Origin of the sequence: Leifsonia sp. NPDC056665 (assembly GCF_042791795.1) — a bacterium.
Taxonomy (GTDB): domain Bacteria; phylum Actinomycetota; class Actinomycetes; order Actinomycetales; family Microbacteriaceae; genus Leifsonia.
In genome coordinates this window covers 1-55625 of record NZ_JBHTXK010000018.1, presented here as the reverse complement: position 1 = coordinate 55625, position 55625 = coordinate 1, and the positions used below count along the sequence as shown (strand labels likewise).

Here is a 55625-nt window from a genome sequence, read left to right as displayed (position 1 = left end):
ACGTCGTGACCGGCGACGGGACGCTCGGCTGGCCGGCTGGCGCGCCGTATGACGCGATCGTCGCCGCGGCGACCGGACCGACCGTGCCGCGCGCGTGGCCGGAGCAGCTTGCTCCGGGCGGCCGCATCGTGATGCCGGTCGGGCATCCGGGAGGCGCCCAGCACCTGGCCGTCTTCGTGCGCGGCGCGGACGGCTCGCTGCGCGAGCGCAACCTGGGCGCCGTCGCGTTCGTCCCCCTCATCGGCGACGACGGCTGGCCCCGCTGACATTCGTGCCGAATGTCGCGTTTCGCCGCCGCATTCGCGACATTCGGCACGAATGTCGGCGCAGTCAGGCGGCGAGGGAGGCGTGCGTCGGTGCGCGCAGCGCGCCCAGCAGCGCGGTGAGCTGACCCGCCGGGGCGGCGGGGTCCTCGGGGTGCCACTGCACGGCGAGGATGGGGGCGGTGTCGTGCTCGATCGCCTCGACGTGGCCGTCGGGGGCGCGCCCCGTGACGCGGAGGCCTGTGCCCACGACATCCACCGCCTGGTGGTGCGCGCTGCGGACGGCGACCACGGGGCCGCCGAGCAGCTCCTCCACGCGGCTGTCCGGCTCCAGGAGCACGGGATGCGTGGTGACCACCTCCGGGATGGGAACGCCGCGGCGCACGTGGTCGGACTCCCCCAGGTCCTGGACGAGCGTGCCGCCGAGCGCGACGTTGACGATCTGGAGGCCGCGGCAGATGCCGAGCAGCGGGAGGCCGCGTTCGATCGCGCGGTGCACGAGCGCGAGCTGGGCGGCGTCCGCGGTCTCGCGGTGCAGGCTCTCGTGCGGGTAGCCCGCGGAGCCGCCGTAGAAGCGCGGCGCGATGTCCTCGCCGCCGACGATCACCACGGCGTCCACGCGCTCGGTCGCGGCCAGCAGCGCGTCCGTGCCGCCGTCGGCCGCCAGCCGGGAGACGGTCCAGCCGTCGGCCTCTGCCGCGCGGACGACTTCCCCGACGAGCACCTGCACGTACGCGTGGTACTCCGGGTCGTGGCCGCGGAAGCGCGTCGCTTCGACGACGGCGAGGGTGCGGGCGGCCGGGGACATGACAGCCATTCTGCGGCGGCCTCCGCCTCGGCGCACCCGGACGCGTAACAGGTCGAAACAGTGACACGGCCGGAGCGCGCTCCTAGACTCGGCTCGATGACAAGAAAGCTCGGGAGAGTGGGTGAATGTCTGTGCACCGTTCGCTGATCGGGCGTCGCGCGCTCCTCGCCCTCCTGCTCGCGGTGGGCGCTGTGTCGGCCCCGCTCGTCCTGTCCGCGCCCGCGGCGCAGGCGGCGCGCACAGCGGACCCTGTCGATTTCGGCTCCGGGCACGTCGTGGACCAGGCGAGCGTGCTCTCGGACGCCGACGTCGACACGATCGAGGCGGCGTCGGCCTCCCTGTACAAGAACCACGGCATCCGCCTCTACGTCGTCTACGTCGACCAGTTCACCAACCCGACCGACGAGGAGGACTGGGCCAACGAGACCGCAGCCCGCAACGACCTCGGCCCGGCCGACTACCTGCTCGCGGTCGCGACGGACGGCCAGTCCTACTACCTGTCCGGCGACAGCAGCGGCCCGGTCAGCGACCGCGAGCTGACCACTATCGAGCAGACGCAGGTCGAGCCGAAGCTGCGCACCCAGGACTGGACGCCCGCCGCCGTCGCCGCGGCACAGGGACTCGGCGCGGCGGTCGGCGACAGCGGAGGGACTGTGGTCTTCTGGGTGGCGCTGGCGGTCGTCCTGATCGTCGGCGGAGTCGTGCTGTGGCTGGTCTTCCGGCGCAGGCGCGGCGCGAGGCAGATCGTGGAGCACAGCGACGTGGAGCACAGGGAGGGCGCAGCATGACGACGCCGGGTGCATCATGACGACGTTGGGCCTGGTCGGGGCCGGCCGGATCGGCAGCCAGCTGGCCCGCCTCGGGATCGCGCACGGCTACGACGTGGTCATCAGCAACTCGCGGGCGCCGCAATCGCTCGCCGCGCTCGTCGGCGAGCTCGGTCCGCACGCGCGCGCCGGGACGGTGACGGAGGCCGTGCAGGCCGGTGACATCGTCGTCGTCGCCATCCCGCTGCGCTCGATCGCCTCGCTGCCCTCCGCCGCGTTCGCCGGCAAGGTCGTCATCGACACCGGCAACTACTACCCGGCCCGCGACGGCGTCATCCCCGAGCTGGAGGACGGCCGCGAGACGGTGTCGGGGCTGCTGCAGCGCGTCCTGCCGCGGGCGAGCGTCGTCAAGGCGTTCAACCACATCCCGGCGGCGAACCTGACCGCGGACGCTGCGCCTCCCGGCACCCCCGGCCGCCGCGCCCTCGCGATCGCGGGCGATGACGGCGACGCGAAGGCCCTCGTCTCGGAGCTGCTGGACGAGTTCGGCTTCGACGTGGTCGACCTCGGCCCGCTCGCCGAAGGCTGGCGGTTCGAGCGCGACATGCCCGCCTACGGCCAGCATCTGACCGCCTCCGGCCTGCGCAGCGCGGCCGCGGCGGCGACACGGAAGGAAAAAGGATGAGCCCGGCATCGTTCCTCGTCATACCGCAGTGGCAGGGCTCCGGCTCCTCCCGGGCGATGCGGCTGATCGACGGCGCGGAGGCCATCCGCGGCGACCTCCCCGCCAATGCCACCCACGCGGTGGCGGTCCCCGCGGCGGCGGGCGAGGCGCTCGGGACCGGCGTGCTGCGGTACTCGTCCCTCAACCTGGTCCGCGAGCTCGCTGCGGCGGAGCTGGCGGTGCTGGAGGCGCCGGTCGTCACGATCGGCGGCGACTGCGGCGCCGACCTCGCCGGCGTGCAGCACGCGGTGGAGTCGAATCCGGCCGGGTCGGTCGCGGTCGTCTGGTTCGACGCGCACGGCGACCTCAACAACGTGTCGACCTCGCCGTCCGGCGCCTTCCACGGCATGGTGGTGCGCTCCCTGCTCGGCGACGGGCCGGACGGGCTGGCGGCGACCGGGGCGGCGCGCCTGCACCACGAGCAGCTCGTCCTCGCCGGCACGCGCGCCCTCGACGACGACGAGTCGGCGTTCGTGGAGCGGATGGGGATCCGGGTGGTGGCGCCGGACGAGTTCGAGGACCCGCAGGCGCTGGTGCGGGCTGTGGAGGCGACCGGCGCCACGTCCGTGTACCTGCACGTCGACCTCGATGTGCTCGACCCGGCCGCGATCGACGGCATCGGGTTCCCCGAGCCGTTCGGGGTGTCGCCCGAGCAGCTCACGGACGCCATCCGGGCGCTGCGCACGCGGTTCGAGCTGGCCGGGGCGGCGGTGACGGAGTTCGCGCCGGAGTCGCCGGACGCGGCCGGGCGCGACTTGAGCGTGATCCTGCGGGTGCTCGGGAGCCTGACGGCGCCGTTGAAGAACGGCGCAGCGGCCGGCAGCCCGGTCGGCGGAGGTTCCTCCACAGATCACCGGCCACGCCACTTATCCACGGATACCGCCCCGCCGGATGACGTCCGCTGATCCCGCCGGTAGCTTGAGAGGCATGAGCGAACCCAAGATCCTGACCGAGCGGCGCGGGCACGTACTGCTGATCGGCCTCAACCGTCCTGAGAAGCGCAACGCGGCGGACTACGAGCTGCTGAACGGGCTGGCGGAGGCCTACGGGGAGCTCGACCGCGATCCCGAGCTGCGGGTCGGTGTGGTCCACGCGATCGGCGAGCACTTCACCGGCGGGCTCGACCTCGCCGACGTCGGGCCGCGCATCGGCCCTGAAGGGCTGTCGTTCGTCGGCGACAACGGCGTCGACCCGTGGGGGGTGTCGGGGCCTCGCGTCCGCAAGCCGGTCGTGGTCGCGGTGCAGGGCACCTGCCTTACGCTCGGCATCGAGCTCATCCTCGCGGCCGACGTCGCGGTCGCTGCACGGTCAACGACGTTCGCGCAGATCGAGGTCGCCCGTGGCATCCTGCCGTTCGGCGGGGCGTCCATCCGCTTCCCGCGCGCGGCCGGCTGGGGCAACGCCATGCGGTACATCCTCACCGGCGACCCCTTCGACGCCGACGAGGCGTACCGGATGGGGCTCGTGCAGGAGGTGGTCGACGACGGCGCCCAGCTCGACGCCGCGCTCGCCATCGCCGAGCGGATCGCCGCCCAGGCGCCGCTGGCCGTGCAGGCGACGCTCGCGAACGCGGTCACCGCCGTGCGGGACGGCGACGCGGCGGCCCAGGCCGCGCTGCAGCCGGCGCTCGTCCGGCTGGCCGGCAGCGAGGACGCCCGCATCGGCATGCAGGCCTTCCTCACCCGCACCCCGGCGGAGTTCGTCGGGCGCTGACGCCGCCTCGGCCCTCCGGCCAGGCGCCACGAACCCAGGACCACGAAGCACTGTGGAGGAGACATGACCGCAACGACCGAGTACGACGTCATCGTCATCGGAGCCGGCACCGTCGGCGAGAACGTCGCCGACCGCGCCGCCCAGGGCGGCATGCGCACGGTGATCGTCGAGGCCGAGCTCATCGGGGGCGAGTGCTCCTACTGGGCCTGCATCCCGTCGAAGACGCTGCTCCGCTCCTCCGCCGCGCTCCGGGCGGCGCAGCGGGTCGGCGGGGCCAGGGAGGCGGTGACCGGGCCGCTCGACGTCGCCGCGGTGCTCCGCCGCCGCGACTACATGACCAGCGACTGGACGGACGACGGGCAGGTGAAATGGCTGGAGAGCGCGGGAATCGACCTCGTCCGCGGCTGGGCCACCCTCTCCGCGCCCCGCGAGGTCACCGTCACGGGTGCGGACGGCGAGACGACGGTCCTCACCGCGAAGCACGCGGTGGCGGTGTGCACCGGCTCCGCCGCAGTGCTGCCCGACATTCCGGGCCTGCGCGCGAGCGAGCCGTGGACGAGCCGCGACGCGACGAGCGTGCAGCGCGTGCCCGTGTCGCTGGCGATCCTGGGCGGCGGGACGGTCGGGACCGAGATGGCGACCGCCTACGCGGGGTTCGGGACCGACGTGCACCTCATCGCGCGGCACGGGCTGCTCGGCGGCGCCGAGCCCTTCGCCGGCGAACGCGTCGCGGCGGCGCTGACGGAGCTCGGGGCGACCGTGCACCTCGACGTCGCGACCGAGTCCGTCGAGCGCACCGACGACGACGGGTTCCGGGTCCGCCTCGACGACGGCACGGTGGTCGAGACCGACGAGCTCCTGGTCGCGACCGGCCGGCTGCCGCGCAGCTCGGGCCTCGGGCTGCAGAGCCTCGGGCTGGAGGACGGCGGCTGGCTCACCGTCGACGACAGCATGCGGGTGCTCGACGCGGCGGGCGAGCCGGTCGACGGCGGCTGGCTGTACGCCGCGGGCGACGTCAACCACCGCGCGCTGCTCACCCACCAAGGCAAGTACCAGGCACGTGCGGCCGGCGACGCGATCGCCGCCAGGGCGAAGGGTCAGGAGGTGTCCCTTGCACCGTGGGGCGCGTTCGTCGCGACCGCCGACCATCAGGCGGTCCCTCAGGTCACCTTCACCGAGCCGGAGGTCGCCTCGGTCGGGCTGACCGCGGCCGCGGCCGACAAGGCGGGCTACCGGACCCGTGTGGTGGACTACCCGATCGGGTCGGTGAGCGGCGCCTATGTGCTCGCGGACGACTACGACGGCCTGGCGCGCCTGGTCGTGGACGAGGAGCGCGGCGTCGTCCTCGGCGCGACCTTCGTCGGCCAGGACGTCGGCGAGCTCCTGCACTCGGCGACGATCGCGATCGTCGGCGAGGTGCCACTGGAGCGGCTGTGGCACGCCGTCCCGTCCTACCCCACCGTGAGCGAAGTCTGGCTGCGGCTGCTCGAGACGTACGGCCGGCCGACGAAGTGACCGAGCGCAAAGACCTGGTGCGCCCGCTCTCGGCGGTCTTCCTCGATTCGCCGATCAGCCGGCTCGGCTACCTGTACGCCACGGCGGTCGGACTGGTCTGGGGCTTCGCCTGGAGCACCGGCCGGGTCGAGCGCCGCGCGGGGCTGTTCGTGTTCCGCGGCATGCCCAAGCGGACGTTCGGCCGCGGCGGGTCGTGCGTGGGCGCGTGCTACCTCACCGACCGGAACGTGAGCGACGACGTCCTCGAGCACGAGGCCGTCCACAAGCGGCAATGGCAGCGCTACGGCATGCTCTTCCCCTTCCTCTACCTGCTGGCGGGGCGCGACCCGCTGCAGAACCGGTTCGAGATCGAGGCGGGCCTCGAGAAAGGCGGCTACCGATGAACGCGAAGGAGCGGCGCACCGTCGTCGTCACCGGCGCCAGCTCCGGCATCGGCGCCGTCGCCGCCGGCCGCCTCGCCGCGGCCGGAGACGATGTCGCCGTGGTCGGCCGTGACCCGGAGCGGACGCGCGCGGTCGCGGAGCGGATCGGGGCCACCCCGTTCCTCGCCGACTTCGAGCGGCTCGACGACGTGCGCGCGCTCGCCGTCGCCCTCCTCGACCGCTACGACACCATCGACGTGCTCGCCAACAACGCAGGCGGGCTGTACCACGAGCGGCGCATCACGGTCGACGGGCACGAGCGCACCATCCAGCTCAACCATCTGGCGCCCTTCCTGCTCACGCGGCTCCTCCAGCCGCGCCTGCTGGAGTCCGCGGCCGCGGGGCGCGACGTCCGCGTGGTCTCGACCGCGAGCATGGCCAACCTGTTCGGGAGCCTGCGGCTGGACGACCTCGACTGGGAGCGGCGGCGCTGGCGCGGCGGCTGGCGGGCCTACGGCACGTCCAAGATCGCGACCATCCTGTTCGTCGCCGAGCTCGCGGAGCGGCTCACCGGCACCGGTGTCTCGGCCTACTCGTTCCATCCGGGCACGGTCGTGACCCGCTTCGGCGCGAGCTCTCCGCTCATCCGGTTCGGCGGCGCCGTCACCGGCGGCCGGTACGGCATCACCCCGGAGGAGGGCTCCGCCCCGCTGGAACGGCTCACCGGCCCGGTGCCGGTCGGGGCGCCGAGCGGCACCTACTTCGATCAGTTCACGGCCAACGGCCGGGTGACCGGCCAGGCGAAGGACCCGCAGCTCGCCCGCGACCTCTGGACGCTGACCGAGGGGCTCACGGGAGTCTCGGAGCGGGGCTGACGTCCTCCGGGCACACGCCCGCCCAGAGCGCCCTTCCGGTCGGCAGCGCGTCACGGCATGATCGAGACATGCGTCCGACCTCCGACTCCCCCGTCGCCCCCATGCTCGCCAAGGCGCTGCCCGCCGTCCCCGAGCAGGACAGCGTCCCTGGCGGCCTCAGCTTCGAGCCGAAGTGGGACGGCTTCCGCGCCCTCGTCTACGCCGACGACGCCGGCGACGGCACGATCGGCGCGATCGAGATCGGCAGCCGCGGCTCCAAGATGCTGACCCGCTACTTCCCCGAGCTGATAGCCGCGTTCCGGGAGCTGCTGCCCGGGCCGTGCGTACTGGACGGCGAGATCGTCGTCCCCACCGGCGAGCCCGGCGCCCAGCGGCTCGACTGGGAGGCCCTCTCGCAGCGCATCCACCCGGCCGCCAGCCGCGTGAAGCTGCTCTCGGAGCAGACGCCCGCCACGTTCGTCGCGTTCGACCTGCTCGCCCTCGGCGCCGAGTCGTACGTCGACCGGCCGTTCTCCGAGCGGCGCGCGGCCCTGGAGGAGTTCGCCGGCGACCTCCCCGACCCCATCAAGGTCACCCGGACCACCGTCGACACCAAGCGCGCCCGGCAGTGGCTGGTCGAGTTCGAGGGCGCGGGGCTCGACGGCGTCGTCGCCAAGCCGCTGGACGGCGTGTATGCCCCGAACAAGCGCACCATGCTCAAGATCAAGCACCACCGCACGGCCGACGTGGTCGTGCTCGGCTACCGGGTGCACAAGAGCGGCCAGGGCGTCGGGTCGCTCCTCGTCGGGCTCTACGGCGAGGACGGGGTGCTGCGCAACATCGGCGGGGTCTCCGCGTTCAGCGACAAGGTGCGGCTCCAGCTCGTCGACGACCTGGCGCCGCTGGTCGAGCGCGACGACAGCGGCGCGGCGGTGACCGGCGCGACCGACCGCAGCCGGTTCTCGGCCAGCAAGGACGTGTCGTTCGTGCGCCTGCGCCCGGAGCGCGTCATGGAGGTGCGCTACGACCAGATGGAGGGCTGGCGCTTCCGCCACACGGCGCAGTTCGAGCGCTGGCGCCCCGACCGCGACGCGGCCTCCTGCACCTACGACCAGCTCGACCGCCCCATCGCCTACGACCTCGCCGACGTCATGTCCTGAGCCATCTCTTCCGGAGTTGTGTACGCGACACGCCGGAGTCGGGCGTACACAACTCCGGAACGGATGGCTGGGCTACGGCTTTTTGGCGCGGGAGGGTTGGACTCGGGGCGGCTCGCCGGGCATTTTGGGGTAGTCGGGCGGGAAGGGGAGCTCGCCGAGGCCGTTGTCGAGGTCGCGCTGCCACCAGCCGAGCAGGGCGTCGATCGTGCCTGGCCGCTCACCGAAGTCCTGCCACGGGTCGCCCGTCGTGCGCAGCCGCTCCGGGACCGAGCGCACCGTGAAGTCGCGCGGGTCGACCTCCGGAAGCTCGTCCCAGGTCACCGGCGTCGAGACCGGCGCGTGGGCCAGCGCCCGCGGGCTGTACGCGCCCGCCATCGTGCGGTCGCGGTTGGCCTGGTTGAAGTCGACGAAGATCCGCTCGCCGCGCTCCTCCTTCCACCACGCCGTCGTCACTTTCTCCGGCATCCGCCGCTCCAGCTCGCGCGCCGCCGCGATCACCGCGTGCCGCACGTCGAGGAACTCGCGCTTCGGCTCGATCGGCGCGAACACGTGCAGGCCGCGGTTGCCCGAGGTCTTGATGTACGCCTCCAGCCCCGCCTCGGAGAGCACCGCACGCAGCTCGATCGCGGCCGGGATCGCGTCGGTGAAGTCCGTGCCCGGCTGCGGGTCGAGGTCGATCCGCAGCTGGTCGGGGTTGTCCGAGTCCTCCGCCCGCGACGGCCACGGGTGGAAGACCACCGTGTTCATCTGCGCGGCCCACACCGCAGCGGCCGGCTCGTCGATCACGAGCTGCGGGTGCGACCGCGCGCTCGGGTAGACGACCATCACCGAGCGCACGAAGTCCGGCGTGCCGCGCGGCGGGTTCTTGGAGAAGAACTGCTCGCCGTCGATCCCGTCCGGGAAGCGCTGCAACGACAGCGGGCGGTCTCCGTTCGCCCGCACGAACGCCTCCCCCACCTCCACCAGGTAGTTCGCGAGGTCGAGCTTCGTGATCCCCAGCTCCGGGTAGAGCACCTTGCCCGGACTCGAGATGCGGATCTTCCGATCCCCGTGCGGACCGGGCACCGTGAGGATGACTGCGTCGCCTGCCATAGCGACCACCGTACCGGCACAACGGGCGATGACCAGGGTGTGAATTCCGTGTGGGATGCAGGAGGTCATCGTTGCGCAACCTGCAGGTTGGGCCACAATGAGCGGTGACCCGGGTGTTCCCCGGACCCTACGACGCGAGGAGGTGCAGGACACTGAGGCTCATCAGCTACAACCTGCGCAAGCACGCCGCCGGTCACGAGCTCGAGGACATCGCCAAGACGTACGACGTCGACGCGCTGTGCCTGCAGGAGTGCGACAGCGAGGCGCTCGCGCCGCGGCTGCACGACCTCCAGCTCGCCGACGCCACCAAGGCCAACCGGCTCGGCCTCGCCGTGTACGTCCGCGACGAGCGCTGGGAGGTGCTGGACACGCAGGTCTTCGCCGTGCAGAAGTCCCTCCACGACCGCGTGCTCGCCCCCGCCAGCGAGCGGCTGCTCGCCGTGCTGCTGCGCGACCGCGACTCCGGCGAGCGTGTGCTGGTCGGCTCGTTCCACGCCGCGCCGTTGACGGCCTCCAACTCGCTGCGCCGCAAGCAGATCGCCGCCGCCCACGAGGGGATGCGCTCGCTCGCGCCGGAGACGCCCGCGATCATGGTCGGCGACTTCAACTACCCGTGGTTCATCCGGGGGCTGGAGCGGCACCTGACCACCTCCGGCTACACGCTCAAGCGCACCGACGAGCCGACCTACCTGCGCTACAAGTTCTTCAGCGGCTACTTCGACTTCGTGACCTCCACGGGCTTCGACGTGGACCGGGTGGATGTGCTTCCCGCGGGAGCGTCGGACCACCGGGCCATCCGGCTCGACGCGGAGCTGGCGGCGTAGTCCTCCGCACGATCCGTCCCCGATCCGGCGTTCGCCCGCCGCTGCGGCGAGCGTACGGTGAGGTCCGATGGATGCGCTGGGCTGGCTGGCCGGGACCGACTACACGATCGCGCGGGAGATACTGCAGCGCGGTGTGGCCGCCTTGTACGTGGTGGCGTTCCTGTCGGCCGTTGCGCAGTTCCCGGCGCTGCTCGGCGAGCACGGCCTCCTGCCCGCGCCGCGCTTCCTGCGCTCGACCTACGCCAGGAGGCAGCCGACGCTGTTCCGCTGGCGGTACTCCGACCGGCTGCTGCTCGCCGTCGCGTGGACCGGCGCCGTGCTCGCGGCGCTCGTCGTCGTCGGCGTGCTACAACTGACGCCGTCGTACGTGTTCGTGCCGGTGTTCCTGGTCATCTGGTTCCTGTACCTCTCGATCGCGAACATCGGGCAGACGTTCTACGGCTTCGGTTGGGAGAGCCTGATCTGCGAGGCCGGCTTCACCGTCGCCTTCCTCGGCTCCTGGGACACCGCTCCCCCGATCACGGTCGTCATCCTGCTGCGCTGGCTGGTGTTCCGGCTGGAGTTCGGCGCCGGGATGATCAAGATGCGCGGCGACAGGTCCTGGCGCGACCTGACGGCGCTGTACTACCACCACGAGACCCAGCCGATGCCGAACCCGCTGAGCCGGACCGCCCACCTGCTGCCGAAGTGGTGGCACCGCGTGGAGGTGCTCGGCAACCACTTCGCGCAGCTGATCGTGCCGTGGCTGCTGTTCCTCCCGCAGCCGGTCGCGAGCGCTGCGGCCGCGGTGGTCATCCTGACCCAGCTCTGGCTGGTCGCGACCGGCAACTTCGCCTGGCTCAACTGGATCACGATCGTGCTGGCCTTCGCGGGCGTGAGCGACGGCGCGTGGCGGTGGATCAGCGGCGGCGCCCTCCACGGCGGGATCGGCGCGGCGGACGTGCCGCTCTGGTACGCCGTCGTCGCGCTGCTGGTGAGCGCGTTCCTGGTGGCGCTGAGCTGGTGGCCGCTGCGGAACCTGTTCCGCCGCCGGCAGCTCATGAACGCGAGCTTCAACCGCTGGCACCTGGTCAACGCTTACGGCGCGTTCGGGAGTGTCACCAAGGAGCGCTACGAGGTGGTCGTGGAGGGCACCGCCGACGACCCGCACGACGCAGGCGCCGAGTGGCGCGAGTACAGCTTCAAGGGAAAGCCCGGCGACGTGCGGAGGCTGCCCCGCCAATACGCGCCGTACCACCTGCGGCTGGACTGGCTGATGTGGTTCCTCGCGCTGGGCTCCCGGGACTCGCCGTGGTTCGAAGTCTTCCTGCTGCGGCTGCTGGAGGCCGACCGGCCGACGCTCCGGCTGCTGCGGGACGACCCGTTCGGCGGCCGGGCGCCGCGGTCGGTGCGGGCGCGGATGTTCCTGTACCGGTTCGCGACGCGCGCGGAGAAGCGCGCGACCGGGGATCGCTGGGTGCGGTCGGAGGTCGGGACGCTGGTGCCGCCGGTGGCGCTGCGCGACGGTGGCTGAGCGGGCTCGCTGCCCTCAGTACCCGGTGCGCTCCTCCTGCAGCCGGGCCAGATCGCGCCGGATCAGCAGGTTGAGCCGCCCCGGCTTCTCACGCTCGTAGTCGTCCTTCAGCGCCTCCACTCCGGAGAACGCGTCCAGCCCGGCCTCGATCGCACGGCCGACCTCGTCCCAGGCGTCCACCCGGCCGCGCTCCACGAGCGCGAGCAGCTCCTCCTCCGAGTCGGCCTTCGCCCGCAGCGCGCTCGCCAGTGCGATCGCAGCGTCCCGACGCAGCCGCAGGTTCGCCACGTCAACGTCGCGGTAGTCGTGCGGGTGGGTCGCGTCGCCGCGGAGCCCCTGCGCGGCCTCGAGGTCGGCGTCGATCCGGCCGGCGGCCTCGCCCTGCTCGGAGGCGAGCTCGCGCAGCAGGTGCGCCACCTCGCCGGTGTGCCTGGCCGGGTCGAAGTCGTTCCCGTATTGCAGCGTGTCGACCACGATGTGGTTCTTGACCGCCATCCTGGTGGCGTATTCCGCCAGGAGCATACCTTCCTCGACGGTCTGCTCCAGCGTGGGCGCGGCGGGCTCCGGCAGGGCGTCCTCGTCGAAGGGACGCGTGCGCACGGTCTTCACCGTGGGCTTCCTGAGCCAGTTCGGCCAGCGCATGGCCACACAGCCTTTCGGGTCGGTCGGGGACGCCGGGCGTCGGCGCCACCTCCCATTCTGTCCGATCGCGCCGACAGCTCGGCGCGGCGGACTCACCCGCGGCTGGTGAAGAACGCGTTGGCGCGCTGCGTGTAGAGCAGCGACAGCATGACGACGGCCCAGAGGATCTCCAGGATCCCGCTGAAGAACTGGAGGCTGAACAGCAGGATGACCCCGCCGATCGCGTTGAGGATCATGACGACGGTGACGAGCCCGCGCGCGAAGCGGCTGCCGTTCAGGAGGCCGCGGGCGACGACCAGGATCACGATGCCGAGGATGATCGCCAGGATGGCGGAGGTCGTGATCCCGGCGATCGCGCCCGCGTTGGACGCGCGCACCATCTGGTCGCGGGTGAACAGGATGACCACGCCCCCGATGATGTTGAGGACGCCGTTGATATAGGCGAGCACGGCGACGAACGTGACGCTGCCGGGGCGGGTGGGTGACATGGGTCCTCCTGACGGTCGGTGCGAGGATAGCGCCGCCTGTGCGCCGGCGGGCAGAGGGAGGTCGGTCGCGCGACCCAGGCCGATGTCGGCGGTCGGTGGCAGGCTGGGGTGATGGCCGGCGTGCGTTACGAGTTCGAGACGGAGCTGTTTCGCTGGGAGGCGCGGCGCGACCTGTGGGTGTTCGCCCGGCTGCCCGACGACATCTCGGAGGAGATCCGACTGGAGCCGCACCCGCCGGCCGGCTGGGGCTCGGTCAAGGTGATGGTGACGCTGGGCGGCTCGCGCTGGTCGACGTCCGTGTTCCCGGAGAGCGCGGACGGCGCGTACGTCGTGGCCATCAAGGGCGACGTGCGGCGGCGCGAGGGCGTCGGGCTCGGGGATCGGGTGACGCTTGGCGTGGAGACGATACTTTAAGCCGTCACGCTGTTGGCCATCACGCCCGCCGGGCGACGAGCTCCCTGTGTTGAGCGGTCTGCCGCAGCGCGGAGAGCAGGGTGAAGCCGGCGAGGGCGTCCCAGCCGCCGGTCCAGGTCAGGGTGCGCGCGGTCTCCCACACGGTGCCGCCGGGGTGGGCGGCGACCTCGTCCGCGCGGCGGAGGTGGTGGGCGGCGAGGGCGGAGCAGCGCTCGCGCAGGCCGGTGAAGGGGTCCTCGTGGCCGGGGAGGGCGCGGAGGCCGCCCCGATCCGGCTGTGGAACACTGTCGAGCTGCGCGACTCTGTCGAGCGATTCGAGGTAGTCGGCGATCGGATTGGTGTCGGTGGGCCCACCCAGTCCCAGACCCGAGTTGACCGTCGGCAGCACGTGGTCGCCGGTGACGAGGAGGCCGGCCTCCTCGTCGTGCAGGCAGAGGTGGCCGCTGGTGTGGCCGGGCGTCCCGACGACGCGGAGGCGGCGGCCGGGGAGGTCGAGCAGGTCGCCGTCCGTGAGCACGCCCGTGATCACCTCGTCCACGAGCAGCGCGGCCGGAGACGTCGGCACGGCCGCGGCGGCGAGCAGCTCGGGACAGCGGTCGGCGGGGACGCCCCACGCCTCCAGGTCCGGCGCGGGAAGTCCCGCGGCGATCAGCCCGAGCGCCGCCCGCTCGCGCTCGTGGACGAGCACGGGGGCGCCCGTCTCGGCGGCCAGCGCCGCGGCGCCGCCGGAGTGGTCGGCGTGCAGGTGGGTGAGCACGATCGAGGCGACCCGGGCTCCGCCGAGGGCCGTCCGCAGCGTCTCGTGCGCCTCCGGGGTCGGGGAGCCCGGGTCGATCACGTGGACGCGGCCGTCCGCGTCCTCGATCAGGTAGGCGTTGCTGAACGGGAGGCCGGTGCCGGGCGGCATGGGGACACGCACGCGGCGGATGCCCGGCGCGATCGACTCGACGGAGGGGTCGGCCGAGGGGTCGGCGGCGGAGTGCGGCAGCATCCCCTCACGGTAGCCGACAGGAAAACGGACCGCGCCCCACCGGGACGCGGTCCGTTCGCACTGCGGAGGCCTCAGCCGGCGAGCAGCCCCAGCGTGTCGACCACGCGGTTGGAGAAGCCCCACTCGTTGTCGTACCAGGCGACGACCTTCACGTGGCGGCCGTCGACGCGGGTGAGCTCCGAGTCGAAGATGGACGACGCCGGGTTGCCGGTGATGTCGGAGGAGACCAGGGCGTCCTCGGAGTACTCCAGGACGCCGGCGAGCTTGCCCTCGGCGGCGGCACGGTACGCGGCGAGCACGTCCTCACGGGTGACGTCGCGGGCGACGACGGTGTTCAGCTCCACGATCGAGCCGACCGGGACGGGCACGCGGATCGAGTCGCCGGACAGCTTGCCGTCCAGGTTCGGCAGGACGAGGCCGATCGCCTTCGCCGCGCCGGTCGTGGTCGGCACGATGTTGACGGCGGCGGCACGGGCACGGCGCGGGTCGCGGTGCGGGCCGTCCTGCAGGTTCTGCTCCTGCGTGTATGCGTGGACCGTGGTCATGAAGCCGTGCTCGATGCCGGCCAGCTCGTCCAGGACCGCGGCGAGCGGCGCGAGCGCGTTCGTGGTGCAGGAGGCGTTCGACACGATCGTGTGGACGGCCGGGTCATACGCGTCGGTGTTGACGCCGTAGGCGAGGGTGACGTCCGCGCCGTCGGCGGGGGCGCTGATGAGGACCTTCTTCGCGCCGGCCTCCAGGTGGGCGCGCGCGGCGGTCGCGGAGGTGAACCGGCCGGTCGACTCGAGCACGATGTCCACGCCGAGCTCGCCCCACGGGAGCTGCGCCGGCTCGCGCTCGGCGAGCACGCGGATGCGGTGGCCGTCGACCACGAGGACGTCGCCGTCCACGGAGACCGGACGGCCGAGGCGACCCGCGGTGGAGTCGAAGGCCAGGAGCTTGGCGAGCGCGGCCGGGTCGGTCAGGTCGTTGACGGCCACGACCTCCAGGTCGGTGTCGCGCTCCAGGAGGGCGCGGAGGACGTTGCGGCCGATGCGGCCGAAGCCGTTGATGGCGATGCGGGTCATGCGGAGGGGATCCTTTCGTTCTCCTCACAGCCTCGCCGCCGCGCCGCCGCCCCGCCAGCGGCGCAATCGCCACGGTTCGAAAGGATCCCGCCACGCCCCGACATTCGTGCCGAATGTCGCGATTCGCGGAGCCATTCGCCACATTCCGCACGAATGTCCGCGGTCAGCCTGCGTCGCCGCTGAAGGTGCGGCGGTACTCGCTTGGGGTCGTGCCGAGGATGCGCTGGAAGTGCAGACGCAGGTTGGCGCCGGTGCCGAGGCCGACGTCCGCCGCGATCTGCTCGACGCTGAGCTCGGAGCGCTCCAGCAGCTCGCGGGCGACGTCGATGCGCGCCCGCATCACCCACTGCATGGGCGTGTAGCCGGTGTCCTCCACGAAGCGGCGGGAGAACGTGCGCGGCGACACGGCGGCCCTGCGCGCGAGCACCTCCAGCGTGAGCGGGTCCCCGAGCCGGTGCAGCGCCCACTCCCGAACCGCCGCGAACCGCTCGCCGAGCGGCTCGGGCACGCTGCGCGGGACGTACTGCGCCTGTCCCCCGCTGCGGTACGGCGCGGCGACCAGGCGGCGGGCGGCGTGGTTGGCGGCGGCGATGCCGAGGTCGCCGCGGAGGATGTGCAGGCAGAGGTCGATCCCGCTGGCCGCGCCCGCCGACGTGAGCACGTCGCCCTCGTCGACGAACAGCACGTTCTCGTCCACCCGGATCAGCGGGTGGCGCTGCGCGAGCGCGCGCGTGTAGTGCCAGTGCGTCGTGGCGCGCTTGCCGTCGAGGAGGCCGGTCGCTGCGAGCGCGAAGGCGCCGGTGGAGATCGCGGCCAGCCGGGCGCCGCGCGCGTGCGCCGCGAGCAGGGCCTCCACCACCGCGGCCGGCGGGTCGTCGCGGTCGGGATGCCGGTAGCCGGGCAGGAACACGATGTCCGCCCAGCCGAGCGCCTCCAGGCCGTGCGCCACATGGTACGAGAGCCCGTCGCCGCCGGTCACGAGCCCGGGCGCCGCTCCGCACACGCGGACCTCGTACGGCATGCTCGCGCGCGTGGTGAACACCTGCGCCGGGATGCCGACGTCCAGCGGCTTGGCGCCCTCCAGCACGAGGACGGCGACGCGATGCAGACGGTCCGACACGGGTTCAGGCTAGCGGGCCTGCGTGCGGCGCTGTTCCTGCTCGGGCTGCGGAGTCTTCGTGACACTACCGGCGACGCTCGGGGCTTTCGCGAGCCGGGTGTTCCATGGGTTGAACATCTTGACGCGGAACGGCTCGAAGTCGCGCGCGTTGCGGGTGACCAGCGTCAGATCGCCGACCTCGGCCGTCGCGGCGATCAGCGCGTCCCGCTCCGGGCGCGGATCGGGCACGTGATAGCCGGCGGCCAGCCCGGCGACCTCGGCGTCGACGGGGAGGATGCGTTCGTGGAAGATCATCATCACGTCGTCCTGCCATCGCCTGAGCATGATCCCCTGCACAGGGTCGCTGCGCTCCTTACGCTGGATGCCGAGTTCGAGCTCGAAGATCGTGATCGCCGAGAGATGGAGCGAGAACGGGTTCTGCCGTTCGAGCCAGCGGATGACGTCCGGGTCTTCACGCTTCGGGCGGCGCGTCGCCGACAGCGTCATGGTGTCGAGAAGCCACTTCACAGGTCGATGTCTTTCGCCTGGAAGGTCATCGGCGGGAACTCGACGTCGAAATCCCCGTCGTCGTCCTGACGAAGGAGGTCGATGATGTTGTCGGCCGTCCCTGTGAGCTGCCTGTACGTCGCGTAGGTCAGCAGCACGAACGACGGCTCGCCGCGGTCGGTGATGATCAACGGCTCCGTGGCCGCCTCCCGTTTCGCCGCCGAGGCGTCCTGATTGAACGCTCTGGCCGTCATGATCGCCATGCTTGCCTCCCCAATGTAGCTACGTAGCTACAAACGCTATCACACGGGAGGCGGCCGGATGATATACGATCCTGAACGGGTCCCTCCCGGGCCCGGATGACGCCCTCCGACGACGACAGGGAGCCGCCGATGCTCGACACCTCCACCATCCACGCCATCGCGGACGAGCTCGCGGACGCCGAGCGCGAGCGCACGACGGTCCCGCTGCTGACCGCCCGCCACCCCGGCATGACGGTCGACGACGCCTACGCCGTGCAGCGCGTCTGGGTCGAGCGCGGACTCTCCGCGGGTCGTCGGCTGGTCGGCCGCAAGATCGGGCTCACCTCGAAGGTGATGCAGCAGGCGACCGGGATCACCGAGCCGGACTACGGCGCCATCTTCGCGGACATGGTCCACGAGACCGGCTCCGTCATCCCGTTCGACCGGTACTCAAACGTGCGGATCGAGGTCGAGCTGGCCTTCGTGCTCGCCGAGCCGCTGGAGGGGCCGGACGCCACGCTGTTCGACGTCCTGGACGCGACGAAGTACGTCGTCCCCGCGCTGGAGATCCTCAGCTCGCGCATCGAGCTGCAGGGCCGCACCATCGTCGACACCATCTCCGACAACGCCGCGATGGGCGGCATGGTCGTGGGCGGCCGGCCGGTCCCGGTCGACGCGGTCGACCTGCGCTGGGTGTCCGCCCTGCTGTACCGCAATGAGACCATCGAGGAGTCCGGCGTCGCCGCGGCGGTGCTCGACCATCCCGCCGCCGGCGTCGCCTGGCTCGCGAACAAGCTCGCGCAGCACGGGACGCGCCTGGAGGCCGGGGACATCGTCCTCGCCGGCTCGTTCACCCGCCCGCTCTGGGTGGAGCGCGGCGACACCATCCACGCCGACTACGGGACCCTGGGAGCCGTGACATGCCGATTCGCCTGACCCCTTCGCCGACCTTCGCCGACCGCCTGCGCGCGGCCGACCGCGCCCTGTACGGGATGTGGTCGTGCGCGGGCAGCCCGCTCGTCGCCGAGATCTGCGCGGGCAGCGGGCTCGACATCCTGCTGATCGACGGCGAGCACTCCCCCATCGGCCTGGAGTCGATCCTGGCGCAGCTCCAGGCGGCGGCCGGCTACCCGGTCGTCCCTGTGGTGCGCGCGCCGATCGGGGACGCGGTGATCCTCAAGCAGCTCCTCGACCTTGGCGCGCAGAACGTGCTCGTGCCGATGGTGTCCAGCGCGCGGGAGGCCGAGGAGATGGTGCGGGCGGTGCGGTATCCGCCGCTCGGCGTCCGCGGCGTGGGCAGCGCACTGGCGCGGTCGTCGCGCTGGAGCCGCATCCCGGACTACCTGGCGCGCGCCCACGAGCTGGTTTCCCTGACCGTGCAGATCGAGACGACCGACGGCCTCCACGCGGCAGGCGCCATCGCGGCGGTGGAGGGCGTTGACGCGCTGCTCGTCGGCCCGGCGGACCTCGCAGCGTCGATGGGCCTGCTCGGGCAGCAGGACCACCCGGATGTCGTGGCCGCCGTCGAGAGCGTGATCCGCGCGGGTCGGGAGGCCGGGACACCGGTGGGCGTCAACGCGTTCGACCCGGCGATGGCCGCCAGGTACGCCGAGGCCGGCGCCGCGTACGTGCTGGTCGGCAGCGATGTGACGCTGCTGGCGCGGGCCTCCGAGGGGCTCACGTCGCGGTTCATCGGCGACGCCGACAGCAGCTCGACCCCGGCGTCGTACTGACGCCCTTCCGCAGGCCCGCCAAATCGTATACAATCTCGAATACGTTCCATCCATCCCCGACGACGAGGAGACCTGAGCTGTGAGCGACATCGGCCGGCCCGGCAAGATCATCGCGGTGCACCTCAACTACCGCTCGCGCGCCGCGCAGCGCGGACGCACCCCCGCGCAGCCCTCCTACTTCTTCAAGCCGGCCTCCTCGGTCGCGGCCTCCGGCGACGTGCTCGAGCGCCCGGCCGGGACCGAGCTCCTCGCGTTCGAGGGCGAGGTCGCCCTCATCATCGGCCGGCCCACCCGCCGGGTCTCCCCCGAGGATGGCTGGGCGGCCGTGTCCGGCATCACCGCCGCGAACGACTTCGGCCTCTACGACCTGCGCGCCGCCGACAAGGGCTCCAACGTCCGCTCGAAGGGCGGCGACGGCTTCACCCCGCTCGGCCCCGCGGTCATCCCGGCCGCCGCCGTCGACCCCGACGCCGTGCGGGTGCGCACCTGGCTGAACGGCGAGCTGGTGCAGGACGGCGCGAGCGACGACCTGCTCTTCCCGTTCGGCCGCCTGGTCGCCGACCTCTCGCAACTGATGACGCTGGAGCCCGGCGACGTCATCCTCACCGGCACGCCGGCGGGGTCGTCGGTCACGCAGCCCGGCGACACGGTGGAGGTGGAGGTCGACGCCCCGACCGCGCCCGGTGCGCCGACGACCGGGCGGCTGGTCACGCGGATCACCGAGGGTACGGTCGCGTTCGGCGACTTCGGGTCGAAGCCGAGCGTGGACGACCTGCAGCGGTCGGAGGCATGGGGCACGCCTCCCGCACCCGCGTTCGTCTTGACCGACGACCTGCGCGCCCGGCTCGCCAGCGTGTCCACCGCCACGCTCAGCTCCCAGCTCCGCAAGCGCGGGCTGAACGCGGTCTCCATCGACGGCCTGACCTCCACCCGCCCCGGCGCGCGTCTCGTCGGCACCGCACGGACACTCCGCTACCTCCCCGGCCGCGAGGACCTCTTCGCGTCGCACGGCGGCGGCTACAACGCCCAGAAGCGCGCATTCGACGCGGTCGGCGCCGGCGAGGTGCTCGTGATCGAGGCCCGCGGCGAGCGCGGCAGCGGCACCGTCGGCGACGTGCTGGCCCTGCGCGCGCAGGTGCGCGGCGCGGCCGGGATCGTGACCGACGGCGGCGTCCGCGACCTCGCGGAGGTCGCCGCCCTCGACATCCCGACCTACCATGCCGGCCCGCACCCGGCGGTGCTCGGCCGCAAGCACGTGCCCTGGGACGCGGACGTGGCTGTCGCCTGCGGCGGTGCGACCGTGCTGCCCGGCGACGTCATCGTGGGCGACGCGGACGGCCTCCTCGTCATCCCACCCGCGCTGGTGGCGGAGGTGGTCGCGGACGCGATCGAGCAGGAGCGCGAGGAGGAGTTCATCGCGGAGATGGTGCGGGCCGGCGAGAAGGTCGACGGCCTGTTCCCGATGAACGCCGCCTGGAAGGAGAGGTACCGGGCATGGCTGACGCAGCAGTGAAGACCGCGGCGCCGGGTACATCCGCGACCCCGAGCAAGTCCCAGCTCGCCTACGACTTCATCCGCGCGCGCATCGACGACGGCCGTTACGTGTCCGGCTTCCGGCTCGTCCTGGGCCAGATCGCCGGCGAGCTGAGCATCAGCGTCGTCCCGGTGCGGGAGGCGATCCGGCGGCTGGAGGCCGAAGGGCTGGTCACGTTCGAGAAGAACGTCGGCGCCCAGGTCGCCCTGCTGCACGACGCCGAGTACGCGTACACGATGGAGACGCTCGCGCTGGTGGAGGGCGCGGCCACCCGGCTGTCCGCCCCGCTGCTGAACGGCGACCACCTCCACCGCGCCCGCATGATCAACCGCGAGCTGACCGCGTGCCTGGACGACTTCATCCCGCACCGGTTCACCGAGCTCAACCAGCGGTTCCACGCGGTGCTGTTCGAGGAGTGCCCGAACCCGCACATCCTCGACCTCGTGCACCGCGGCTGGAACCGCCTGACCGTGCTGCGCGACTCCACCTTCAGCTTCGTGCCCGGCCGCGCCCGCGAGTCGGTGGCCGAGCACGAGCAGATCCTCCGGCTGATCGAGACCGGCGCGGACCCCATCGACATCGAGCTCGCCGCCCGCGACCACCGGCTCGCGACGCTGGACGCGCTCCAGCACTACCAGGCCGAGCGCCAGCACTGACGTCCCCACCGATCCACGTAACAGGAGGCCGCGCATGCCGCAGCACCACGTCCCCGCCGGGCTTCCGGCGAAGATCCAGCACTTCATCGACGGGCGGTTCGTCGACAGCGTCTCCGGGAGGACGTTCGACGTGCTCGACCCGGTGTCCAACGAGACCTATGTGCAGGCCGCCGCGGGGCAGAAGGAGGACATCGACCTCGCCGTCGCCGCCGCGAAGCGCGCGTTCCGGGAGGGCCCCTGGCCGCGGATGAAGCCGCGCGAGCGCGCCCGCGTCCTGAACCGGATCGCCGACGCCGTCGCCGCGCAAGACGCCCGCCTCGCCGAGCTGGAGACCTTCGACACCGGCCTCCCGATCACGCAGGCGCTCGGTCAGGCACAGCGCGCGGCGGAGAACTTCCGGTTCTTCGCCGACCTGATCGTGGCGCAGGCGGACGACGCCTTCAAGGTTCCCGGCAGCCAGCTCAACTACGTCAACCGCAAGCCGATCGGCGTCGCCGGGCTCATCACCCCGTGGAACACACCGTTCATGCTGGAGAGCTGGAAGCTCGCCCCCGCGCTCGCGACCGGCAACACCGTCGTGCTCAAGCCCGCCGAGTTCACCCCGCTGTCGGCGTCGCTCTGGGCCGAGATCTTCCGCGAGGCAGGTGTGCCGGACGGCGTGTTCAACCTGGTCAACGGCCTGGGTGAGGAGGCGGGTGACGCGCTGGTGAAGCATCCCGATGTCCCGTTGATCTCGTTCACGGGCGAGAGCAGCACTGGGCAGCTCATCTTCGCGAACGCCGCGCCGTTCCTGAAGGGCCTCTCGATGGAGCTCGGCGGCAAGTCCCCTGCCATCGTCTTCGCCGACGCCGACCTGGACGCCGCGATCGACTCCACCCTGTTCGGCGTGTTCTCGCTGAACGGCGAGCGCTGCACCGCCGGCTCCCGCATCCTGGTCGAGCGCGCGGTCTACGACGAGTTCTGCGAGCGGTACGCCGAGCGAGCGAAGCGCATCGTCGTCGGCGACCCGCACGACCCCGCGACGGAGGTCGGCGCGCTCGTGCATCCCGAGCACTACGCGAAGGTGATGAGCTACGTCGAGCTCGGCAAGCAGGAGGGCCGCCTCCTCGCCGGCGGCGGGCGTCCAGAGGGCATCGACCACGGCAACTACGTCGCGCCGACCGTGTTCGCCGACGTCGCGCCGGACGCGCGCATCTTCCAGGAGGAGATCTTCGGCCCGGTCGTCGCGATCACGCCGTTCGACTCGGACGCCGAGGCCCTGGAGCTCGCCAACGGGGTGAAGTACGGCCTCGCCGCCTACCTCTGGACCAACGACCTCCAGCGCGCCCACACCTTCGCCCAGAACGTGGAGGCCGGGATGGTCTGGCTCAACTCGCACAACGTCCGCGACCTCCGCACCCCGTTCGGCGGAGTGAAGGCCTCCGGCCTCGGGCACGAGGGCGGCTACCGCTCCATCGACTTCTACACCGACCAGCAGGCCGTCCACATCACGCTGGGCCCGGTCCACACGCCGCGCTTCGGCGCCGAATGACGAAGGAGTCAGCATGCGCACGCCCATCCCCACCCCCGCCGCGACGCCGCCGGACGTCGTCCGCGCCGCGTACATGGAGCTCGTCGTCACCGACCTGCGGGCCAGCCGCGACTTCTACGTCGACGTGCTCGGCCTGCACATCACCGAGGAGGACGAGGACGCGGTCTACCTGCGCAGCCTCGAGGAGTTCATCCACCACAACCTCGTGCTGCGGAAGGGCCCGGTCGCCGCCGTCGCTGCGTTCGCCTACCGCGTGCGGACCCCGGAGGACCTCGACCGCGCCGTCGCGTTCTACACCGAGCTCGGCTGCCGGGTCGAGCGCCGGCCAGGTGGCTTCACCAAGGGCGTCGGCGACAGCGTCCGCGTGGAGGACCCGCTCGGCTTCCCGTACGAGTTCTTCTACGACGTCCAGCACGTCGAGCGGCTGACCTGGCGGTACGACATCCACACGCCGGGTGAGCTGGTGCGCATCGATCACTTCAACCAGGTGACTCCGGACGTCCCGCGCGCCGTGAAATACATGGAGGACCTCGGCTTCCGGGTGACGGAGGACATCCAGGACGATGCGGGCACGACGTACGCGGCGTGGATGCGCCGCAAGCCCACCGTGCACGACACCGCCATGACCGGCGGCGACGGCCCGCGCATGCACCACGTCGCGTTCGCCACGCACGAGAAGCACAACATCATCGCGATCTGCGACAAGCTCGGCGCCCTCCGCATGAGCGACGCCATCGAGCGCGGCCCCGGCCGCCACGGCGTCTCCAACGCGTTCTACCTGTACCTGCGCGACCCGGATGGCCACCGCGTGGAGATCTACACGCAGGACTACTACACCGGCGACCCCGACAACCCTGTGGTCACCTGGGACGTCCACGACAACCAGCGCCGCGACTGGTGGGGCAACCCGGTGGTGCCGTCGTGGTACACGGACGCGTCAGCGGTGCTCGACCTGGACGGGAACGTGCAGCCGTTGACGGCGCGCACGGACGACTCGGAGATGGCGGTGACGATCGGGGCGGACGGGTTCTCGTACACGCGGAAGGACGATATGGAGCACGGGTTCAAGTTGGGGGCGCAGTTGTAGGGCGCCTGCTTTGGGCTGGGCTCGGCGCTCAGGCGGTCTCGACCGCTGGCGGCACGTGCTCCAGCCCGAGCCCCCGCTCCCCGTACACGCTGATGACCTCCGCGATCACCACGCGGTACGCCCCGATCCAGCGCTCATGGACGCCCTTGGCCTCCTTGTGCACCGGCATCCCGATGAGCTGCTGCAGCGCCTCCAGCGTCTCCCAGTGGTACACCTCGGCGTGGAGGCCGGTGGCCTCGTTGTGCCACTCCTCCTCGCCGAGGAAGCCCGGGATGACGCGGGCGCGCGCCGCGATCTCGTCGTTGAACCGGTGGAACTCGTCGTCGTAGGGCTTCGCCTCGAAGATGAAGGTCGACGTGTACACGGCACTCCCCTCGCCGGAGGAAAAGTACCACGAATCAGCCATCCCGCAGCGGCCCGCTCGCGCCTACTCTGGGGCTGTCGACGCCGATTCCCGGCGCCGGCGCCGCACGATCGGAGCGGATCATGGGTTGGAGACTCAAGAACCTGACGACGGCCACCTCCGGGGCGCCGCACGCCGTGTACCAGCCGACCGCGTGGCTGTTCGCGCAGTTCACGCGCCACGTCGTGTTCCAGGGCTACAACTCGCTCACCGGCGGCGACGGCCAGCTCTACGAGCTGTACTGCAGCGCGAGCGACGACTGGAACGTCAAGAACCTCGTCTCGGAGGCGGGAGGCGCGGCCGCCGCGACCAACGCGAACGGCTACATCTGGGCGCATCAGGGCTCGCAGCACGTGGTGTACCAGGGCCAGCGGTTCGACGGCCACGTCCACGAGCTCTGGTACACCGAGGACGACGGCTGGAACGCCAACGACCTCACCGACGCGGCGGGGGCCCCGCTCACCCTCTCGCAGCCGTTCGGCTACGAGACGTACTACGACGGCACGCAGCGCGTCGTCTACCAGGCGCGCGGCGGAGGCCACATCCACGAGCTGAGCAACTCCGGGAACGGCTGGCACGACCTCGACCTGACCGCCGCGACCGGGGCCCCGCCGTGCGCTCCGGACGCCGCGCCGACCGGGTACTCGTTCGAGGATCAGCAGACCGCGCACGTGCTGGTCCGCACGGACCTCGGGCACCTGCTGGAGTTCTGGAAGGACGCCTCCGCCTGGCACTGGGGAGACCTCACCGCGGTCACCGGCGCGCCGGTCGTGAGCGACGCGGAGACGGTAACCGGGTACGTGTTCCGCGGCCAGGGCACGCAGCACGTCGACTACGTGAGCGGCAACGGCCGGCTGATCGAGTTGTGGTGGGATGCGTCGGGCTGGCACTACTTCGACCTCACCACCGCCGCGTCCGCGGTCACGCCGTACGCCACCTCCAGCCCGGCGGGCTACGCGTTCGAGGCGGGACTGTTCCAGCCGGTCGCGACGCAGCACGTGATCTTCACCGGGCACGACAACAACGTGCACGAGCTCTGGTGGCAGGAGGGCGTCTGGCACACGAACGACATCGGGCCGCTGGTCGGCGCCCCGGCGATCGTCGGCGACCCCGTCGCGTTCGTGGAGGTCGACGAGGGCACGCAGAACGTGTTCTACCTCAGCGACGCCCACGAGATCATCGAGCTGCGGTGGACGCCGTGAGCGATCAGAACTCCACGTCGGCTGCCGCCAGGACCGCGAACTGCTGCCCCGGGTAACGCAGCCCCGAGAAGTAGCGGTTGGTGTGCGCGACGATCTGCTCCGCGCTGATGGTCACGCCCTCCCACTCCGCGTCGGTCGTCGTGTGCGCGTCGCCGACGAGCACGACGTCGAAGCCGCGCACGGCCGCGCTCTGCGTCGTGGTGCGGATGCAGAAGTCCGTCTGCGCGCCGGCGACGACCAGGCGGGTGGCGTCGAGGGACTCCAGCACCTCGTCCAGGTCGGTGCCCGCGAACGCGTCGCGGTACTCCTTGCGCACGCGCGCCTCGCCCTTCGCCGGGACCAGGCCGTCGGCGAGCTGCCACGGCGCGCTCTCCCACGGGAGGTCCTCGCCCTCGTGCTGGACCCAGACCACCGGGGTGCCGGCGGCGCGCGCCCGGTCGACGAGCGCGGCGGTCCGGGCGACGACGCCGTCCGCGTCCAGGCAGCCGGGCAGCACCGCCTTCTGCAGGTCGATCACGAGCAGGACGGTGGGGTTCGAGTCGGTCACGTGACCATCCTGGCATCCCGGACGGGGCAGGATGGGACAGTGACCTCCCCGAGCCGCCCCCTCCCCGTCGTCGCCGGCGTGATCGTGCGCGGCGGCGCCGTGCTGGCCTGCAGGCGCGCCGCGCACAAGGACGCGGCAGGGCGGTGGGAGTTCCCCGGCGGCAAGGTGGAGGCCGGCGAGACGCCCCAGGAGGCGCTGCGCCGCGAGCTGCGCGAGGAGCTCGGCGCCGCGGTGCGGGTGGGCGCGCTGCTCGACAGGACCGCGACCGGGGGTGTGGAGCTCGCCTGCTACGCGGTGACGCTGGCGGGCGAGGCGCCGACGGCCTCCACCGATCACGACGCGCTCGAGTGGCGCGCGACGGACGACCTCGACGGCCTGGGGTGGGCCGACGCCGACCGGCCGGTGGTCGCGCTGCTGGGGAGGATGGGGGCGGCGGAGCTAGCGGCGGCGGCCTTGGAGGAAGGGACCCGATGAAAGCACTGCACTACGAGACGTTCTCCGGCCCGGTCGGGGTCGGCGACCTCCCCTCGCCCGAGCTGCCGGACGGCGGCGCGCTGATCCGCGTCGGCGCCTCCGGGCTCTGCCGGAGCGACTGGCACGCCTGGGCGGGCCACGACGACTCGGTGCGGCTGCCGCACGTCCCGGGTCACGAGTTCGCCGGCGTCGTGGAGGCGGTCGGGGCAGGCGTCGAGAACTGGCGACCGGGCGACCGGGTCACCGCGCCGTTCGTCAACGGTTGCGGGACGTGCGAGTGGTGCCGGTCGGGGCAGGCGCAGGTGTGCCCGCAGCAGACCCAGCCCGGCTTCACGCACTGGGGCTCGCACGCCGAGCTCGTGGCTGTGCGGGCGGCCGACCTCAACCTGGTGGCGGTGCCCGACGGTCTCCCGGACTCCGCTGCGGCGGCCCTGGGCTGCCGGTTCGCGACCGCCTACCGCGCTCTGACCGCGCGCGCCGTCCTGCGCCCCGGCGAGTGGATCGCGGTCTACGGCGCGGGCGGCGTCGGGCTGAGCGCGATCGCGATCGCCCGGGCACTCGGCGCCCGTCCGATCGCGATCGACCGCTCGGCCGGCGCGCTCGACGCGGCCGCACGCCTCGGCGCCGAGCACACCGTCCCGGCCGGCCCGGACGCGCCGGAGGCCGTCGCCGCCCTGACCTCCGGCGGCGCGCACGTCTCGGTGGATGCGGTGGGCTCGGCCGAGACCGCCGCCGCGAGCGTGCTGTCGCTGCGCCGTCGCGGCAGGCACGTGCAGATCGGCCTCCTGACCGGCGGGATGCCGGTGCTGCCGCTCGACCGCGCGATCGCGTGGGAGCTGGACCTCCTCGGCAGCCACGGGATGGCGGCCGCCGACTACCCGGGGATGCTCGCGCTCGTGGCCTCGGGCCCCCTCCGGCCGGAGCAGCTCGTCACCCGTACCGTCGGCCTCGCCGAGGCCGCACGCCTCCTCCCCCTCGCCGAGTCCGCCCCCGGCACCGGCATCACCGTCCTCGACCCCACCCAGCGCTGACCCGCAGCCCCACCCCTCCCTCGCCGCCCACCCCGCGGCTAACGGAGGACATCCACCCCGAATCCCCCTGAATCTCCTCCGGTAACTGACTTTCCGGTGCCTGCCACTGCGGATCTCCTCCGTTCCCGACAGGCGTGGCGAACGGAGGAGATCCGCATTGACACGCCGGCCGATGACGGCTAACGGAGGAGATCCGCGTTGCCCAGGGCCTCAATTTCTCCGTTAGCCGCGGGCCGGGGCGGCGGCGGGGCGGCGGTGGGGCGGGGCGGGGCGGGTGGGGCGCAAGTCGGCGGGAATTGCGTGGGGGTGGGCCGGATCTGTGCGGCGGGGGGCGGCAGGATGGAGGCATGCGACTGTCCGACATCCCCGCGCCCGACTCCGCCGCGGCGCGCGCCGCGCTCGAGCTCGCGAGCGAGTACCACACGCCGGCCCTGCTCAACCATGTGCTCCGGTCGTGGCTGTGGGCGGAGGGCTTCGCGACCGTCGAGGGCCTGCACGGCGTCGACCGCGAGCTGCTCTATGTGTCCGCCGTGCTGCACGACATCGGGATCGTGCCCGCCTTCGACAACCACACCCTCGCCTACGAGGACGCCGGCGGCCACGTCGCGAAGGCGCTCACCGCGGGGGCCGGCTGGCCGGCCGCACGCCGGACCCGCGCGCACGAGGTGATCGTGCGGCACAACTGGCCGGAGGTCGACCCGGCCGTCGACCCGGAGGGCCATCTGCTGGAGGTCGCGACCGCGCTCGACATCTCCGGCGTGCGGCCCGACGCGCTGCCGCTGGAGTTCCGGCGGGAGGTCGTCGCCGCGTTCCCGCGCCTGAGCCTGGCCGCCGAGTTCACCGCCTGCGTGACCGACCAGGCCGAGCGCAAGCCGGGCACCGCGGCGAAGCGGATCGTCGATCGCGGGGTCGCGAGCAAGCTGCAGCGCAACCCGCTGGAGTCCCTCGGCTGACGCGGCGACGTATCCTCGTCTGGTGACCTTCCCGCTCCCCGCCGCCGACTGGCGCGCCCGCGAGGCCGCGCACGCCGAGCGCGCCGACGCGCTCACGGCCGGTCACCGCGCCCGCGCCTCCCGCGGCGAGAAGCACCCGATCGAGGACTTCCTCTTCACCTACTACGCCTACTCGCCGTCGGTGCTGCGCCGCTGGCATCCCGGCGCCGGGGTGGAGCTCCGGGAGGCCGCGGGCGACCCGCGCGCGTCCTGGCGCTGGTACACCGCGGGCGCGACGCCCGGCGGCCTCGTCGTCGACCACGCCGCGATGGAGCGCGAGAAGGCGCCGCTGCTCGCCACGATCGAGCGCATCCTCCGCTCGACCGCCGCGCGGCCCGGAGCCTTCGGCTGCTTCGGGCTGCACGAGTGGGCGATGGTCTACCGGCAGGACGAGCACCGCCACGACGTCCCGCTGCGGCTCGGCCAGGGCGGCACCGACGCCGTGGTGGAGGCCGCAGAGCTGCGCTGCACGCACATCGACGCTTTCCGCTTCTTCACGCCGGAGGCCGTGCCGCGCAACCGCTTCGCGCCGACGCGCGAGACGCAGCCCGAGCTGGAGCAGCCCGGCTGCCTGCACGCCGGGATGGACGTCTACAAGTGGGCGATGAAGCTAGGCCCGCTGGTCCCCGGCGAGGTCCTGCTCGACGCGTTCGAGCTCGCCCGCGACATCCGGATGCTCGACATGCAGGCCTCCCCCTACGACATGCGGCCGTGGGGCGCGGAGCCCGTGCGCATCGAGACCGCCGAGGGCAAGGCCGAGTACGTCCGCCGGCAGCGCGCGTTCGCCGAGCGGTCGAATGCGCTGCGCGAGCGGGTGCTCGACGCGTGGCCGGGCGGGCGTCGGGTCACGCCCGCCCTGGACCGCGTCCCGGCCTAGCCGCCGTTGCCGCCGCCGGCGCCTCCGTCGGCCCCGTTGCCCCCACCGGCCCCGTTGCCTTGGCCGTTGGTCGGCTGCGGCGTCGGGGTGGTGGTCGGCCCCGGCGTCGAGGTGTTCTGACCCGAGCTGATCTGGATGCTGATGCTCGATCCGCCGTCCACACTGGAGCCCGACGACGGGTTCGTGCCGGCGACGGTGCCGGCCGGCTGGTCGCTGGGGACCGGCGTCTGGTCGACGGTCACCGTCAGCCCGAGCCCCTGGAGCAGCGACGTCGCCTGGTCGGGCGTCTTGCCGCTCACGTCGGGCACGGACACCTGGCTGCCGTACAGCACCGAGTTGTCCGGCTTCGGGAAGGCGTCGCCGCCGTAGACATTGTCGAGCGCCTGCAGGATGGGCTTGGCGATCGAGAACTTGACGTTGCCGCCGCCGATGCCGTTGAAGTCGAGGCTCCGCAGCGGGACGGAACCGGACACGTTGCCCACCCAGGTGGCCTGGGCGACCTTCGTGGTGGAGGTGATCATCCAGTTCTGCAGCGAGTCGTCCGTCGTTCCGGTCTTGCCCATGATCGGGGTGCCGTCGTACGGGTTCGCGCTGGCCGCGGTGCCGCCGCCGCGCATGACGCCCTGCAGGGCGTAGGTGATGCCGGACGCGATGTTCTTCTGGAGGCCCTGCGTGCAGGTCGACGGGCTCACCTTGTGCGGGGTCCCGTCGGCGTTGATCACCCTGTCGATCGCGATCGGCGTGCAGACCGTGCCGCCGTTCGCGATGCCCGCGTAGGCCGTCGCCATCGTCAGCGGCGCGATGTTGTTCGTGCCGAGGATCATCGACGGGTAGGAGTTGAGCTGCGCGCCGCTCTTGGCCGGGTGCACGCCGAGGCTCTGCGCCGCCTTGAGGATGGAGCAGAGGTCGGTCTTGGTGGCCATCATGGCGAATGCCGTGTTGACGGACTGCGCCGTCGCGGACATCACCGACAGCCGGCTCGCCGAGCCTTCGTCGTTGGACACCGGCCAGTCCGGCCCGGATACCGTGCCGCACGAGCTGTGGAACTGGGACATCGAGAAGTTGTGCTGCGACGCGTCGATCGACTCGTACAGACTGTGGCCGCCCTCCAGCCAGCCGGCGAGGTCGAACGCCTTGAACGTCGAACCGGTCTGGAAGCCTTGCGAGCCTCCGTAGGCCTCGTCGGTGTTGTAGTTCACCGCCGTCGTGCCGGGTTGGGCCTGGTCGGTGTTGTTGAAGGCCTTGTTCTGCACCATCGTGACGATGCGCCCGGTGCCGACCTCGACGGACACGTTCGTCGCGCCGACGTCGATGTCGGGCCGCGACGACGGGATGTACTTGGAGATCGCCTGCTGGGCCGCACCCTGGAGGTCGAGGTTCAGGGTCGTGTAGATCTTGAGCCCGCCGCGGTTGAGCGTCGTCCAGCGGTCGGCGCTGGTCTTGCCGTACGCCGGGTCGTTGAGGATGACGTCGCGGACGTAGTCGCAGAAGAACGCGGCGTTGACGTTCTGGGCGATGGCACAGCCCGACGGCGTCGACGTGATCGTCGGCTGGATGGGGGCCTTCTTGGCGGCATCCCGGTCGGCGAGCGAGATCTTGTGGTTCACGTACATGCGGTCGAGCACGTAGTCGCGCCGGGCCTTGGTGAGCTTGTAGCCGTTGGCGGCGCCGTTGTCCTTGTTGCTCGCCTCGTCGATGCGCAGGTTGGACGGGTTGTTGACGATGGCGATCAGGGTCGCCGCCTGCGGGAGGGTGAGCTGGGCGGCGGTGGTGTTGAAGTAGTACTCCGACGCGGCCTCGATGCCGTACACCTGGCCGCCGAAGCCGACGACGTTGAGGTAGCCAAGCAGGATGTCCTGCTTGCTGTACTTCTTCTCCAGGCCGACCGCGTACCGCATCTCCTGGATCTTGCGCTGCAGGGTGACGCCCGCGGCGTCGTTGTAGCAGGCCGTGACCTTCTTCTGGTCGGTGAGGCCCTCGCAGTGCTCGACCTCGACGTTCTTGACGTACTGCTGAGTGATGGAGGACCCGCCCTGCACGCCCCCGCCGACGACGGTGGAGAGCGCGCCGCGCACGGTGCCGAACAGGTCGACGGCGCCCTCGCTGTAGAACCGGGGGTCCTCGGCGGAGGTCGCGGCGTCCTTGGCGACGTTCGCGACCTGGGCCCAGGCGACGTCCTTGCGGTTCTGCGCGTAGAACTGCGCGATCGGGACGTCGTTGCCGCCCTGCTTGGCGTACACGGTGGAGTTCTGCGCGAACTGCCCGATGTTCAGATCGGCCGGCAGCTTGTTGAAGTCACTGATGCCCGCAGCGGCCGCTACGCCGGCTCCCAGGAAACCCGGAAGAAAGAACAAGGTGGAGAGCACCGCAGCGACGAGCGCGAGCGCCACCCACTGCACGATCGCGGCGTTTCGGGAGCGCGGAGCACGCAGCTCGAACCGCTTGAGGGGCTCGATACGCTCGTCGATCGCCTGCAGGCGCGGGGAATTTGGGAATCTGTCCGGGTTGGGCACGGGTCCACGCTTCCAGGGTCTGCTGTGGGACGGGTTGAGACATGCACTGTACCCCTATGGGGACTTTCAGGAAGGGGATGCGGAAAGGCGCCGGCCCCCGAAGGGAGCCGGCGCCTTCCGTCGCTCTGCGTCGCTTACGCCGCCGCCGCGTACACCGCCCGCGGCCGCACCTGCAGCGCCCCGTCGACGGCGTCGACCACGACGGTCCCGCCGTCCGCGACGGTGGCCGCCACCATCAGCTCGGCGATCCGGTCGTCCACCTCGCGCTGGATGACGCGTCGGAGCGGGCGGGCGCCGTACTCCGGCTCGTAGCCGGCATCGGCGATCCACTCCACGGCCGCCTCCGTCACCTCGAATCCGATGGACCGGTGCGCCAGCCGGGCACCCGTCGCCTGCAGCAGCAGGCGGACGATGTCGCGGAGCTGCTCGGCGTCCAGCTTGCGGAACAGCACGATCTCGTCGATGCGGTTCAGGAACTCGGGACGCATGGCCTCCCGGAGCTTGCCCATCACCCGGTCGCGGATGTCCTTGTCCGAGGCGAACCCGCCCGAGCCGACCGGCACGAAGCCGAGGGCGCCGCTGCGGGAGGCCAGGAACTCCGAGCCCAGGTTGGAGGTCATGATGACCACCGTGTTGCGGAAGTCGACCGTGCGGCCCTGGCCGTCGGTCAGGCGACCGTCGTCCAGCACCTGCAGCAGCAGGTTGAACACGTCGGGGTGCGCCTTCTCGATCTCGTCGAACAGCACGACCGAGTACGGGTTGCGGCGCACACGCTCGGTGAGCTGGCCCGCCTCGTCGTAGCCGACGTATCCGGGAGGGGCGCCGACCAGGCGGGCGACCGTGTGGCGCTCGCCGAACTCGCTCATGTCGAACCGGATCATCGCCTTGTCGTCGCCGAACAGCGACTCCGCCAGCGACTTGGCCAGCTCGGTCTTGCCGACGCCGGTCGGGCCGAGGAACAGGAACGAGCCCACCGGGCGGCGCTCGTCGCCGAGGCCGGTGCGGTTGCGGCGCACCGCCTTCGCGACGGCCGTCACGGCGTCGTCCTGGCCGATGACGCGGGCGTGCAGCTCCGACTCCAGCGCGGCGAGGCGCTCGCGGTCGGCGTCGCCGATGCGGGACACCGGGATGCCGGTCGCCCGGGAGACGATCGCCGCGATCTCCGCCTCGTCCACGACCGCCTCCGCGGCGTGGCGCGGGGCCGTGCCGAGCTCGTCGATCCCGTGCTGCACGGCCTCCATCTCGTCGCGCAGGCGGGACGCCTCCTCGTAGTGCTCGGCGGCGACGGCGGAGTTCTTCTCGGACTCCAGGGTCGCCAGGCGCTGCATCAGCTCGGACGCGTCGACGCGCTTGCCGAGCGACAGCCGCAGCCGGGCGCCGGCCTGGTCGATCAGGTCGATCGCCTTGTCCGGCAGGAACCGGTCGGAGATGTAGCGGTTGGACAGCTCCACCGCCGCGCGGATCGCCTCCGGCGTGTACGTGACGGCGTGGTGCTCCTCGTACGCGGAACGCAGGCCGTCCAGGATGAGCACGGCGTCCTCGACGCCCGGCTCGCCCACCATCACCGGCTGGAAGCGGCGCTCCAGCGCCGGGTCCTTCTCGATGCGGCGATACTCCTTGAGCGTGGTCGCCCCCACCAGGTGGAGGTCGCCGCGCGACAGGCGGGGCTTGAGGATGTTGCCCGCGTCCATGCCGCCGGACTCGCCGGAGCCTCCGGCGCCGACCACGGTGTGCAGCTCGTCCACGAACACGATCAGCTCGTCCTTGCGTGCGCTGATCTCGTCCATGAGCTTCGTGAGCCGCTCTTCGAAGTCGCCGCGGTAGCGGGTGCCTGCGACCATCCCGGCGAGGTCGAGCGCGACCACCTTCTTCTCGAGCAGCTGCTCGGGGACGTCGCCGGCGATGATCGCGCGGGCCAGGCCCTCCACGATCGCGGTCTTGCCGACGCCGGCCTCGCCGACCAGGACGGGGTTGTTCTTGGTCCGGCGGGAGAGGATCTCGACGGTCTGCTCGATCTCGTCGAGCCGGCCGATGACCGGGTCCAGCCTGCCGTCGCGCGCGAGCGCGGTCAGGTCGGTGCCGAACTGGTCGAGCATCGGGGTCTCGGAGTCGCCGGCCGCCTCTGCGGCCTCCTGGGCTCCCGCGCCGACCGTGGCGGACTGCCGCATGGCGTTCGTGAGGGAGTCGGGGGTGACGCCGGCGGCCTGGAGGACCTGCCCGGCGGGCGCGTCCTGCCCGATCACAAGAGCGAAGAAGAGGTGCTCGGGGTCGATGTAGGTCGCACCGGAGGCGCGGGCCACCTGGTAGGCGTGGAACAGCACACGCTGGGCGGACGCCGTGATCGCGGCGCCGTCGGCGTCGATGGGCTCGCCGGAGGCGGGGAGCCGCTGCTCGGCGGCGTCGGCGACCGCGGACGGGTCGACGCCGATGCGGCGCATGGCATCGGACGCGGGCTCCTGCCCGGCCATCACGCGGAGGATGTGCAGGGCGTCGAGCTCGCGGTGGCCGTGCTCGAGCGCGTAACGGCCCGCCTCGGCGAGGAGTTCCTGCGTGCGCCGGCTGAGGAACCGGCTGATGTCGATGGAGCGCGCGCTGCGGGCGCGCTCGCCCGCGAGGTAGCGCGAGAGGAACTCGTCGAACGAGTTCTCGCTGCCGCTCTCGGGGGTGAAGTTCTCGGGCACCTGATCTCCTGGTTCGTAAAGTTGAGTTGGTTGCACTCAAGTTCAACGTTCGGGGAAAGTCTTTATTCCGCGTTCACTGCCGTCTTGGACTTTTCTTGGGAGGAGTGGGATTGACTGGGGGCAGACGCTGATTCGAAAGGACGGTGCCGACCTGTCTGTCACGATGCTGCGGCCGGCCCCCACCCGGAGTGCCGCGCCCCTCACCCGCCCCGCGGTGCTCGCCGCGCTGTTCGGTGTGCTCGCGACCGTGCTCTCCGCCATCGGCTCCGGCATCCCGTCGCTGTGGGGCGACGAGGCCACCAGCATCATGTCCGCGCAGCGCCCGCTGCCGTCGCTGTTCCAGATGCTGGGACACGTCGACGCCGTTCACGGCACCTACTATCTCGGTCTGCACTTCTGGGGCGGCCTGTTCGGGTTCTCGCCGTTCGCCGTGCGGCTGCCGAGCGCGATCGTGGTCGGGCTCGCGACGGCGGCCGTCGTGCTGCTGGCGGCGCGGCTTCGGAACACCCGCACAGCGGTCATCGCCGGCCTGGTCTGCGCGATCCTCCCCCGGGTCACCTACATGGGCGAGGAGGCGCGCTCCTTCGCGTTCTCGGCGGCGATCGTCGCCTGGCTGACCGTGCTGCTCGTCGCCGCGCTCGACCGCGAGCGCCCGCGGGCGGCGTGGTTCGTCGGCTACGGCGTGCTGCTCGCGCTCGGGACGTACTTCTTCCTCTACACGATCCTGTTCGTGGTGGTCCACGGTGTGATCGTCGCCGTGTGCCGCCCGCCGCGACGCACCGTCCGCGGCCTGCTGATCGCGGTCGGCGGGGCGGTGCTGGCCGTCGCTCCCCTGCTGGTGCTCGCGATCGGCCAGCACAACCAGATCTCCTACCTCGGCGCAGTGCAGCAGCTCGCGCCGCAGACCCTGTTCAGCGGGCTGTGGTTCGGCGACTCCTGGCCGCTCGGGATCGCGGCCTGGGCTCTCATCGTGCTCGCCGTGGCGGTCGCGATCCGGCAGCGGGCGGTGGCGGCGCGCGCCGGCGGGGAGCGGTTCCTCGCCCTCACGGAGTCGCGGGCCCCGTCCCTCGTCGGCGTCGCGCTGGTCTGGCTGCTCCTGCCGCCGGTCATCCTGATCGCCGTGCAGTCGGTCGTGCCCGACTTCACCGCCCGGTACGTGTCGTTCTGCGCGCCGGCGGCGGCGCTCCTGATCGCGTGCGGTGTCGACGACATCCTCCGGTGGCGCCGCTGGGCGGGCGTGGTCGCGGGCGTGCTCGTGCTCGCGCTGTGCGTCCCGGTCTATGTGGCGGAGCGAACGCCCTACGCCAAGAACCAGAGCGACTGGGCGGAGGTCTCGGCCGCGATCGGAGCGCACGCCCGCCCCGGCGACGCGGTCGTGTTCGACGAGTCCACCAAGCCGTCCAAGCGCCCCCGCCTCGCCGAGCACACCTACCCCGCCGGCTTCGCGGACACGAAGGACGTCGCCCTCGACCTCCCGGCCGTCAAAACCATTTCCTGGCATGACAGCGCGTACAGTGTGCGCCAGGCCGCCGCGCTCGGCCGGTTCGACGGCGTCGACCGGGTGTGGCTGATCGAGTACTCCGCCTCCCCCGGCTCCGTCGACGACTACGGCGTCGCCGACCTCACCGCTCTCGGCTTCCACGAGACCACCACGCGGATCGCGACGCATCGCGAGCTGATCTCGCTGTACGAAAGGACCCCATGACCCCCCACGCACTGGCCGCCGCCGGCGCCCTCGTCCATACCGGCCTCCTCGACCCGCAGGGCCTCATCCAGGCCGCCGGTCCGTGGGCGCTGCTCGGCATCTGCGCGATCGTCTTCGCCGAGACCGGCCTGCTGCTGGGTTTCTTCCTGCCCGGCGACACCCTGCTGTTCTTCGCGGGCGTGCTCACCCTCACCGGCCACATCCCGCAGCCGCTCTGGCTGGTGATCGTGGCCGTCGCCATCGCCGCGATCCTCGGCGGCGAGGTCGGCTACCTGATCGGCTGGAAGTCCGGCCCCGCGGTGTTCGACCGGCGCGAGTCCGGGGTGTTCAGCCGGGCGAGCGTCGCGCGCACGCAGGCGTTCTTCGACAAGTACGGCAGCGGCGCGGTCGTCGTCGCCCGCTTCGTCCCGGTGGTCCGCACCTTCGCGCCCGTCGCGGCGGGCGTCGGCCGGATGCGCCACGGCGTGTTCAGCCTCTTCAACGTGATCGGCGCCGCCGTCTGGGCCGCTGCCGTCACGCTCATCGGGTTCGGCCTCGGTCACATCCCGGGCGTCGCGGACTTCGTGTCGAAGTACCTGGACATCGTGCTCATCGGGATCGTCGTGATCTCGGTCGGCCCGGTGCTGGTGCGCGCGATCGCGCTGCGGCGGCGGAAGTCGCGCGTCGAGTCGTAAGGCTGCTCGCCGAGGGGCACGTAAACGCCCCTCAACGGCCGTTTTAGGGGCGTTAACGTGCCCTTCGAACGGTCTGGCGCTGCTGGCGGTACTGGGCACGCAGTCGTTCGCCGGGTAGCCTGTGCGCCGTGGATGTCATCGGCTGGCTGTTGGACGGCGACCCTTCGATCCGCTGGCAGGTGCGCCGCGACCTCCTGCACGAGCCGGACGCCGCCGTCGCCGCGGAGCGCGCGAACGTGGAGACCGAGGGCTGGGGCGCCGCCCTGCTCGACCGGCAGCGCGAGGACGGCACCTGGGGCGAGGGCGTCTGGACCCAGCGCGACCGGGTGGGCGTGGACGACGCGATGCTGATGCTCGCCGTGCTGGGTGCTCCCGCGGACGGCGAGCGCACCCGGGTCGCGGTCGACCGGGTCGTGCGCCAGGTCGACTGGGGCGAGGAGTGGTGGAACCACGCGTTCTTCGACGGCGAAGTGGAGCCCTGCATCAACGGCCGCGTGCTCGTCGCGGGGGCGCGGTTCGGGCATCCCAGCGAGCTGATCGTCGAGCGGCTCCTGAACGAGCAGCAGGACGACGGCGGCTGGAACTGCTACGCGGAGACCCGCCAGGACCCCGGGTCGTTCCACAGCACGATCTGCGCGCTGGAGGGATTGACCGCCTACCGCGACGCGGGTGGCCCGACCGACGTGGACGCGGTGATCGCCCGCGGCCACGAGTACCTGCTGACCCGCGGCCTGATGCGGCGTCTGAGTGACGGCTCGGTCATCGCGGAGAGCTGGCTCCGGTTCTCGTTCCCGTACTACTGGTCGTTCGACCTGCTGCGCGGGCTCGACCACCTGCGGGCGGCGCGAGTCCCGGCGGACGAGCGGGTGGCGGAGGCCGTGTCGGTGGTCTCCTCTCGCCGGCAGCCCGACGGCCGCTGGCTGCTCGACCACGAGCACTCCGGCCGATCCCTCCTGGACATGGAGGCCGTGGGCGAGCCGAGCCGCTGGAACACGCTGCGGGCGCTGCGCGTCCTGGAGTGGGCGGGAGCATAGCGGGGACTAGTCCACGACCCGCCCCTCCCCCTCCATCCGCTGGAACCATTTGGTCCGCGTGGCGACCGCGTGCGCGGCGGAGGGGATGCCGCGCACGCGGAGCCGGATGCCGCGCCCGGCGAGCTCCTGGTCGAGGTTCTGCAGGGCGAGGATGACCGTGATGGAGATGTCCTGGAGCGGTGAGCAGTCCAGGGTGAGTTCGGTGACCTCCCCGGCGGCGCGTGCGGCGTCGGCCGCGTCGAGGATGAGTTGCTCCGTCGCGAGCACGTTGGCGGTGTAGAGCGGGCCGAGGAGGCTGACGCTCATGCGGCCTCCCGCCGTCTCCTCCACCCGGACCCGCGGCTTGTTGAGCGCCGCCAGCACGAGCACCAGGGTGAACAGCACCCCGACGCCCACCGCGGCGAGCAGGCCGGCGGTCAGTCCGATGACCGCGGTCGCCATCGAGATCGCGAAGTCGCGTCTACTGATCCGCCAGAGCAGCACCAGGTCTTTCACGTCGATCAGCCCGAACACTGCGACGAAGACGAGGGAGGCCAGCGTCGCCTGCGGCAACAGGCTGATCACCGGGCCGAGGAAGAGACCGATCAGCAGCGCGAGCACCACCGTGACGAGCGCGGCGAGCTGCGAGCGCGCTCCCGCCGCCTTGTTCACCGCGCTCTGCGAGAACCCGCCCGCCGCCGGCAGCGTCTGGAACCAGCCGCCGAGCAGACTCGCCATCGCCGTCGCGAACAGCTCGCGGTTGCTGTCGATGCGCGGGTCCTCCAGCTCACGGATGCCGCGCGCGACGGCCGCGGACTCCAGGAACGCCATCACCGCGATGGCCAGCGCGCCGGGGATGAGCTGGAAGACGTGGTCGAGGCTGGGCAGCGCCGGGAGCGGGAACGCGCGGGTCACCAGGGTGATCAGCTCCACGCCCGCTGAGCGCAACCCGCCGAATGCCACCAGCAGGATCCCCGCCGCCACAACGATCAGCGGGCCGGGCACCCGCGGCAGGAACCGCTTGAACAGGAACAGCGCGGCGACCGACACCACCGACAGGACCGTCGTCACCGGGTTGGCGTGCGGGATCGCCGCCACGACCGCGTTGACGCTGTGAATGAAGCCGCCGCCGGTCGGTGCGTCGGTCTCCCCCAGCAGTTTCGGGAGCTGTCCGACCGCCACTGTCGCGCCGACGCCGATCTGGATGCCGAGCAGCGTCGGCTTGTTGATGATCTCGACCAGGGTGCCCAGCCGCAGCAGCCGGGCCAGCAAGAGGGCCACGCCGACGAGCAGGGTCAGCGTCACCAGGTCGCGCGGGATCGCGTGCGAGTTCGCGACGACCCCCGCCGAGACGAACGTCGTCGCGGTGAGCGTCGCGATCGTGGAGGTCGTGGACACGCTCATCGCCCGCGAGCCGCCCAGGAACGCGTACACCGCCATCGGCACCGTCGCCGTGTAGAGGCCGGCCTCCACCGGCAGGTTCGCGATGGTCGCGTACGCCATCGCCTGCGGCACGACCACCGCGCCAGCGGACACTCCGGCGAGGATGTCGCGGCCCAGCCACTCCCGGCGGTACCCCGCCAGGGTCGGCAGCAGCCACGACCGCCGGACGGCCGGGGGCGCGGTGGTCACGGTCGGCCCCCGCAGCCGTCAGTCCCTGGCCATCGCGGCGGCCAGGTGCGCCTCCACATCCACGTAGGCGTCGTCGGCGATGTCGAAGACGACCTTGACGATCCCGCCGCCGCTGTACTCGAAGTGCGAGCCCTCGTACAGCTTCGAGACGGCGTCGCCGGAGTCGTAGCCGATGCACAGGCCCTCGCCGCACAGCGAGAAGTGGCCGAGGATCGTCCGGATCTCCTGCTCGGCGACCTTCTCGTCGTCGATGTAGAGCGCCAGCGGGCCGATGCTCTCCCGGTACTCGCCCATCCGCTCCTTCGTGAACGAGACGCCGAAGATGTGCCTCCCCGGGCCGGGGACCGGCGCCGAGATGACGTTCTCCGGCGGGATGCCGAGGAAGTTGTAGACGTAGGTCAGCCTCCCGTCCTTCACGAAGAGGCTGTGGCCGCCGAACCGCGAGCCGTGCGCGAAGATCACGCCCTCGGTGTCCGCGGTGGTGTCGACCTCGGCGAGCACCTTGTACGAGACGCCGTGCGTGTTCGCCGCCGACCGTTCCGGGATCTCGGTCGTGCCGGGATAGTAGGTGTACTGGCCGCTCGGCGGCACAGGGACCTTGAACTCCATCGAGACGAATGTCTCGAAGTCCTTCGCGCTCCCGATGATCTGGAGGTCGTTGAGGGGCAGCACGTCGTTCCGCGCCGCCTCCGCCAGCCACAGTGCCTTCAGCTCATCGACCTTGTCCGGATGCTCCGCTGCGAGGTCGTTCGCCTCCGACCGGTCGATGTCGGTGTGGAAGAGCTGCCAGGTGTCGTGGTCGAAGCCACTCATGCCACTCGTCGGGCCATGTTCCGCCACGGCTTTCCAGCCGTGGTGCCAGACACCGCGGCTGCCGAGCATCTCGTAGTACTGGGTCTCCTTGGTCGTCGGGCCGTCCGCGGGCGCGTCGAAGCTGTACGTCATGGAGACTCCGTCCAGCGGCCGCTGCTCGACGCCGGCGTCGCTGTCCGGCAGCTCGACACCGCACACGTCGAGGATCGTCGCGACGATGTCGGTCGAGTGATGGTACTGATTGCGCACCTCGCCGCGCGCCCGAATGCCCTTCGGCCAGGAGATCACCAGCGGATCGCAGACGCCGCCCTGATAGGTGTAGCGCTTGAACATCCGGTACGGCGTCGAGAACGCGACCGCCCAGCCAGTCGGGTAGTGGTTGTACGTGTTCGGCGAACCGAGCTCCTCGACCATGGTCAGGTTCTGGGCTTCGTCGTCCGGATAGCCACCGAACACCTTGCCCTCGTTGACGGATCCGTTCGGACTCCCCTCGCCGGAGGCGCCGTTGTCCGCGCAATAGATGATGAGCGTGTTGTCCAGCTGCCCGCTCTCTTCCAGATAGTCGACGATCCTGCCGACCTGCGCGTCGGTGTACTCGGAGAATCCGGCGTAGACCTCGGCCATGCGAGAGAACATGGCGCGCTCGTCCGCGTTCAGCTCCCCCCACGGGCGCACCTCGTCGGTCTGCGAGAAGGTCCCGGGCGGCATCGGGTTGATCGCTGTCAGCTCCGTACCCTCCGGCAGGAGGCCCTTCTCGATCATCCGCGGCAGCACCCACTCGCGGTACGCCTCGTAGCCGTCGTCGAAGACGCCCTTGTACTTGTCGATGTACTCCTGCGGCGCGTGGTGCGGGGCGTGGTTGGCGCCCGGGCAGAACCACAGGTACCAGGGCTTGTCCGGCTCGGTCTGCTTGACGTCGCGCAGCATCCGGAGCGCCTGGTCGGCCAGGTCTTTGGACAGGTGGTAGCCCTGCTCCGGGAGGTAGGGCTGGTCGATGTAGTGGTTGTCCTCGGCCAGCGACGGGTACCAGTTGTTGGTCTCGCCGCCGATGAAGCCGTAGAACCGGTCGAAGCCCTGCGCCAGCGGCCAGTTCTTCTTGCTGGCGCCCGCCGTCCACTCATCGATCGGGACGTTGTGGTTCTTGCCCACCCAGAAGGTCGCCCAGCCCGCATCGCGCAGCAGGTTCGCCATCGTCGCGTTGGAGGCCGGAATGTGCGAGTTGTAGCCGGGGAACCCGGTGGACGACTCGGAGATGGTGGCGAACCCGTTCGAGTGGTGGTTGCGCCCGGTGAGCAGGGTGGACCGCGTCGGGGAGCACAGCGCCGTGGTGTGCCACTGCGTGTAGGTCAGGCCGCTCTGCGCGAGCCGCTCCATCGTCGGCATCTGGATGCGTCCGCCGTACGTCGACCACGCCGCCTGCCCGGTGTCGTCGTAGAGCACGAGCAGCACGTTCGGCGACCCCTCCCGCGCCTTCGGCGGCAGGAAGGCATCCCAATCGGACACCGAATCCCGCACATCGAGTTCGATCTTTCCCTGGAAATCTCTGGTCACAGCGTGTACCCCCTCGATTTACGGGTCACGCTAGTCAGGGCCGGGCGGCGGCGTCTAGGAGGGAGCGCGGGGCCCGATCAGCGGGTGCGACGGCGCGCCGCCTGATCCGCGAACGCGTCGAGCGCCTGGATCATGTCGTCCGCGATCCAGAGCCGGTTGCGTTTCCGCGAGTTGGCGGAGCGCAGGACACCACGATCGACCAGCGCTTCGAACGCCCGGTAGGCGCCGGGCGCGGACAGACCGAGCCTGGACTCCACGACCGCCGCGTTGAGCACGGGCTGTTCGAGCGCGAGCGCAGCCACCCGCCGGGCCGAGCTGTCCGAGCGAAGCCCGGTCAGCGCCTCCTCCCAGCGGGTGCGGAGCTCTGCGATCGCCGTCGCGAGCTGCCGTCCGGTGCGCACCGCGAATCCCGCGGCCTCGGTGAACGAGCGCACGATCGGGTCGACATCCCCGGCGCGATAGGCGCTGAGCGCCGCGTAGTAGCCGTCGACGTCGTGCAGGAGGCCGGCGGAGACGGGCACCACCACCGTCGCGGTCGTGCGGGAACGCCGTAGCATCGCCTGGACGATCGCGCGCCCGGCGCGGCCGTTGCCGTCGGGAAACGGGTGGATGGTCTCGAACTGCGCGTGGGCGACTGCGGCGTGGATGAGCGCGGGGACGTCCCAGCGCCGCAGGAACCAGACCAGATCGGTCATCGACGCGGGCACCCGATCGTGATGCGGAGGGACGAAGGCGGCGCCGTGCGGGCTCACTCCCGAGCCTCCGATCCACACCTGCTCGCGGCGGTAGCCGCCAGTGAGCTCGGGCGCGTGATCCTCCAGGAGGGCCGCGTGCATCGCGATGATGCCTCCGTCGTCGAGCCCGTCGGAGAGTTCGAGCGCCGCCTGCATGGCGTGGACGTTGCGCACGATCAGGGGTGCGTTGCCGGTGTCCCGTTCGCCGAGCTCGGTCTCGGCGATCGCGCGGGCGCCACTGGTCAGGTTCTCGATCTGCGACGAGGAGGCGGACTCGCTCCGGAGCAGGATCGAGGCGAACGGGAGGACGGAGAGTCCCAGCTCGGCGTCGAAGCGGGTCAGCAGCGACGCGGCCTCGGCTGCTTCCGCGGCGACATCGGCGCTGACGTGCACGTCGAGTCCGGCGATCGAGGGCGCGACAGCGGCCTCGTAGGGGCCCCGGGTCGACGCCCACTGGCGCTGAGTCAGGTCGTCCCGGTTGCAGCGGGACTGCCACGCGTGCTGCTCCCGCGTCAGCGCGGGCCAGGCTCGAACGTCGGACATGAGAACAACCGTAGCGGTTATTTACACTTAATGGCCTAAGTGTAAATAACGGCCTTCCTTATTTTCACCTCGTCACCACCCCATCGACCTCTAGACGCATCTCCCCCCGCGGCGTTACTCTCAGCGCACATCCAGGCTCGGACCCGAGCCCAGGGGAAAGGTAAAACGACATGGATTTCTGGAACAACTTCTGGAACATCATCTGGCTGTTCTTCTGGAGCTTCGCTTTCATCGCGTACCTGTTCGCGCTGTTCGCGATCATCAGCGACCTGTTCAGGGACCACAAGCTCAACGGCTGGTGGAAAGCGCTGTGGATCATCTTCCTGATCTTCGTGCCGTTCCTCACCGCGCTCGTCTACCTCATCGCCCGCGGGCCGGGGATGGCGGAGCGCAGCCAGAAGGAGGCCCGCCAGGTGCAGCGGAGCACCGACGCCTACATCCGCGAGGTGGCCACCTCCAGCCCGTCCGACGAGATCGCGAAGGCGAAAGCCCTCCTCGACGCCGGCACCATCACCCCCGAGGAGTTCGCGCACCTGAAGAGCGTCGCCCTCGGTCACCAGGCCGGAGCCGGAGCGCACGCAGCGCCCGCGGCCCCCGCCGCCCCGTCCGCGCCGACCCCGCCGCCGGCAGCGCCAACGGCGTGACCGAACGGGATCGGTGACCGACGTGACCGACCCGACCGCGACGGCGCCGGAGTCCTCCAGGGCTCCGGCGCCGTCGCGCACCCGCATCCGGCCGCTCGCGGGACTGACCGCGAAGAACGCGGTCCGCGAGGTGCTCGGCGGGGTCACGCTGCTGGCCATCGCCATCCCGCTCAACATCGGCTACGCGCAGATCGCCGGCCTCCCCGCCACCGCCGGGCTGTACGCTCTGGTGGTTCCCGCCGTCGTCTACGCGCTCACCGTGTCCTCGCGGCAGCTCGTCGCGTCGCCGGACGCCGCGGCCGCCGCGCTCGTGGCCTCCTCGCTCGGCGGCCTCGCCGTCGCGGGCCACCAGGACTACATAACTCTGGCCCTCGCGCAGGCCCTGATCAGCGGCGTGCTCTTCCTGCTCTGCTCGTTCTTCAAGCTCGGGTTCCTCGCCAACTTCCTCTCCAAGCCGATCCTGGTCGGCTTCGTCGGCGGCCTCGCGCTCGACATCCTGGTGTCGCAGGTCGCCAAGATGCTGGGCGTGAAGATCAATTCGGGCGGGGAGTTCCTGGAGAAGGTCGGCGGGCTCATCACCGGGCTGCCGACGCTCAACGTCTGGTCGCTGCTCATCTCGCTCGGCGCCCTCGTCGTCCTGCTGGTCGGCCGCCGGCTGGCCGCCACCATGCCGTGGGCTCTGCTCGTCCTCATCGTCGCGACCGTCGTGGTCGTGTTCACCGGGGCGGAGAGGGCCGGGGTCGCCGTGCTCGGCCATGTGGATGCCGGCCCTCCGACGTTCACGTGGCCGGTCATCGAGTGGGGGCAGTGGCTCGCGCTCATCCCCTCGGCCATCGCCCTGACCGTCGTGACGATGGGCGAGGGCCTGCTGGTCTCGCGCTCCTACGGCGAGAAGCGCGGCTACCCGACCCGTCCCGACCGCGACCTGTTCGCGTTCGGGGCCGCGAACATCGCCGCGGGCGTCAGCGGCGGCTTCGCGGTCGGGTCGTCGACCTCCCGCACCGCCGCGATGGACCAGTCCGGCTCCCGCACGCAGCTGCCCTCCCTGATCACGGCCCTCGGCACTCTGCTGCTCCTGATCTTCGGGACCGCCCTGCTGGCGGACATCCCCTCCCCCGCCATCGGCACCATCGTCGCCGTGGCGGTCGTCCCGCTGCTCGGCATCCCCGACTTCAACCGGCTCTGGCGGCTCGACCGGTTCGAGTTCGCGATCGGCGCCGCATGCTTCCTCGGCGCCCTGATCATCGGGCCGATCGCCGGCATCGTGATCGCGTTCGTCCTCGCGGTCGTCAACGTCACGCGCCGGGCGGCCAACCCGCCTATCGACACCCTGGCCGCCGACGGCGACCCGCAGCGCTCCCTCCTGTCGGCAGCGCCCGCCGGGGAGCCGACCGTTCCGGGCGTCGTGGTCGTCCGGCTCGCGGCGCCGCTGTTCTTCGCGAACTCGACCTCCTTCGAGAAGGCGGTGGAGCGCGCCGTCAGCGACACCGGCGCCACCCACGTCGTGCTCGACATGGAGGCCGTCACCGACGTCGACGTGACCGGCGCCGAATCGTGGGAGGCCGTGCAGACCTTCCTCGCCGCGCACGGGGGCGACCTCGCCCTCAGCCGGGTGCGTCCCGGCATCCACGACCGCCTCCAGCACCTCGGGCTGCTGGACGGCGTGCGCTTCTTCGACACCAACAGGGAGGCCATCATGGCGCTCCAGACACCCACCGCAGGAACAGATCATGGCCGCCGTTAGCGGGATCTGGCCGTTCCGCCGCCGCACCCGCGCGCCGGAGCCTCCGCCGCCTGCCGGGCCCGACCCCGACCAGGAGGCCACCGCCGCGAACGGCCGTAGCGTCCGCATCCTCCTCGCCCTGGCGGCCGGCGTCGTCATCCTGATCGGGATGCACGCGATCGCCGGCATCCTCGCCCCGACCCTGCTGGCGCTTGTGCTCGTCATCTGCGCGCAGCCGGTGCGGGTCTGGCTGGAGCGGCACGGCACGCCGAGCGGCGTCGCGACCGGCGCGGTCGCGCTCACGACCTTCGCATTGCTGGCCGGGTTCGCCGCCCTGCTGATCATCGCGATGGCGCAGTTCGTCGCGATGCTGCCGCAGTACAAGGAGCAGTTCCAGCAGATCGGCCAGCAGTTCGCGAGCTGGCTGACGAGCATCGGCATCAGCCCGCAGGACCTCCAGGCGGTGACGCAGGGCTTCGATCCGACCAAGCTCCTGAACTTCTTCAGCAGCCTGCTCGGCGGCGCCTTCGGTCTCATCACGTTCGGGGTGATCGTGCTGACCATGCTCATCCTGATGCCCGCCGACGCCGCCTACACGCCGACGCTGCTGCGCCAGCTCGAGCCGACCAAGCCGAACCTCGTGTACGCGCTCACCGGCTTCGCCCACAGCGTCCGCCGGTACATGGTCGTCACCACCGTGCTCGGTATCGTGCAGGGCGTCATCAACGGCGTCGCGCTGTTCATCCTGGGTGTGCCGGCCGCGCTGCTCTGGGCGATCCTGTCGTTCCTGTGCAGCTTCATCCCCAACGTCGGCTACTTCCTGGCGCTGGTGCCTCCTCTGGTGTTCGGCTACCTGATCGGCGGCTGGGGCACCGTCATCGCGATCATCGTCATCTACGGGGTCGTCAACGCCGTCGTGCAGTCGGTCGTGCAGCCGAAGGTGGTCGGCAACGCCGTGGCGCTCAGCCAGACGCTCACCTTCTTCTCCGTGCTGCTCTGGGCGATCGTGCTCGGCGCGATCGGCGCCATCCTCGCCATCCCGCTGACGCTGCTGGCCCGGGCGATCCTGGTGGACTCCGACCCGCGCGCCCGGATCTGGCGCGCCGTCATCGGCGACCTGAGGGAGACGAAAGACCTGATGAAGGTGGAGTCCGACGCGGCGAAGGCCGAACGCAAGTCGGCGAAGGACGCGAGGCACACCCCCGCGATCGACGAACGAAAAGAGGAGTAGATGGGGAGTGCGATCGGGGACACCCTTCCGCTGGCGCTGGGCATCGCGATCAGCCCGATACCGATCATCGCGGCGATCCTGATGCTGCTCTCGCCGAAGGCGCGCGGCACGAGCGTGGGTTTCCTGATCGGCTGGGTGCTGGGCATCGCGGTCGCCGTGGTGGTCTTCACGCTGTTGTCCGGGCTCATCCCCGCCGCCGACCCGAACGTCTCCAAGCCGATCGCCGGCACCATCAAGATCATCCTGGGGCTGGGACTTCTGTTCCTGGCGCTGCGGCAGTGGCGCTCGCGGCCGAAGCCGGGTGAGACGGTCTCGCTGCCGAAGTGGATGAGCGCGATCGACTCGATGACCGCCGGGCGCGGGTTCGTGCTGGCGTTCATCCTGGCGGCAGTGAACCCGAAGAACCTCCTGCTCGCCGCGGGCGCGGGCGTCGCCATCGGCACGGCCGGGCTCAGCGCCGGGTCTGCGACGGTCGTCATCCTGATCTTCGTGGTCGTGGCGGCGAGTTCGGTCGCCATCCCGGTGATCGGGTATCTGGTGGCCGCCGACGCGATGCGCGGCCCGCTCGACGCGCTGCGCGGGTGGCTCGTGGGCAACAATGCGACGGTGATGGCGGTGCTGCTGCTGGTGATCGGGGTGGTGCTGGTCGGGAAGGGGATCGGGAGCTTCTGAGCGGGGGTCAGCCGGCCGCCGCGGCGGCCCTGGCATTCTCCAGGTCGTAGCGCATCTGCATCCTGAGCCACAGCTCGGCCGTGCCGATGCCGTTCGCTTCGAGGGTGAGCGCGAGCTTGGTGCTGATCGCGGCGTGGCCGTTGAGGACCCGGGAGAGCGCCGGGCGCGACATCCCCAACTTCAGCGCGGCCTCGCCCACGGCCAGCCCGAGCCCCTCGGGTCCGAGCTGCTCGGCGAGCACCTCGCCGGGGTGCGGTCTGTTGTGCATCGTCATCATCCGCTCCTTCTTGGTCAGTGGTAGTCCAGGTAATCGACGAGGATCACGTCCTCGTCATCGAAGGCGAAGATCACTCTCCAGTTGCCGTTCACTCGCAGGGAGTACATGCCGGCGAGGTCGCCTTTCAGCGAATGGAGGCCGAACGCGGGCAGGTCGACGTCCTCGGGTACAGCGGCGTCATCGAGTGTCGCCAGGATCAACCGCAGCCTTCGCCGATGCTGCGGCACGATCCCTCTCGCCGAGCCTGTGTAGTAGAACGCGGACAGACCCTTGTGGGCGAAACTCTTGATCACCTCGACCAGTGTAACGCGTAACGGCACGCGGCACAAACCGGAGACTGCCGCCGAGCCGCTCAATGCTGCAACGTCGTCTTCAGCAGGATCACCACGACCCCGAACCCTCCCGTCACCACCGCCCCCGTCAAACACACCAGCACCGACCGCCCGCGGATCAGGAACACCAGGTAGCCCAGCAGCGCCAGCAGCAGCACGGTCAGCCAGAGCGACACGAACACGCCGACCTCGGCGGGGAGGATGCCGAGCGCCGCGAGCAGCAGCGGGATGCTGGGGACGACCGCCGCCTCCAGCATGCCGCTCGATTCGAAGAGCGCGTGTCGGAGGGAGTCGACGATGCGCGCGCGGGCGCTGTCGTCGTCGGCGTGGAAGCCGAGGGCGGTGGAGTAGACGTGCGCCAGCCAGAACACCACGATGCTCACCAGAGTGAAGACCAGGACGTGCAGGGCGTCCGCCTGGTCCGACGCGCCGCCCGAGCTCGCGGCGACCACGCTCGCGTAGACGATGGTGCCGTAGATGCCCGCGGGCGTGCCCCAGTGGCGCCACAGCGCCCGCTGGACCCGGACGCCGCTGTCGGCGGGCTCCGCGCCGGATTCGTTGAGGTCCATCGAGTCCATGAGGACATCATGGTCCGCGGCCGGTCGCGGCGTCAGTCCCGCGAATCCCGCCGCCGCTCACTCCTTCTCCGGGAACCGCGCCTCCGTCGCGAGGCCGCCCTGCGCCGCCGCCGACCCGGCGTTGCCTCCCCCGCGCCCGCGCAGCAGGAACGCCGCTCCGACCGCGATCACGGCGCCAGCGACCGGACCGACGATGTACACCCAGTACGCGTCCCAGTGCCCGCTCACCAGGTCGGGTCCGAACGTGCGCGCCGGGTTCATCGAGGCGCCGGAGATCGGGCTGCCCCACAGTCCGGCCAGCGCGATGTAGGCGCCGACGCCGAAGGCGCCGATGATGCCGAGGTTCTGGGCTCCGGAGGCCGTGCCCAGGATGACGCTCACCAGGCCGAACGTCAGCACCGTCTCCATCAACAGCGCGTCCCACGAACTGAAGCCGGAAGCCGGGTAGTTCGAGCCGTACCGTGCCGACACGTGGGTGACGCCCTCCAGGAACCACGCGGCCAGGGAGGCGCCGCCGAGCTGCACGATGATGTAGCCGGGCACGCGCGACCACGGGAAGTCCCCGCGCAGCGCGAACGCCACGCTGACCGCCGGGTTGAGGTGCGCGCCGGAGACCTTGCCCATGAACAGGATGATCGCGAACACCATCAGCGCGGGCGCGGTCACGGCCGCCGTGCGCGAGATCGTGTTCGGGAACGCCTGGCCCATCATTCCGCCGCCCGCGGCCACCAGCACCAGGAAGAAGGTGCCCAGCAGCTCCGAGAACAGCCGCCGCCACTCCTGCGACGTGTCGTGGAAGTCCTCGATGGACTGCTCGATCGACGTGGGCACGTGCATCAGCCGCCCGTGGACGACGTCGTTCATGATCCCGCGCGCCTCCGCGGCGTCCCTGCGGGTCTGCTCCTGACTCATGATGCCTCCTCGGCTATCCGGCGCCCACCGTGCTCGGCTCCACCGACAGGTCGCTGCCGCCCTCCACGGTGATGCGCCGGCCGATCCGCACGAGCTGCGGCTCGTCCGAGAACGCCCCCGCGAACAGCGCCTCGCCCTTGCGGAACGTCGGCGACTGCTCCAGCAGGTGCTGCGGCACGAACCCGAACACGTCGCCGACCTCGTCCAGGTCGCGCGGCGAGTTCATCCGCATCAGCCCGAGGTTGTCGCACTGGGAGAGCACGTTCGGGTGGATCTTGGTGGGCCGCTGCGTGGAGAGGAACAGCCACAGCCCGAACTTGCGGCCCTCCGCGGCGATCTGGATGAGCTGCTCGGTGAGCTGCGCCTCCACGCTGTTCCGCGGCACGGGCGGGCAGAAGTTGTGCGCCTCGTCCAGCACGATCAGCAGCGGGTCGCGCTCCATCCGCTTCTCCCAGAGGTGCTCCAGCACGCACAGCGCCGCAGCCTGGGGCTCGGCCAGGTGCGCGAAACCTCCGACGTCGAGCACGGTGACGCGGGGCCGCTCGTCGATCGTGTCGACGACCGAGGAACGGCCGAACGACCAGAGCGGCCAGTCCAGGATCTGCAGGTTGTCGATCCGCATCCCGAGCCGCTGCCGAGCCGGGTCGTCCGAGGAGGCGAGGGCTTCCAGGAAGCGCTCCTTGTCGAAGTGCTGCCCCGGCGACTTGTCGAGGTGCAGGAGGGCGTTGTACTCCTCCTCGTCGGCGATCGGGTCGAGCCTGCCGACCGCGGCCTGCGAGCGCACCCGGAGGTCGACGTAGCGGGCGTGGAGCTGCGGCTCGGCGCGGGTGCTGGAGTGGAAGACCCGGATGTCGAAGGCGGCGAAGCGGTTGCGCTCCTCGGCCGACGCGTCCTCCCTGGTCCGCGACACCCGCACGAAGTCGGCGTTCGGGTCGAGCACGGCCATCGGCAGCTCGGTCTGCAGGAGCAGCTGCTCCAGCACGACGCCGAGCGCGTACGTCTTGCCCGACCCGCTCTGCCCGCACCAGAAGGTGTGGCGGTTGAAGCGCGAGCCGTCGATGACGGCGGGACGCTCGGGGGCGTCGACGGTGGTGCCGATGGTGAGCGGTATCATCGTGCGGCCTTCCGGTTCGTGGCGCTCTGGGCGGTCAGGGCGGCGTCCAGCGCGATCGCCGCCCGGATGAGCGCGAGGTGCGTGAAGGCCTGCGGGAAGTTGCCGAGCTGGAGGCCGGCGGGGTCGATCTCCTCGGCGAACAGGCCGACGTGGTTGCCGTAGGTCAGCATCTTCTCGAAGGCGTACTGCGCCTCGTCCAGCCGGCCGGCGTCGGTCAGCGCGCAGACGTAGAAGAACGAGCACAGCGAGAAGGTGCCCTCCTCGCCGGGGAGGCCGTCCGGCGAGGCCGACGGGTTGTACCGGTAGACCAGGCTGTCGGTGACCAGCTCCTCCCCGATCACGTCGAGCGTCGAGAGCCACATCGGGTCCTGCGGCGAGATCATCCCGACCAGCGGCATCAGCAGCGTGATCGCGTCGACGACGTCGGTGCCGGGATGCTGCGTGAAGGCCTTCCGCTCCGGGTTCCAGGACTTCGTGAAGACCTGCTCGTAGATGGCGTCGCGGGTGGTGATCCAGCGCTCCAGCGGCGCCGGGCGGCTGCGCTCCCGGGCGATGGTGATGGCGCGATCGAAGGCGACCCAGCACATGATCCGGCCGTAGGTGAAGTCCTTGCGGCCTCCCCTGGTCTCCCAGACGCCTTCGTCGGGCTGGTCCCAGTTGTCGGCGAGCCAGTCGAGGATGCCGACGAGCTTCACCCAGCCGGGATGACCGATTGGGTGATGGTCCTCCGCGATGGACAGCGCGTCCAGCGCCTCGCCGTAGATGTCGAGCTGGAGCTGGTCGGCGGCGCCGTTGCCGATGTGCACCGGCGTCGAGCCCGCGTAGCCCTCGAAGTGGTCGAGGGTGAGCTCCTCCAGGTCGGACGAGCCGTCGATCCGGTACATGATCTTGAGCGGCCCGGAGCTCTCGCCCACGGCCTCGGAGACCCGGTCGGCGGTCCACAGCGAGAAGGCGATGGCCTCCTCCTCGTAGCCGAGGGCGAGCAACGAGTAGACCGAGAAGGAGGCGTCGCGGATCCAGGTGTAGCGGTAGTCCCAGTTGCGCACGCCGCCGAGCTGCTCGGGCAGCGCGGCGGTCGGTGCTGCGACCAGCGCTCCGCTCGGCGCGTACTGCAGGAGCTTCAGGACCATCGCGGAGCGTTCCACGTCCTCCCGCCAGCGGCCGGAGTAGCCGCTGCGGCCGATCCAGTCCCGCCAGAAGGCGACCGTCTCGCGGAACAGGCGGTTGCCGCGGGCGCGGCCGATGTCGCGGGGCTCGCCGCGCGGCTCGGTCTCGAACGCGAAGATGCGGAGGTCGCCGGCGCCGAGCGTGAACTCCAGGTCGACGTCGCCGTCCACCAGCGCGTCCGCCGGCACTCCGTGCAGGGCCGCGCTGGTCGTGTCGTCGGCGAACAGCACGCCGTTGTCGGAGGACGTCGCGGTGTGCGCGCTGCGGCCGTAGTCGAACCGCGGGCGGCACTCCAGCCGGAAGGTCAGCTCGCCGCGCACCACCCGGACGGCGCGGACGATGATGCGCCGGGCCGTGGCGATCCGCGGCTCGTCGGCGACCGGCATGAAGTCGATGACCTCCCCGACGCCCGCGGACGACATGAACCGGGTGATCAGCACCGCGGTCTGCGGGAAGTACATCTGCCGGATCCGCACGTCGTCGGCGAGCGCGTGGATGCGGAAGAAGCCCCCCTTCTCGCGGTCGAGCAGCGCCGCGAACATCGTGGGCGAGTCGAACCGGGGAGCGCAGAACCAGTCGATGGAGCCGCCGGTCGAGACCAGCGCCACGGTCTGCAGATCGCCGATCAGACCGTGGTCCGCGATCTCGGGGAACGCCTCCATGCGGGTCTCCTCCCGTCGTGCCACGCCGCCCGGCGCCGACGGCCGCATGCTAGCTCCGGGCGCGAGCGTGGCACCAGACCTGTCAGCGGGAAGGCGCGGGCTGTCAGCGGAGGCGTGTCCTCTCAGTGGGAGGCCGCATCCTCCTCCGCCTCCTCGGCCGCCTCGCCCTCCGGCTTCCCCAGCACGCTCGACGGCAGGTTGCGCGAGAAGAACACGGCGCCGAGCGAGACCATCGCCAGCGCCGCGAACGACAGCCGCAGGGCGTCGAGCTGCGATGTGCTGTAGATGGCGGAGAGCTCGTTCGCCTGATCCTGCGAGAGGCCGGCGTCCGTCGCGATCTTCGGCACATCCGCCACCGGTACGACCGCGACGCCGGCCTGCGTCTCCGACGCGATCTGCTGCTGCACCGAGTCCGGGAGCGTGCTCGCCGCCACCCCGCCGCTGAACAAGGTGGTGAGCGAGGCGATCATCACCGAGCCGATCAACGCGGTCCCGAGCGACGATCCCAGATTCTGGTACACCCCCTGCACTCCACCCGCCTCGCTGAGCTCGTCGTCGCCCACCGCCGACATGGTCACGTTGCCGAGCTGGGACGCGAGCAGGCCGAGGGCCGCGCCGGCCAGGAACATCCCGGCGCCGAAGATCCAGTTGTCGAGCGTCGAGTCCACCGAGCCGAGCAGCACGAGGCTCGACAGCACGAGCCCGTACTGGCCGATCCGGGCGATGAGCTTCGGCGACAGCCTCCGCGCGAGCACCGTCCCGAGGATGGAGAACAGCACGAGCGCGACCGACAGCGGGAAGATCCGCAGCCCGGTCGTCAGCGCGTCCAGCCCCAGCGAGAGCTGCAGGAAGATCGGCACGACGAAGAACAGGCCGGCGGTCACCGTGTACTGGATGCCGAGGCTCCCGACCCCCGCGCGGAGCTGCCGGAGCCGCAGGATCGCGGTGTTCAGCAGCGGAGGCCTCCCGAGCCGGATCAGCCGGCGCTGGCGGAGGAAGAACAGCCAGAGCAGCACGGCCCCGATCCCGACGATGAACGGCACGGGCGAGATCCCGAGGAGCTTGATGTCCTGCTGGCTCGGGAGGATCCAGCCCCAGGTCTTCGTCTGCAGGAGGCCGTAGACGATGAGCACGAGACCGGCGGCCGAGAGCAGCACAGAGAGGATGTCGATCCGGATCCGCAGGCGCTCGCCGTTGTCGGCGACCGCTTTGCGGAACAGCAGCACGATCGCCATGATCACGACCTCGCCCGCGAACACGTACCGCCAGCTCGCGTAGGTGGTGAGGAAGCCGCCGATCAGCGGCCCGACCGCGACGGCCACGCCGGACGCGGCGCCGATCGCGGCGAACGCCGTCACCCGCGCGTGCCCCGAGTAGTTGTCGGCGATGAGCGCGGCGATGGCCGGGATGACCAGCACGGCGCCCAGCCCCTCCACCACCGACCAGCCGAGGAACAGCACCACGATGTTCGGCGCGAGCGCGGTGGTGCCCGAGCCGACGGCGTACACGATCGAGCCGATGACGAGCGCCCGCCTGCGGCCCCAGACATCGCCGAGCTTCGCGCCCAGCAGCATGAAGGCCGCCATCGTCAGCGTGTAGAAGGTGATGCACGCCTGCATGGCCGAGATGGTGGTGTGGAGGTCCTTGACGACGGTCGAGATGGAGACGTTCATCACGGTGCTGTCGAGCGTCATCACGAACTGCGCCGACGCCAGCACCGTGACCGCGCCCCACCGTCCTGCCATCGCCGCCACCTCCCGGAAATCTGCCCGATGGTAGCCCGCGGCCGTCGAGCCGCACCAGACCCGCGCTCAGCGCCGCAGCAGCCGCAGACTCTCCGGCCCGAAACGGAGACGTCTACCCGCGCGCCGCGCGCAGAGCTAGCATGAGCGCCACCCCAGGAGGTGCGTCATGACGACGATCGCGACCCCGCTCACCGAAACCGAGCTCTACGACGCCGGCCGCCAGGCCCGTACGCAGGTGCCGCGATCCGCTCAGGCGGAGTACACGCCGCCGCCCGGTCGCGACCCCCTCGGCATCCTGCACGAGCAGAACGAGTCCCGGCTCCCGAACCTCGTGCAGTTGCGCATGCAGCGGATGGCCACCGACCCGTTCGCCTTCTACCGGGGCACGGCCGCCCTCCAGGCCGCCGACATGCGCCAGGCCCCGACCTCCGGCGCCGAGGTCGTGATCTGCGGCGACGCGCACGTGAGCAACTTCGGCATCTACCGTTCGCCGGAGCGCGCGATGGTGTTCGACATCAACGACTTCGACGAGTCGTCCGTGGGCCCGTGGGAGTGGGACGTGCGGCGGCTGCTCGCCAGCGTCGTCCTGGCCGGGCGCTCTCTCGGCATGGGCGGCTCCGACCTGCGCGCCATCGTGGTCTCGGCGGCCGCGATGTACCGCAACTCGCTGCGGAACGCCCTCCAGAGCACGCTCATCGGCCGGTACTTCCGGCCGACCAGCCTGGTGGACCGGCAGATCCTGAGTCCGGACAGCGAGCGGATGATCAGACGCACCCTCAAGGAGTCGGAGAAGCGGACGAGCGAGCGCGTCGCCCGGCGCTCCCTCGAGGAGGGCGGCGACGGCGGCGTGCAGTTCGTCGAGAACCCGCCGGTGCTCACCCGGCTGGAGCCGGAGGTCCGCGCGCTCATCGAGTCGGTGTTCACCGCGTACCGCGCGACGGTCCCCACGAACCTCGCGCTGATGCTGTCGCAGTACACCGTGCTCGACGCCGCGCGCCGCGTGGTCGGCGTCGGCAGTGTCGGGACGCGCTGCTTCATCCTCGCGCTCGGCGACCCGACCGGCGACGTGCTCATCCTCCAGCTCAAGGAGGCCAGCCGCTCCGTCATCCAGCAGTACGGCGGGGTCCCACCCGTCGTCGGCTACCTGGACCCGGAGCTGGAGGCGCTGCACCAGGGCTACCGGGTCGTCGGCTGCCAGCGCATCCTGCAGGCGGTGTCCGACCCGTTCCTCGGCTACCTGAACGTGGAGGACTTCAGCTTCTACATGCGCATCTTCCGCAACCGGAACGCCTCGTTCGAGATCGCCGACATGAACCGCGCCCAGTTCGGCGACTACGCGCAGTCGTGCGCCGTCGTCCTGGGCCGCGCCCACGCGCGCTCGCCGAAGGCGCAGTTCGCGGCCGGGTACATGGGGACGGGGGGCGCGTTCGTGCGGGCGGTGTCCGAGTGGGCGCACTCGTATGCGAACCAGTCCGAGGCGGACTACGCGACCTTCGTCGACGCGGTCCGCGCCGGCGACTTCAGCTGACTGCGCTTCACTCTGCTCCGCCGAGGGGCACGTAAACGCCCCTAAAACTCGGTTTTAGGGGCGTTTACG

Annotated in this window: 54 protein-coding genes (1 of these 54 running past the window's edge); 31 read left to right on the top strand and 23 right to left on the bottom strand. The window is 71.2% G+C overall.

Annotated features, from left to right (window positions below; all coding sequences use genetic code 11):
• Positions 1-266: the end of a protein-L-isoaspartate(D-aspartate) O-methyltransferase gene (locus ACFQ9V_RS15805; protein ID WP_382460104.1), read on the top strand. Its footprint begins 505 nt before the window's first position; only the last 266 of its 771 coding nucleotides appear in the window; its start codon lies beyond the left edge, outside the window; it ends in the stop codon at positions 264-266.
• Between the two features lie 64 nt (positions 267-330).
• Here ACFQ9V_RS15805 and ACFQ9V_RS15800 read toward each other — a convergent pair whose 3' ends face one another.
• Positions 331-1071 carry a gamma-glutamyl-gamma-aminobutyrate hydrolase family protein gene (locus ACFQ9V_RS15800; protein ID WP_382460074.1) on the bottom strand — a complete coding sequence of 247 codons (741 nt, stop codon included), beginning with the start codon at positions 1069-1071 and terminating at the stop codon, positions 331-333.
• Positions 1072-1196: 125 nt separating this feature from the next.
• Here ACFQ9V_RS15800 and ACFQ9V_RS15795 point away from each other — a divergent pair, with 125 nt between their 5' ends.
• The 8 genes from ACFQ9V_RS15795 to ACFQ9V_RS15760 all read left to right on the top strand — a co-directional run bounded on the left by ACFQ9V_RS15795 (position 1197) and on the right by ACFQ9V_RS15760 (position 8166).
• Entirely contained in the window at positions 1197-1859 is a 663-nt protein-coding gene (locus tag ACFQ9V_RS15795; RefSeq protein ID WP_382460073.1) for a TPM domain-containing protein, read from the top strand.
• 16 nt (positions 1860-1875) lie between these two features.
• Complete coding sequence (locus tag ACFQ9V_RS15790; protein ID WP_382460072.1) at positions 1876-2523, top strand: NADPH-dependent F420 reductase; 648 nt, start codon at positions 1876-1878, stop codon at positions 2521-2523.
• Positions 2520-3467 carry an arginase family protein gene (locus tag ACFQ9V_RS15785; protein WP_382460071.1) on the top strand — a complete coding sequence of 316 codons (948 nt, stop codon included), beginning with the start codon at positions 2520-2522 and terminating at the stop codon, positions 3465-3467. The genes ACFQ9V_RS15790 and ACFQ9V_RS15785 overlap by 4 nt, the downstream gene beginning before the upstream one ends.
• Positions 3468-3489: 22 nt before the next feature.
• On the top strand, positions 3490-4275 hold the full coding sequence (locus tag ACFQ9V_RS15780) for a crotonase/enoyl-CoA hydratase family protein (protein WP_382460070.1): 786 nt from the start codon (positions 3490-3492) through the stop codon (positions 4273-4275).
• A gap of 63 nt (positions 4276-4338) precedes the next feature.
• Complete coding sequence (locus ACFQ9V_RS15775; protein ID WP_382460069.1) at positions 4339-5790, top strand: dihydrolipoyl dehydrogenase family protein; 1452 nt, start codon at positions 4339-4341, stop codon at positions 5788-5790.
• Positions 5787-6173: a Fe-S oxidoreductase gene (locus ACFQ9V_RS15770; RefSeq protein ID WP_382460068.1), complete on the top strand. Its 387-nt coding sequence runs from the start codon at positions 5787-5789 to the stop codon at positions 6171-6173. Before ACFQ9V_RS15775 ends, ACFQ9V_RS15770 begins: the two co-directional genes overlap by 4 nt.
• Positions 6170-7027 carry an SDR family NAD(P)-dependent oxidoreductase gene (locus tag ACFQ9V_RS15765; protein ID WP_382460067.1) on the top strand — a complete coding sequence of 286 codons (858 nt, stop codon included), beginning with the start codon at positions 6170-6172 and terminating at the stop codon, positions 7025-7027. The genes ACFQ9V_RS15770 and ACFQ9V_RS15765 overlap by 4 nt, the downstream gene beginning before the upstream one ends.
• Positions 7028-7095: 68 nt before the next feature.
• Positions 7096-8166 (top strand): ATP-dependent DNA ligase, encoded by a 1071-nt coding sequence (locus ACFQ9V_RS15760; protein ID WP_382460066.1) that lies wholly within the window; start codon positions 7096-7098, stop codon positions 8164-8166.
• Positions 8167-8238: 72 nt separating this feature from the next.
• Here the strand turns inward: ACFQ9V_RS15760 and ligD are convergent, their stop codons facing one another.
• Positions 8239-9258 (bottom strand): non-homologous end-joining DNA ligase, encoded by a 1020-nt coding sequence (gene ligD / locus ACFQ9V_RS15755; RefSeq protein ID WP_382460065.1) that lies wholly within the window; start codon positions 9256-9258, stop codon positions 8239-8241.
• A 152-nt stretch (positions 9259-9410) separates the two neighbouring features.
• Here ligD and ACFQ9V_RS15750 point away from each other — a divergent pair, with 152 nt between their 5' ends.
• Together ACFQ9V_RS15750 and ACFQ9V_RS15745 are read left to right on the top strand one after the other, a co-directional pair.
• Positions 9411-10082: an endonuclease/exonuclease/phosphatase family protein gene (locus tag ACFQ9V_RS15750; RefSeq protein ID WP_382460103.1), complete on the top strand. Its 672-nt coding sequence runs from the start codon at positions 9411-9413 to the stop codon at positions 10080-10082.
• Positions 10083-10149: 67 nt separating this feature from the next.
• The gene (locus ACFQ9V_RS15745; RefSeq protein WP_382460064.1) at positions 10150-11595 is read left to right on the top strand and encodes a lipase maturation factor family protein; all 1446 of its coding nucleotides are present in this window, start codon (positions 10150-10152) and stop codon (positions 11593-11595) included.
• 15 nt (positions 11596-11610) lie between these two features.
• Here ACFQ9V_RS15745 and ACFQ9V_RS15740 read toward each other — a convergent pair whose 3' ends face one another.
• On the bottom strand, positions 11611-12237 hold the full coding sequence (locus ACFQ9V_RS15740) for a hypothetical protein (protein ID WP_382460063.1): 627 nt from the start codon (positions 12235-12237) through the stop codon (positions 11611-11613).
• Positions 12238-12329: 92 nt separating this feature from the next.
• Complete coding sequence (locus ACFQ9V_RS15735) at positions 12330-12725, bottom strand: hypothetical protein (protein ID WP_382460062.1); 396 nt, start codon at positions 12723-12725, stop codon at positions 12330-12332.
• A 111-nt stretch (positions 12726-12836) separates the two neighbouring features.
• Between ACFQ9V_RS15735 and ACFQ9V_RS15730 the strand changes: the two genes are divergently transcribed.
• The gene (locus ACFQ9V_RS15730) at positions 12837-13139 is read left to right on the top strand and encodes a DUF1905 domain-containing protein (protein WP_382460061.1); all 303 of its coding nucleotides are present in this window, start codon (positions 12837-12839) and stop codon (positions 13137-13139) included.
• 19 nt (positions 13140-13158) lie between these two features.
• Here ACFQ9V_RS15730 and ACFQ9V_RS15725 read toward each other — a convergent pair whose 3' ends face one another.
• The 5 genes from ACFQ9V_RS15725 to ACFQ9V_RS15705 all read right to left on the bottom strand — a co-directional run bounded on the left by ACFQ9V_RS15725 (position 13159) and on the right by ACFQ9V_RS15705 (position 17057).
• Positions 13159-14130: an MBL fold metallo-hydrolase gene (locus tag ACFQ9V_RS15725; RefSeq protein ID WP_382460060.1), complete on the bottom strand. Its 972-nt coding sequence runs from the start codon at positions 14128-14130 to the stop codon at positions 13159-13161.
• Positions 14131-14201: 71 nt separating this feature from the next.
• Entirely contained in the window at positions 14202-15197 is a 996-nt protein-coding gene (gap, locus tag ACFQ9V_RS15720) for a type I glyceraldehyde-3-phosphate dehydrogenase (RefSeq protein WP_382460059.1), read from the bottom strand.
• A 163-nt stretch (positions 15198-15360) separates the two neighbouring features.
• A complete protein-coding gene (locus tag ACFQ9V_RS15715; protein WP_345836502.1) occupies positions 15361-16317 on the bottom strand; it encodes a helix-turn-helix domain-containing protein in 957 nt (318 codons plus the stop codon).
• A gap of 9 nt (positions 16318-16326) precedes the next feature.
• Positions 16327-16824: a type II toxin-antitoxin system VapC family toxin gene (locus ACFQ9V_RS15710; RefSeq protein WP_382460058.1), complete on the bottom strand. Its 498-nt coding sequence runs from the start codon at positions 16822-16824 to the stop codon at positions 16327-16329.
• The gene (locus tag ACFQ9V_RS15705; RefSeq protein ID WP_382460057.1) at positions 16821-17057 is read right to left on the bottom strand and encodes a type II toxin-antitoxin system prevent-host-death family antitoxin; all 237 of its coding nucleotides are present in this window, start codon (positions 17055-17057) and stop codon (positions 16821-16823) included. Before ACFQ9V_RS15705 ends, ACFQ9V_RS15710 begins: the two co-directional genes overlap by 4 nt.
• A gap of 138 nt (positions 17058-17195) precedes the next feature.
• On the opposite strand from ACFQ9V_RS15705, the gene hpaH reads away from it, so the two are divergent.
• From hpaH to hpaD, 6 genes are all read left to right on the top strand, one after another.
• On the top strand, positions 17196-17981 hold the full coding sequence (gene hpaH, locus ACFQ9V_RS15700) for a 2-oxo-hept-4-ene-1,7-dioate hydratase (protein ID WP_382460056.1): 786 nt from the start codon (positions 17196-17198) through the stop codon (positions 17979-17981).
• A complete protein-coding gene (locus ACFQ9V_RS15695) occupies positions 17966-18778 on the top strand; it encodes an HpcH/HpaI aldolase/citrate lyase family protein (RefSeq protein WP_382460055.1) in 813 nt (270 codons plus the stop codon). Before hpaH ends, ACFQ9V_RS15695 begins: the two co-directional genes overlap by 16 nt.
• A gap of 79 nt (positions 18779-18857) precedes the next feature.
• Positions 18858-20291: a fumarylacetoacetate hydrolase family protein gene (locus tag ACFQ9V_RS15690; RefSeq protein ID WP_382460054.1), complete on the top strand. Its 1434-nt coding sequence runs from the start codon at positions 18858-18860 to the stop codon at positions 20289-20291.
• The gene (locus ACFQ9V_RS15685; protein ID WP_382460053.1) at positions 20273-20968 is read left to right on the top strand and encodes a GntR family transcriptional regulator; all 696 of its coding nucleotides are present in this window, start codon (positions 20273-20275) and stop codon (positions 20966-20968) included. The genes ACFQ9V_RS15690 and ACFQ9V_RS15685 overlap by 19 nt, the downstream gene beginning before the upstream one ends.
• 34 nt (positions 20969-21002) lie before the next feature.
• Positions 21003-22499 (top strand): 5-carboxymethyl-2-hydroxymuconate semialdehyde dehydrogenase, encoded by a 1497-nt coding sequence (hpaE, locus tag ACFQ9V_RS15680; protein ID WP_382460052.1) that lies wholly within the window; start codon positions 21003-21005, stop codon positions 22497-22499.
• A 13-nt stretch (positions 22500-22512) separates the two neighbouring features.
• Positions 22513-23586 (top strand): 3,4-dihydroxyphenylacetate 2,3-dioxygenase, encoded by a 1074-nt coding sequence (hpaD, locus tag ACFQ9V_RS15675; protein WP_382460051.1) that lies wholly within the window; start codon positions 22513-22515, stop codon positions 23584-23586.
• A 28-nt stretch (positions 23587-23614) separates the two neighbouring features.
• Here the strand turns inward: hpaD and ACFQ9V_RS15670 are convergent, their stop codons facing one another.
• Positions 23615-23950, bottom strand: coding sequence for an antibiotic biosynthesis monooxygenase family protein (locus tag ACFQ9V_RS15670; RefSeq protein WP_382460050.1), 336 nt, complete (start codon positions 23948-23950; stop codon positions 23615-23617).
• Positions 23951-24072: 122 nt separating this feature from the next.
• Between ACFQ9V_RS15670 and ACFQ9V_RS15665 the strand changes: the two genes are divergently transcribed.
• Positions 24073-25191 (top strand): hypothetical protein, encoded by a 1119-nt coding sequence (locus tag ACFQ9V_RS15665; protein ID WP_382460049.1) that lies wholly within the window; start codon positions 24073-24075, stop codon positions 25189-25191.
• Positions 25192-25195: 4 nt separating this feature from the next.
• Here ACFQ9V_RS15665 and ACFQ9V_RS15660 read toward each other — a convergent pair whose 3' ends face one another.
• Entirely contained in the window at positions 25196-25738 is a 543-nt protein-coding gene (locus tag ACFQ9V_RS15660) for a cysteine hydrolase family protein (RefSeq protein WP_382460048.1), read from the bottom strand.
• A 39-nt stretch (positions 25739-25777) separates the two neighbouring features.
• Here ACFQ9V_RS15660 and ACFQ9V_RS15655 point away from each other — a divergent pair, with 39 nt between their 5' ends.
• The 4 genes from ACFQ9V_RS15655 to ACFQ9V_RS15640 all read left to right on the top strand — a co-directional run bounded on the left by ACFQ9V_RS15655 (position 25778) and on the right by ACFQ9V_RS15640 (position 29112).
• Positions 25778-26212 (top strand): (deoxy)nucleoside triphosphate pyrophosphohydrolase, encoded by a 435-nt coding sequence (locus ACFQ9V_RS15655; protein ID WP_382460047.1) that lies wholly within the window; start codon positions 25778-25780, stop codon positions 26210-26212.
• On the top strand, positions 26209-27243 hold the full coding sequence (locus ACFQ9V_RS15650; RefSeq protein ID WP_382460046.1) for a zinc-dependent alcohol dehydrogenase family protein: 1035 nt from the start codon (positions 26209-26211) through the stop codon (positions 27241-27243). The genes ACFQ9V_RS15655 and ACFQ9V_RS15650 overlap by 4 nt, the downstream gene beginning before the upstream one ends.
• Before the next feature lie 347 nt (positions 27244-27590).
• Positions 27591-28196, top strand: coding sequence for an HD domain-containing protein (locus ACFQ9V_RS15645; RefSeq protein ID WP_382460045.1), 606 nt, complete (start codon positions 27591-27593; stop codon positions 28194-28196).
• Between the two features lie 22 nt (positions 28197-28218).
• Entirely contained in the window at positions 28219-29112 is an 894-nt protein-coding gene (locus ACFQ9V_RS15640; protein WP_382460044.1) for a 3-methyladenine DNA glycosylase, read from the top strand.
• On the opposite strand, the gene ACFQ9V_RS15635 is transcribed toward ACFQ9V_RS15640, so the two are convergent.
• On the bottom strand, positions 29109-31625 hold the full coding sequence (locus tag ACFQ9V_RS15635) for a penicillin-binding protein (protein WP_382460043.1): 2517 nt from the start codon (positions 31623-31625) through the stop codon (positions 29109-29111). The two genes, ACFQ9V_RS15640 and ACFQ9V_RS15635, sit on opposite strands and share 4 nt — an antisense overlap.
• A 134-nt stretch (positions 31626-31759) precedes the next feature.
• Complete coding sequence (locus tag ACFQ9V_RS15630; RefSeq protein ID WP_382460042.1) at positions 31760-34306, bottom strand: ATP-dependent Clp protease ATP-binding subunit; 2547 nt, start codon at positions 34304-34306, stop codon at positions 31760-31762.
• A 163-nt stretch (positions 34307-34469) separates the two neighbouring features.
• Between ACFQ9V_RS15630 and ACFQ9V_RS15625 the strand changes: the two genes are divergently transcribed.
• The 3 genes from ACFQ9V_RS15625 to ACFQ9V_RS15615 all read left to right on the top strand — a co-directional run bounded on the left by ACFQ9V_RS15625 (position 34470) and on the right by ACFQ9V_RS15615 (position 37719).
• Positions 34470-36011, top strand: coding sequence for a glycosyltransferase family 39 protein (locus ACFQ9V_RS15625; protein ID WP_382460041.1), 1542 nt, complete (start codon positions 34470-34472; stop codon positions 36009-36011).
• Positions 36008-36685, top strand: coding sequence for a DedA family protein (locus ACFQ9V_RS15620; RefSeq protein WP_382460040.1), 678 nt, complete (start codon positions 36008-36010; stop codon positions 36683-36685). The genes ACFQ9V_RS15625 and ACFQ9V_RS15620 overlap by 4 nt, the downstream gene beginning before the upstream one ends.
• 128 nt (positions 36686-36813) lie before the next feature.
• On the top strand, positions 36814-37719 hold the full coding sequence (locus tag ACFQ9V_RS15615; protein ID WP_382460039.1) for a hypothetical protein: 906 nt from the start codon (positions 36814-36816) through the stop codon (positions 37717-37719).
• Between the two features lie 6 nt (positions 37720-37725).
• Here the strand turns inward: ACFQ9V_RS15615 and ACFQ9V_RS15610 are convergent, their stop codons facing one another.
• The 3 genes from ACFQ9V_RS15610 to ACFQ9V_RS15600 all read right to left on the bottom strand — a co-directional run bounded on the left by ACFQ9V_RS15610 (position 37726) and on the right by ACFQ9V_RS15600 (position 42971).
• Positions 37726-39330: a SulP family inorganic anion transporter gene (locus ACFQ9V_RS15610; RefSeq protein WP_382460038.1), complete on the bottom strand. Its 1605-nt coding sequence runs from the start codon at positions 39328-39330 to the stop codon at positions 37726-37728.
• 18 nt (positions 39331-39348) lie between these two features.
• Entirely contained in the window at positions 39349-41694 is a 2346-nt protein-coding gene (locus ACFQ9V_RS15605) for an arylsulfatase (RefSeq protein ID WP_382460037.1), read from the bottom strand.
• 77 nt (positions 41695-41771) lie between these two features.
• Entirely contained in the window at positions 41772-42971 is a 1200-nt protein-coding gene (locus ACFQ9V_RS15600) for a Fic family protein (protein WP_382460036.1), read from the bottom strand.
• Positions 42972-43141: 170 nt separating this feature from the next.
• Between ACFQ9V_RS15600 and ACFQ9V_RS15595 the strand changes: the two genes are divergently transcribed.
• From ACFQ9V_RS15595 to ACFQ9V_RS15580, 4 genes are read left to right on the top strand one after another with little or no spacing between them, the layout of a single operon-like run.
• The gene (locus ACFQ9V_RS15595; RefSeq protein WP_382460035.1) at positions 43142-43615 is read left to right on the top strand and encodes an SHOCT domain-containing protein; all 474 of its coding nucleotides are present in this window, start codon (positions 43142-43144) and stop codon (positions 43613-43615) included.
• Between the two features lie 13 nt (positions 43616-43628).
• Positions 43629-45359, top strand: a complete 1731-nt coding sequence (locus tag ACFQ9V_RS15590; RefSeq protein ID WP_382460034.1) for a SulP family inorganic anion transporter — start codon at positions 43629-43631, stop codon at positions 45357-45359.
• Positions 45346-46569 carry an AI-2E family transporter gene (locus ACFQ9V_RS15585; RefSeq protein WP_382460033.1) on the top strand — a complete coding sequence of 408 codons (1224 nt, stop codon included), beginning with the start codon at positions 45346-45348 and terminating at the stop codon, positions 46567-46569. Before ACFQ9V_RS15590 ends, ACFQ9V_RS15585 begins: the two co-directional genes overlap by 14 nt.
• A complete protein-coding gene (locus ACFQ9V_RS15580; RefSeq protein WP_382460032.1) occupies positions 46570-47241 on the top strand; it encodes a GAP family protein in 672 nt (223 codons plus the stop codon).
• 7 nt (positions 47242-47248) lie between these two features.
• Here ACFQ9V_RS15580 and ACFQ9V_RS15575 read toward each other — a convergent pair whose 3' ends face one another.
• The 7 genes from ACFQ9V_RS15575 to ACFQ9V_RS15545 all read right to left on the bottom strand — a co-directional run bounded on the left by ACFQ9V_RS15575 (position 47249) and on the right by ACFQ9V_RS15545 (position 54028).
• A complete protein-coding gene (locus ACFQ9V_RS15575) occupies positions 47249-47515 on the bottom strand; it encodes a HigA family addiction module antitoxin (RefSeq protein ID WP_382460031.1) in 267 nt (88 codons plus the stop codon).
• Positions 47516-47532: 17 nt separating this feature from the next.
• The gene (locus tag ACFQ9V_RS15570) at positions 47533-47811 is read right to left on the bottom strand and encodes a type II toxin-antitoxin system RelE/ParE family toxin (protein WP_382460030.1); all 279 of its coding nucleotides are present in this window, start codon (positions 47809-47811) and stop codon (positions 47533-47535) included.
• Between the two features lie 59 nt (positions 47812-47870).
• On the bottom strand, positions 47871-48428 hold the full coding sequence (locus ACFQ9V_RS15565) for a hypothetical protein (RefSeq protein ID WP_382460029.1): 558 nt from the start codon (positions 48426-48428) through the stop codon (positions 47871-47873).
• 57 nt (positions 48429-48485) lie between these two features.
• Positions 48486-49340, bottom strand: a complete 855-nt coding sequence (locus ACFQ9V_RS15560) for an MIP/aquaporin family protein (RefSeq protein WP_382460028.1) — start codon at positions 49338-49340, stop codon at positions 48486-48488.
• A 13-nt stretch (positions 49341-49353) separates the two neighbouring features.
• On the bottom strand, positions 49354-50454 hold the full coding sequence (locus tag ACFQ9V_RS15555) for an ATP-binding protein (RefSeq protein WP_382460027.1): 1101 nt from the start codon (positions 50452-50454) through the stop codon (positions 49354-49356).
• Positions 50451-52283: a glycoside hydrolase family 15 protein gene (locus ACFQ9V_RS15550; protein WP_382460026.1), complete on the bottom strand. Its 1833-nt coding sequence runs from the start codon at positions 52281-52283 to the stop codon at positions 50451-50453. Before ACFQ9V_RS15550 ends, ACFQ9V_RS15555 begins: the two co-directional genes overlap by 4 nt.
• 122 nt (positions 52284-52405) lie before the next feature.
• The gene (locus ACFQ9V_RS15545) at positions 52406-54028 is read right to left on the bottom strand and encodes an MFS transporter (RefSeq protein ID WP_382460025.1); all 1623 of its coding nucleotides are present in this window, start codon (positions 54026-54028) and stop codon (positions 52406-52408) included.
• Between the two features lie 166 nt (positions 54029-54194).
• Between ACFQ9V_RS15545 and ACFQ9V_RS15540 the strand changes: the two genes are divergently transcribed.
• On the top strand, positions 54195-55556 hold the full coding sequence (locus tag ACFQ9V_RS15540; protein WP_382460024.1) for a DUF2252 domain-containing protein: 1362 nt from the start codon (positions 54195-54197) through the stop codon (positions 55554-55556).
• Positions 55557-55625: the final 69 nt, after the last annotated feature.

Excerpts from the sequence above, each read along its gene's own strand:
- ACFQ9V_RS15540 (WP_382460024.1), top strand. The coding sequence starts at position 54,195 with ATGACGACGATCGCGACCCCGCTCACCGAAACCGAGCTCTACGACGCC.
- ACFQ9V_RS15625 (WP_382460041.1), top strand. The coding sequence starts at position 34,470 with ATGCTGCGGCCGGCCCCCACCCGGAGTGCCGCGCCCCTCACCCGCCCC.
- hpaE (WP_382460052.1), top strand. The coding sequence starts at position 21,003 with ATGCCGCAGCACCACGTCCCCGCCGGGCTTCCGGCGAAGATCCAGCAC.
- ACFQ9V_RS15725 (WP_382460060.1), bottom strand. The coding sequence starts at position 14,130 with ATGCTGCCGCACTCCGCCGCCGACCCCTCGGCCGACCCCTCCGTCGAG.
- ACFQ9V_RS15565 (WP_382460029.1), bottom strand. The coding sequence starts at position 48,428 with ATGGACTCGATGGACCTCAACGAATCCGGCGCGGAGCCCGCCGACAGC.
- ACFQ9V_RS15785 (WP_382460071.1), top strand. The coding sequence starts at position 2,520 with ATGAGCCCGGCATCGTTCCTCGTCATACCGCAGTGGCAGGGCTCCGGC.
- ACFQ9V_RS15620 (WP_382460040.1), top strand. The coding sequence starts at position 36,008 with ATGACCCCCCACGCACTGGCCGCCGCCGGCGCCCTCGTCCATACCGGC.
- ACFQ9V_RS15735 (WP_382460062.1), bottom strand. The coding sequence starts at position 12,725 with ATGTCACCCACCCGCCCCGGCAGCGTCACGTTCGTCGCCGTGCTCGCC.
- ACFQ9V_RS15730 (WP_382460061.1), top strand. The coding sequence starts at position 12,837 with ATGGCCGGCGTGCGTTACGAGTTCGAGACGGAGCTGTTTCGCTGGGAG.
- ligD (WP_382460065.1), bottom strand. The coding sequence starts at position 9,258 with ATGGCAGGCGACGCAGTCATCCTCACGGTGCCCGGTCCGCACGGGGAT.
- ACFQ9V_RS15775 (WP_382460069.1), top strand. The coding sequence starts at position 4,339 with ATGACCGCAACGACCGAGTACGACGTCATCGTCATCGGAGCCGGCACC.
- ACFQ9V_RS15745 (WP_382460064.1), top strand. The coding sequence starts at position 10,150 with ATGGATGCGCTGGGCTGGCTGGCCGGGACCGACTACACGATCGCGCGG.
- ACFQ9V_RS15550 (WP_382460026.1), bottom strand. The coding sequence starts at position 52,283 with ATGGAGGCGTTCCCCGAGATCGCGGACCACGGTCTGATCGGCGATCTG.
- ACFQ9V_RS15795 (WP_382460073.1), top strand. The coding sequence starts at position 1,197 with ATGTCTGTGCACCGTTCGCTGATCGGGCGTCGCGCGCTCCTCGCCCTC.
- ACFQ9V_RS15695 (WP_382460055.1), top strand. The coding sequence starts at position 17,966 with ATGCCGATTCGCCTGACCCCTTCGCCGACCTTCGCCGACCGCCTGCGC.
- ACFQ9V_RS15580 (WP_382460032.1), top strand. The coding sequence starts at position 46,570 with ATGGGGAGTGCGATCGGGGACACCCTTCCGCTGGCGCTGGGCATCGCG.
- ACFQ9V_RS15545 (WP_382460025.1), bottom strand. The coding sequence starts at position 54,028 with ATGGCAGGACGGTGGGGCGCGGTCACGGTGCTGGCGTCGGCGCAGTTC.
- ACFQ9V_RS15665 (WP_382460049.1), top strand. The coding sequence starts at position 24,073 with ATGGGTTGGAGACTCAAGAACCTGACGACGGCCACCTCCGGGGCGCCG.
- gap (WP_382460059.1), bottom strand. The coding sequence starts at position 15,197 with ATGACCCGCATCGCCATCAACGGCTTCGGCCGCATCGGCCGCAACGTC.
- ACFQ9V_RS15575 (WP_382460031.1), bottom strand. The coding sequence starts at position 47,515 with ATGACGATGCACAACAGACCGCACCCCGGCGAGGTGCTCGCCGAGCAG.
- ACFQ9V_RS15780 (WP_382460070.1), top strand. The coding sequence starts at position 3,490 with ATGAGCGAACCCAAGATCCTGACCGAGCGGCGCGGGCACGTACTGCTG.
- ACFQ9V_RS15585 (WP_382460033.1), top strand. The coding sequence starts at position 45,346 with ATGGCCGCCGTTAGCGGGATCTGGCCGTTCCGCCGCCGCACCCGCGCG.
- ACFQ9V_RS15705 (WP_382460057.1), bottom strand. The coding sequence starts at position 17,057 with ATGACGGCCAGAGCGTTCAATCAGGACGCCTCGGCGGCGAAACGGGAG.
- hpaH (WP_382460056.1), top strand. The coding sequence starts at position 17,196 with ATGCTCGACACCTCCACCATCCACGCCATCGCGGACGAGCTCGCGGAC.
- ACFQ9V_RS15600 (WP_382460036.1), bottom strand. The coding sequence starts at position 42,971 with ATGTCCGACGTTCGAGCCTGGCCCGCGCTGACGCGGGAGCAGCACGCG.
- ACFQ9V_RS15650 (WP_382460046.1), top strand. The coding sequence starts at position 26,209 with ATGAAAGCACTGCACTACGAGACGTTCTCCGGCCCGGTCGGGGTCGGC.
- ACFQ9V_RS15685 (WP_382460053.1), top strand. The coding sequence starts at position 20,273 with ATGGCTGACGCAGCAGTGAAGACCGCGGCGCCGGGTACATCCGCGACC.
- hpaD (WP_382460051.1), top strand. The coding sequence starts at position 22,513 with ATGCGCACGCCCATCCCCACCCCCGCCGCGACGCCGCCGGACGTCGTC.
- ACFQ9V_RS15595 (WP_382460035.1), top strand. The coding sequence starts at position 43,142 with ATGGATTTCTGGAACAACTTCTGGAACATCATCTGGCTGTTCTTCTGG.
- ACFQ9V_RS15800 (WP_382460074.1), bottom strand. The coding sequence starts at position 1,071 with ATGTCCCCGGCCGCCCGCACCCTCGCCGTCGTCGAAGCGACGCGCTTC.
- ACFQ9V_RS15555 (WP_382460027.1), bottom strand. The coding sequence starts at position 50,454 with ATGATACCGCTCACCATCGGCACCACCGTCGACGCCCCCGAGCGTCCC.
- ACFQ9V_RS15560 (WP_382460028.1), bottom strand. The coding sequence starts at position 49,340 with ATGAGTCAGGAGCAGACCCGCAGGGACGCCGCGGAGGCGCGCGGGATC.
- ACFQ9V_RS15765 (WP_382460067.1), top strand. The coding sequence starts at position 6,170 with ATGAACGCGAAGGAGCGGCGCACCGTCGTCGTCACCGGCGCCAGCTCC.
- ACFQ9V_RS15645 (WP_382460045.1), top strand. The coding sequence starts at position 27,591 with ATGCGACTGTCCGACATCCCCGCGCCCGACTCCGCCGCGGCGCGCGCC.
- ACFQ9V_RS15760 (WP_382460066.1), top strand. The coding sequence starts at position 7,096 with ATGCGTCCGACCTCCGACTCCCCCGTCGCCCCCATGCTCGCCAAGGCG.
- ACFQ9V_RS15790 (WP_382460072.1), top strand. The coding sequence starts at position 1,876 with ATGACGACGTTGGGCCTGGTCGGGGCCGGCCGGATCGGCAGCCAGCTG.
- ACFQ9V_RS15740 (WP_382460063.1), bottom strand. The coding sequence starts at position 12,237 with ATGCGCTGGCCGAACTGGCTCAGGAAGCCCACGGTGAAGACCGTGCGC.